This is a genomic window from Litoreibacter sp. JB4-2, assembly GCF_055693445.1.
This window is the reverse complement of the sequence record NZ_CM146334.1, coordinates 2,874,127-2,931,797: the sequence shown is the minus strand read 5'-3', so window position 1 is coordinate 2,931,797 and position 57,671 is coordinate 2,874,127. Positions and strand designations below refer to the sequence as shown.

Annotated in this window: 53 protein-coding genes and 2 pseudogenes (2 of these 55 only partly in view); 19 read left to right on the top strand and 36 right to left on the bottom strand. The window is 54.8% G+C overall.

What is annotated here, in order from left to right; all coding sequences use genetic code 11:
• From ACZ1G7_RS14500 to mutM, 10 genes are all read right to left on the bottom strand, one after another.
• Nucleotides 1-288, bottom strand: partial view of a hypothetical protein gene (locus ACZ1G7_RS14500; protein ID WP_472660096.1) — the 5' portion only. 129 nt of this gene lie to the left of the window's left edge; 288 of the gene's 417 nt are visible here — the first part of the coding sequence; it begins with the start codon at nt 286-288; its stop codon lies off the left edge, out of view.
• 312 nt (nt 289-600) lie between these two features.
• Nucleotides 601-3,015, bottom strand: coding sequence for a DNA topoisomerase (ATP-hydrolyzing) subunit B (gyrB, locus tag ACZ1G7_RS14495; protein ID WP_472660095.1), 2,415 nt, complete (start codon nt 3,013-3,015; stop codon nt 601-603).
• Nucleotides 3,016-3,128: 113 nt separating this feature from the next.
• Entirely contained in the window at nt 3,129-3,749 is a 621-nt protein-coding gene (locus tag ACZ1G7_RS14490; RefSeq protein ID WP_472660094.1) for a LysE family translocator, read from the bottom strand.
• 99 nt (nt 3,750-3,848) lie between these two features.
• Entirely contained in the window at nt 3,849-4,943 is a 1,095-nt protein-coding gene (recF, locus tag ACZ1G7_RS14485) for a DNA replication/repair protein RecF (RefSeq protein WP_472660093.1), read from the bottom strand.
• A 9-nt stretch (nt 4,944-4,952) separates the two neighbouring features.
• Nucleotides 4,953-6,071 (bottom strand): DNA polymerase III subunit beta, encoded by a 1,119-nt coding sequence (gene dnaN, locus ACZ1G7_RS14480; RefSeq protein ID WP_472660092.1) that lies wholly within the window; start codon nt 6,069-6,071, stop codon nt 4,953-4,955.
• A gap of 125 nt (nt 6,072-6,196) precedes the next feature.
• Nucleotides 6,197-7,561, bottom strand: a complete 1,365-nt coding sequence (gene dnaA / locus ACZ1G7_RS14475) for a chromosomal replication initiator protein DnaA (protein WP_472660091.1) — start codon at nt 7,559-7,561, stop codon at nt 6,197-6,199.
• A 64-nt stretch (nt 7,562-7,625) separates the two neighbouring features.
• Nucleotides 7,626-8,033, bottom strand: coding sequence for a rhodanese-like domain-containing protein (locus ACZ1G7_RS14470; protein ID WP_472660090.1), 408 nt, complete (start codon nt 8,031-8,033; stop codon nt 7,626-7,628).
• A gap of 204 nt (nt 8,034-8,237) precedes the next feature.
• Nucleotides 8,238-8,504 carry a 30S ribosomal protein S20 gene (rpsT, locus tag ACZ1G7_RS14465; protein ID WP_472660089.1) on the bottom strand — a complete coding sequence of 89 codons (267 nt, stop codon included), beginning with the start codon at nt 8,502-8,504 and terminating at the stop codon, nt 8,238-8,240.
• Between the two features lie 157 nt (nt 8,505-8,661).
• Nucleotides 8,662-9,438, bottom strand: coding sequence for an enoyl-CoA hydratase (locus ACZ1G7_RS14460; protein ID WP_472660088.1), 777 nt, complete (start codon nt 9,436-9,438; stop codon nt 8,662-8,664).
• A gap of 62 nt (nt 9,439-9,500) precedes the next feature.
• The gene (gene mutM / locus ACZ1G7_RS14455; RefSeq protein WP_472660087.1) at nt 9,501-10,352 is read right to left on the bottom strand and encodes a bifunctional DNA-formamidopyrimidine glycosylase/DNA-(apurinic or apyrimidinic site) lyase; all 852 of its coding nucleotides are present in this window, start codon (nt 10,350-10,352) and stop codon (nt 9,501-9,503) included.
• Nucleotides 10,353-10,441: 89 nt separating this feature from the next.
• Between mutM and ubiE the strand changes: the two genes are divergently transcribed.
• Together ubiE and ubiB are read left to right on the top strand one after the other, a co-directional pair.
• A complete protein-coding gene (ubiE, locus tag ACZ1G7_RS14450; RefSeq protein WP_472660086.1) occupies nt 10,442-11,194 on the top strand; it encodes a bifunctional demethylmenaquinone methyltransferase/2-methoxy-6-polyprenyl-1,4-benzoquinol methylase UbiE in 753 nt (250 codons plus the stop codon).
• Nucleotides 11,195-12,721 (top strand): 2-polyprenylphenol 6-hydroxylase, encoded by a 1,527-nt coding sequence (ubiB, locus tag ACZ1G7_RS14445; protein ID WP_472660085.1) that lies wholly within the window; start codon nt 11,195-11,197, stop codon nt 12,719-12,721. It begins immediately after the preceding gene.
• 12 nt (nt 12,722-12,733) lie between these two features.
• Here ubiB and ACZ1G7_RS14440 read toward each other — a convergent pair whose 3' ends face one another.
• Nucleotides 12,734-13,384 carry a flagellar hook capping FlgD N-terminal domain-containing protein gene (locus ACZ1G7_RS14440; protein ID WP_472660084.1) on the bottom strand — a complete coding sequence of 217 codons (651 nt, stop codon included), beginning with the start codon at nt 13,382-13,384 and terminating at the stop codon, nt 12,734-12,736.
• Nucleotides 13,385-13,396: 12 nt separating this feature from the next.
• The gene (locus tag ACZ1G7_RS14435; RefSeq protein ID WP_472660083.1) at nt 13,397-14,833 is read right to left on the bottom strand and encodes a flagellar hook-length control protein FliK; all 1,437 of its coding nucleotides are present in this window, start codon (nt 14,831-14,833) and stop codon (nt 13,397-13,399) included.
• A gap of 106 nt (nt 14,834-14,939) precedes the next feature.
• On the opposite strand from ACZ1G7_RS14435, the gene ACZ1G7_RS14430 reads away from it, so the two are divergent.
• The 5 genes from ACZ1G7_RS14430 to ACZ1G7_RS14410 all read left to right on the top strand — a co-directional run bounded on the left by ACZ1G7_RS14430 (nt 14,940) and on the right by ACZ1G7_RS14410 (nt 18,118).
• Entirely contained in the window at nt 14,940-15,221 is a 282-nt protein-coding gene (locus ACZ1G7_RS14430; protein ID WP_472660082.1) for a rod-binding protein, read from the top strand.
• Nucleotides 15,208-15,564 carry a hypothetical protein gene (locus tag ACZ1G7_RS14425; protein WP_472660081.1) on the top strand — a complete coding sequence of 119 codons (357 nt, stop codon included), beginning with the start codon at nt 15,208-15,210 and terminating at the stop codon, nt 15,562-15,564. The genes ACZ1G7_RS14430 and ACZ1G7_RS14425 overlap by 14 nt, the downstream gene beginning before the upstream one ends.
• Before the next feature lie 197 nt (nt 15,565-15,761).
• Nucleotides 15,762-17,240, top strand: coding sequence for a flagellin N-terminal helical domain-containing protein (locus ACZ1G7_RS14420; RefSeq protein WP_472660080.1), 1,479 nt, complete (start codon nt 15,762-15,764; stop codon nt 17,238-17,240).
• A gap of 63 nt (nt 17,241-17,303) precedes the next feature.
• A complete protein-coding gene (gene flaF, locus ACZ1G7_RS14415) occupies nt 17,304-17,675 on the top strand; it encodes a flagellar biosynthesis regulator FlaF (RefSeq protein WP_472660079.1) in 372 nt (123 codons plus the stop codon).
• Nucleotides 17,672-18,118, top strand: a complete 447-nt coding sequence (locus tag ACZ1G7_RS14410) for a flagellar biosynthesis repressor FlbT (RefSeq protein WP_472660078.1) — start codon at nt 17,672-17,674, stop codon at nt 18,116-18,118. The genes flaF and ACZ1G7_RS14410 overlap by 4 nt, the downstream gene beginning before the upstream one ends.
• 316 nt (nt 18,119-18,434) lie before the next feature.
• Here ACZ1G7_RS14410 and ACZ1G7_RS14405 read toward each other — a convergent pair.
• Nucleotides 18,435-19,009 (bottom strand): annotated as a pseudogene (locus ACZ1G7_RS14405) (DDE-type integrase/transposase/recombinase); the annotation flags it as partial.
• 750 nt (nt 19,010-19,759) lie between these two features.
• Here ACZ1G7_RS14405 and ACZ1G7_RS14400 point away from each other — a divergent pair.
• The 3 genes and pseudogenes from ACZ1G7_RS14400 to ACZ1G7_RS14390 all read left to right on the top strand — a co-directional run bounded on the left by ACZ1G7_RS14400 (nt 19,760) and on the right by ACZ1G7_RS14390 (nt 23,420).
• Nucleotides 19,760-20,203, top strand: coding sequence for a Fur family transcriptional regulator (locus tag ACZ1G7_RS14400; protein ID WP_472660077.1), 444 nt, complete (start codon nt 19,760-19,762; stop codon nt 20,201-20,203).
• 196 nt (nt 20,204-20,399) lie between these two features.
• A pseudogene (locus ACZ1G7_RS14395) lies at nt 20,400-22,198 on the top strand (NAD(P)-binding domain-containing protein).
• A gap of 280 nt (nt 22,199-22,478) precedes the next feature.
• Nucleotides 22,479-23,420 carry a helix-turn-helix transcriptional regulator gene (locus ACZ1G7_RS14390; RefSeq protein ID WP_472660076.1) on the top strand — a complete coding sequence of 314 codons (942 nt, stop codon included), beginning with the start codon at nt 22,479-22,481 and terminating at the stop codon, nt 23,418-23,420.
• A 6-nt stretch (nt 23,421-23,426) separates the two neighbouring features.
• Here the strand turns inward: ACZ1G7_RS14390 and ACZ1G7_RS14385 are convergent, their stop codons facing one another.
• The 11 genes from ACZ1G7_RS14385 to ACZ1G7_RS14335 form a co-directional block, all read right to left on the bottom strand.
• Complete coding sequence (locus ACZ1G7_RS14385) at nt 23,427-25,088, bottom strand: GMC family oxidoreductase (RefSeq protein WP_472660075.1); 1,662 nt, start codon at nt 25,086-25,088, stop codon at nt 23,427-23,429.
• Between the two features lie 14 nt (nt 25,089-25,102).
• Nucleotides 25,103-26,596: a CoA-acylating methylmalonate-semialdehyde dehydrogenase gene (locus ACZ1G7_RS14380; protein ID WP_472663740.1), complete on the bottom strand. Its 1,494-nt coding sequence runs from the start codon at nt 26,594-26,596 to the stop codon at nt 25,103-25,105.
• 49 nt (nt 26,597-26,645) lie between these two features.
• Nucleotides 26,646-27,113 (bottom strand): c-type cytochrome, encoded by a 468-nt coding sequence (locus tag ACZ1G7_RS14375; RefSeq protein ID WP_472660074.1) that lies wholly within the window; start codon nt 27,111-27,113, stop codon nt 26,646-26,648.
• A gap of 88 nt (nt 27,114-27,201) precedes the next feature.
• Complete coding sequence (locus ACZ1G7_RS14370; protein ID WP_472660073.1) at nt 27,202-28,692, bottom strand: amidohydrolase family protein; 1,491 nt, start codon at nt 28,690-28,692, stop codon at nt 27,202-27,204.
• 29 nt (nt 28,693-28,721) lie between these two features.
• Entirely contained in the window at nt 28,722-29,924 is a 1,203-nt protein-coding gene (locus ACZ1G7_RS14365; protein ID WP_472660072.1) for a serine hydrolase domain-containing protein, read from the bottom strand.
• 4 nt (nt 29,925-29,928) lie between these two features.
• Nucleotides 29,929-31,941 (bottom strand): TRAP transporter large permease, encoded by a 2,013-nt coding sequence (locus tag ACZ1G7_RS14360; RefSeq protein WP_472660071.1) that lies wholly within the window; start codon nt 31,939-31,941, stop codon nt 29,929-29,931.
• Nucleotides 31,942-31,949: 8 nt separating this feature from the next.
• Nucleotides 31,950-32,951, bottom strand: coding sequence for a TRAP transporter substrate-binding protein DctP (gene dctP, locus ACZ1G7_RS14355; RefSeq protein WP_472660070.1), 1,002 nt, complete (start codon nt 32,949-32,951; stop codon nt 31,950-31,952).
• Nucleotides 32,952-33,847: 896 nt separating this feature from the next.
• Complete coding sequence (locus ACZ1G7_RS14350) at nt 33,848-34,480, bottom strand: MarC family protein (protein WP_472660069.1); 633 nt, start codon at nt 34,478-34,480, stop codon at nt 33,848-33,850.
• Nucleotides 34,481-34,526: 46 nt separating this feature from the next.
• A complete protein-coding gene (locus tag ACZ1G7_RS14345; protein WP_472660068.1) occupies nt 34,527-36,527 on the bottom strand; it encodes a cation:proton antiporter domain-containing protein in 2,001 nt (666 codons plus the stop codon).
• A gap of 3 nt (nt 36,528-36,530) precedes the next feature.
• Nucleotides 36,531-37,139 carry an NAD(P)H-dependent oxidoreductase gene (locus ACZ1G7_RS14340; RefSeq protein ID WP_472660067.1) on the bottom strand — a complete coding sequence of 203 codons (609 nt, stop codon included), beginning with the start codon at nt 37,137-37,139 and terminating at the stop codon, nt 36,531-36,533.
• A 370-nt stretch (nt 37,140-37,509) separates the two neighbouring features.
• A complete protein-coding gene (locus ACZ1G7_RS14335; protein WP_472660066.1) occupies nt 37,510-38,355 on the bottom strand; it encodes an enoyl-CoA hydratase/isomerase family protein in 846 nt (281 codons plus the stop codon).
• A 309-nt stretch (nt 38,356-38,664) separates the two neighbouring features.
• Here ACZ1G7_RS14335 and ACZ1G7_RS14330 point away from each other — a divergent pair, with 309 nt between their 5' ends.
• The 6 genes from ACZ1G7_RS14330 to ACZ1G7_RS14305 are packed head-to-tail and all read left to right on the top strand — an operon-like array spanning nt 38,665 to nt 42,715.
• Entirely contained in the window at nt 38,665-39,651 is a 987-nt protein-coding gene (locus ACZ1G7_RS14330) for a thiamine pyrophosphate-dependent dehydrogenase E1 component subunit alpha (RefSeq protein WP_472660065.1), read from the top strand.
• A gap of 13 nt (nt 39,652-39,664) precedes the next feature.
• Nucleotides 39,665-40,684 (top strand): alpha-ketoacid dehydrogenase subunit beta, encoded by a 1,020-nt coding sequence (locus ACZ1G7_RS14325; protein ID WP_472660064.1) that lies wholly within the window; start codon nt 39,665-39,667, stop codon nt 40,682-40,684.
• Between the two features lie 57 nt (nt 40,685-40,741).
• Complete coding sequence (locus tag ACZ1G7_RS14320) at nt 40,742-40,972, top strand: biotin/lipoyl-containing protein (protein WP_472660063.1); 231 nt, start codon at nt 40,742-40,744, stop codon at nt 40,970-40,972.
• On the top strand, nt 40,969-41,661 hold the full coding sequence (locus ACZ1G7_RS14315) for a 2-oxo acid dehydrogenase subunit E2 (RefSeq protein ID WP_472660062.1): 693 nt from the start codon (nt 40,969-40,971) through the stop codon (nt 41,659-41,661). The genes ACZ1G7_RS14320 and ACZ1G7_RS14315 overlap by 4 nt, the downstream gene beginning before the upstream one ends.
• Nucleotides 41,658-42,326, top strand: coding sequence for a lipoyl protein ligase domain-containing protein (locus ACZ1G7_RS14310; protein ID WP_472660061.1), 669 nt, complete (start codon nt 41,658-41,660; stop codon nt 42,324-42,326). Before ACZ1G7_RS14315 ends, ACZ1G7_RS14310 begins: the two co-directional genes overlap by 4 nt.
• A gap of 26 nt (nt 42,327-42,352) precedes the next feature.
• On the top strand, nt 42,353-42,715 hold the full coding sequence (locus ACZ1G7_RS14305; RefSeq protein ID WP_472660060.1) for a putative quinol monooxygenase: 363 nt from the start codon (nt 42,353-42,355) through the stop codon (nt 42,713-42,715).
• 20 nt (nt 42,716-42,735) lie between these two features.
• Here the strand turns inward: ACZ1G7_RS14305 and ACZ1G7_RS14300 are convergent, their stop codons facing one another.
• From ACZ1G7_RS14300 to ACZ1G7_RS14285, 4 genes are all read right to left on the bottom strand, one after another.
• Nucleotides 42,736-43,986 (bottom strand): sigma 54-interacting transcriptional regulator, encoded by a 1,251-nt coding sequence (locus ACZ1G7_RS14300; RefSeq protein WP_472660059.1) that lies wholly within the window; start codon nt 43,984-43,986, stop codon nt 42,736-42,738.
• Entirely contained in the window at nt 43,920-44,549 is a 630-nt protein-coding gene (locus ACZ1G7_RS14295) for a GAF domain-containing protein (protein ID WP_472660058.1), read from the bottom strand. Before ACZ1G7_RS14295 ends, ACZ1G7_RS14300 begins: the two co-directional genes overlap by 67 nt.
• A 53-nt stretch (nt 44,550-44,602) precedes the next feature.
• Nucleotides 44,603-45,394, bottom strand: coding sequence for an SDR family NAD(P)-dependent oxidoreductase (locus ACZ1G7_RS14290; RefSeq protein ID WP_472660057.1), 792 nt, complete (start codon nt 45,392-45,394; stop codon nt 44,603-44,605).
• A gap of 82 nt (nt 45,395-45,476) precedes the next feature.
• Nucleotides 45,477-46,253, bottom strand: a complete 777-nt coding sequence (locus tag ACZ1G7_RS14285) for a CmcJ/NvfI family oxidoreductase (protein WP_472660056.1) — start codon at nt 46,251-46,253, stop codon at nt 45,477-45,479.
• Nucleotides 46,254-46,354: 101 nt separating this feature from the next.
• Here ACZ1G7_RS14285 and ACZ1G7_RS14280 point away from each other — a divergent pair, with 101 nt between their 5' ends.
• The 3 genes from ACZ1G7_RS14280 to ACZ1G7_RS14270 all read left to right on the top strand — a co-directional run bounded on the left by ACZ1G7_RS14280 (nt 46,355) and on the right by ACZ1G7_RS14270 (nt 48,321).
• Complete coding sequence (locus ACZ1G7_RS14280; RefSeq protein WP_472660055.1) at nt 46,355-47,269, top strand: LysR family transcriptional regulator; 915 nt, start codon at nt 46,355-46,357, stop codon at nt 47,267-47,269.
• Between the two features lie 151 nt (nt 47,270-47,420).
• The gene (locus tag ACZ1G7_RS14275) at nt 47,421-47,819 is read left to right on the top strand and encodes a hypothetical protein (RefSeq protein WP_472660054.1); all 399 of its coding nucleotides are present in this window, start codon (nt 47,421-47,423) and stop codon (nt 47,817-47,819) included.
• Complete coding sequence (locus tag ACZ1G7_RS14270; RefSeq protein ID WP_472660053.1) at nt 47,812-48,321, top strand: 2OG-Fe(II) oxygenase family protein; 510 nt, start codon at nt 47,812-47,814, stop codon at nt 48,319-48,321. The genes ACZ1G7_RS14275 and ACZ1G7_RS14270 overlap by 8 nt, the downstream gene beginning before the upstream one ends.
• A 599-nt stretch (nt 48,322-48,920) precedes the next feature.
• Here ACZ1G7_RS14270 and ACZ1G7_RS14265 read toward each other — a convergent pair.
• From ACZ1G7_RS14265 to ACZ1G7_RS14230, 8 genes are all read right to left on the bottom strand, one after another.
• Nucleotides 48,921-50,030, bottom strand: a complete 1,110-nt coding sequence (locus ACZ1G7_RS14265; protein WP_472660052.1) for a flagellar basal body P-ring protein FlgI — start codon at nt 50,028-50,030, stop codon at nt 48,921-48,923.
• The gene (locus ACZ1G7_RS14260) at nt 50,027-51,034 is read right to left on the bottom strand and encodes a hypothetical protein (protein ID WP_472660051.1); all 1,008 of its coding nucleotides are present in this window, start codon (nt 51,032-51,034) and stop codon (nt 50,027-50,029) included. The genes ACZ1G7_RS14265 and ACZ1G7_RS14260 overlap by 4 nt, the downstream gene beginning before the upstream one ends.
• Before the next feature lies 1 nt (nt 51,035).
• Nucleotides 51,036-52,481 (bottom strand): flagellar hook-associated protein FlgK, encoded by a 1,446-nt coding sequence (gene flgK / locus ACZ1G7_RS14255; RefSeq protein ID WP_472660050.1) that lies wholly within the window; start codon nt 52,479-52,481, stop codon nt 51,036-51,038.
• Nucleotides 52,482-52,504: 23 nt separating this feature from the next.
• Nucleotides 52,505-53,812, bottom strand: a complete 1,308-nt coding sequence (locus ACZ1G7_RS14250; protein ID WP_472660049.1) for a flagellar hook protein FlgE — start codon at nt 53,810-53,812, stop codon at nt 52,505-52,507.
• A gap of 82 nt (nt 53,813-53,894) precedes the next feature.
• Nucleotides 53,895-54,743, bottom strand: a complete 849-nt coding sequence (locus tag ACZ1G7_RS14245) for a flagellar motor protein MotB (protein ID WP_472660048.1) — start codon at nt 54,741-54,743, stop codon at nt 53,895-53,897.
• 94 nt (nt 54,744-54,837) lie between these two features.
• The gene (locus ACZ1G7_RS14240) at nt 54,838-56,559 is read right to left on the bottom strand and encodes a copper-translocating P-type ATPase (RefSeq protein WP_472660047.1); all 1,722 of its coding nucleotides are present in this window, start codon (nt 56,557-56,559) and stop codon (nt 54,838-54,840) included.
• A gap of 237 nt (nt 56,560-56,796) precedes the next feature.
• On the bottom strand, nt 56,797-57,045 hold the full coding sequence (locus ACZ1G7_RS14235; RefSeq protein WP_472660046.1) for a heavy-metal-associated domain-containing protein: 249 nt from the start codon (nt 57,043-57,045) through the stop codon (nt 56,797-56,799).
• Nucleotides 57,046-57,146: 101 nt separating this feature from the next.
• Nucleotides 57,147-57,671, bottom strand: the 3' portion of a protein-coding gene (locus ACZ1G7_RS14230; protein WP_472660045.1) for a heme biosynthesis HemY N-terminal domain-containing protein. It continues 960 nt past the right edge of the window; the window shows 525 of its 1,485 coding nt (coding positions 961-1,485); the start codon falls outside the window, past its right edge; its stop codon occupies nt 57,147-57,149.

The window sequence follows — 57,671 nt, the reverse complement described above, 5'->3', positions numbered from 1 at the left end:
ACGGCGCATTGTCCTTGAGACATCGTCTTCAATTGCTTCCAGATCGCTCGACGACGGCAGGCCCATCCTGTCGCGCACAAGGTTAATCGTCTCAACAGGTGCATCACGCGCTGCTTCATAGGAAAGAAATACCGCGTTTGGCGTCAGCGCACGCAACTTGAGAAGCGATTGTAACTTGAGGTTTCTCAGCTCGACCACATTGGAAATCGGCGCGCCCGTGATCGGATGACGCTCGCCCATCATCTCAACGCTGCGATCAAGCCCAAGCCGTTTGTTGGGTTTCCCCAAGACCCTCCCGGTTGCCACGCATGACCACTCATGACGCAAGAATTGCGAAAAATTCGCGTCATTTATCCAAGGCCCAACCTGATGGGGCGTCCGATAAAAACTGGGCAACCAATCCAAAGCGTTCCGTGTCACAGCAATAAAAAGATGCTCCGGTTTTATATAACGCGGCGCGACAAAGCCGTGTTTCCACCCATATTCCTTGGTCCGCTTGAGCTGCGGAATGTTCTGCTCTAGCAATCGCTCGACATAATTTGTGCCCGAGCAGCGCTCCCCATAGATCGCAAACCCGGTAAAGCCGTCGGACGACACAGGTTAGAAATCCAGATTCTCAACCGACAGAGCGTTGGTTTGGATGAACTCCCGCCGCGGTTCGACGACATCCCCCATCAGCTTGGTGAAAATATCGTCGGCCTCAGCCATATCTTCGACCTTCACCTGCAAAAGCGTGCGGGCATCTGGGTCCAGCGTGGTTTCCCATAGCTGGTCAGGGTTCATCTCGCCCAACCCTTTATAGCGCTGCAAAGATAAGCCTTTTTCGCCTTCTTCTAGGATGGATTGCAGCAGGTCGATGGGGCCGTAGACCGGCTGTTCGCGATCTTTGCGCATCAGTTTCGCTGGTTGGGAATAGGTCTCTTGCAAGGACGGCGTCATTTGACCCAAACGCCGGGCCTCGCCGGATCGCAGCACACCACCATCAAGGATGCGGACTTCTTCCACACCGCGCAATACGCGCCAGAGACGGATACCCTTGTCTTGCGTCGGGCGGCCTTGCCAACCGCGCTCATATTCCAGGGCAATCAGGTCGAGGCGCTTGGCTACGGTATCCGCAACACCTTGCAAATCCGCCTCAAGCTTGGCGCCATCAAACGCCCCTGCAATGGCAGATTGTTCAAGGATATGGCGCGGATAATGGGTCGGGAACGCATCGAGGATACGGCGCACGGTGCGGGCTTCTTCAACGATGCGGCGCAGGTCTTCGCCAACGATCTCTTCGCCGGATTGCAGCTTGAGCATGGCCCCATCGATGCCCTGTTCGATCAGGTAATCCTCGAGCCCGCCTTGGTCTTTGATATAGACCTCAGACCGGCCCCGGCTGACCTTGTAGAGCGGCGGCTGGGCGATAAAAAGGTGACCGTTTTCAATAAGTTCCGGCATTTGACGGTAGAAGAAGGTCAGCAAGAGCGTCCGGATATGCGCCCCATCCACATCGGCGTCTGTCATGATGACGATTTTGTGGTAGCGCAGCTTGGAAATGTCGAATTCATCGCGGCCAATGCCCGTGCCGAGCGCCATAACAAGGTTACCGATTTCTTGGCTGCCAAGCATCCGGTCGAACCGTGCGCGTTCGACGTTGAGGATCTTGCCACGAAGCGGCAACACGGCTTGTGTCTGACGGTCCCGGCCCGTTTGGGCTGATCCGCCGGCGCTGTCACCCTCGACCAAAAAGACTTCAGTCTTGGATGGGTCTTTTTCGGAGCAGTCCTTGAGCTTGCCAGCCAGAAAATTAACGTCCATCGCCGTTTTGCGCCGGGTCAGTTCGCGCGCCTTGCGCGCGGCCTCCCGGGCGTGGGCGGCTTCGATGATTTTGGTGACGATGATGCGGGCTTCATTGGGGTTCTCTTCGAACCACTCGGCCAGCTTTTCGTTCATCAGGCTTTCAACCGCTGGGCGCACCTCGGAGGAGACGAGCTTGTCTTTGGTTTGGCTGGAAAATTTTGGGTCGGGCACTTTGACGGACAAGACACATGTCAGCCCTTCGCGCGCGTCGTCGCCAGTGAAGGAGACCTTCTCTTTTTTCGCGATGCCGGTGGTCTGCGCGTAGCTGTTGATGGTGCGCGTTAGCGCGCCGCGGAAGCCTGCCATGTGGGTGCCGCCGTCGCGTTGCGGGATGTTATTGGTAAACGGCAACACGGTTTCATGGTAGCTATCATTCCACCACATCGCGACTTCGACGCCGATTTCATCTTTCTCTCCAACGACATAGATGGGTTCGGGCATCATCGCAGATTTGGAACGGTCGATATATTTGACGAATTCCTTTACGCCGCCCTCGTAATAAAGCTCGCTGCGGAGCTTTTCGGCGGGGCGTTCGTCTTCGAGGATGATGCGCACGCCAGAGTTCAGGAAAGCCAGCTCGCGCAGGCGTTTTTCAAGCGTTTCAAACATAAAGTCGCGGCTGGAAAACGTATCCAGCGAGGCCATAAAGCGCACTTCGGTGCCAGTACGGTCTGTATCGCCCACCACTTCCAAATGCTTAACTGTGTCACCATGTTCAAAACGTGCGATATGTTCTTTGCCTTCGCGCCAGATGCGCAGCTCCAGCCAATCAGACAAGGCGTTGACGACCGAGACCCCCACGCCGTGCAACCCCCCGGAAACCTTATAGGAATTGCTGTCGAATTTACCGCCCGCATGGAGTTGGGTCATGATGACCTCAGCGGCGGAAACGCCTTCTTCTTCGTGAATACCGACAGGAATCCCGCGTCCGTTATCGCCGACGGAGACCGATCCATCGGCGTGAATTTTAACGTTTACGGCGTCGGCATGACCAGCGAGCGCTTCGTCAATTCCGTTATCGACAACCTCATAAACCATGTGGTGCAGACCAGAGCCGTCATCCGTGTCCCCAATATACATGCCGGGCCGCTTGCGTACGGCCTCTAACCCTTTGAGAACTTTAATGGAATCGGCGCCGTAGTCTTCTTGATTTTGCTCTTCTTCGGCCATGTGGTCTTTCCCAACTTTTATGAGCAAAATCTAGCCTTTTTTCAGAGGTTTGTCACGCAATTGACGCAATATATTGTGGTTGAGCCGTGTCGGAAAATTCGATGGAATCCCAACTAGCTGATGGCGATTACGACGCCCACGCCAATTAACAACCAACCAGAAATTATATTGATGCGTTTCAACGCGTTAGGTGACGTCAACAGGCCACGGACGCGGTCCACTGATAGGGCGAGCGCAAGATTGCCCAGAAGTGGCACGAGAAAGCTGAGAAAACAGATTGCAACGATGTCGAGCCATGTGACCTGGCTGAGGTCAAAGAAGCCAGGTAGCACGCCCATGTAGAATAGCACGGCTTTGGGGTTGGCGAGGATCACGACAAGCCCCGCCACAAAGCCCGCCCACATGCCGGGTCGGGTCAGGCGCGAGTTTTCAGAAAGTTGTTTTTCTGCGTTTCTTATCAACAAGATACCCATCGTCACGAACATGACCACGGCGACCCAGCGCAGCACATCCATAAACCAGCTGACCTGATCAACGACCCATGCGACGCCCAAAACGGCGACTAGCGGCCAAAGGACATCACCGATGACGACGCCCAAAGCTAAGGGCCAGGCAGCTCGGAATCCGCCTGACATGGCGCGTGCCAAAAGGGCGACCCAGACGGGCCCGGGGGTCATGAAGAGGATGAAGAGGCCGCCTGCGTAAAACAGCAGCTCGAATGGGGTGATGGTCATGTTTTGTACAAATTGGGGCTGGTTTTGAAAGCGGTTAACCCATTTTGTACAGAATTTGAAAGGTGATCTTTCTTAACCTTTGTTAATAGAGCATGCATTTCAAACACCGGTGACGACAGAAAGACCGTCTTCTTCCGACACCTCGATATGCTGTGCCCGTTCGCCGAGCTCAGCAAATAATTCGGGGCCGGTGCCGGTCATCCAGGCTTGTGCACCTGAGGCGCAGATTTCGTCGTAAAGCGCCGCGCGCCTGCCAGCGTCGAGATGGGCTGCGACCTCATCCAACAGAATGATCGGGGCCGCACCAAAGTCTTCCGACAAGGCGCGCGCATTGGCGAGGATGAGCGAGATCAACAGCGCCTTTTGTTCGCCCGTCGAACACTGGCTGGCAGGGACACCCTTGTCGCGGTAGATCGCGCCCAGATCGGCGCGGTGTGGGCCGATCAGAGTGCGCCCGGCCCGCAAGTCGTCGGGACGCGACCGGTCGAGCGCATCCAATAGGCTGTCTTTGCTGTCGATAAGATCGCCCTCAACCGACAGATCAGCCGTGGGGAAGGCGGTTTGCGCGGCCTCCATCGCGGTACGGAGCCGGGCGATGGTGGAGGCCCGATGGGTAATGATCGCCGCCCCGTTTTCCGCCATTTGATCTTCGAGCGCTTTGTACCACATCGCGTCGCGCACCATATCCTTGAGCAGGCGATTGCGTTCGCGCATCGCTTTCTCATAGGCGACGGTGACTTCGGCATGCCTGGGCTCAAAGCTGAGCGTCATACGATCGAGGAACCTGCGGCGACCTTCTGCGCCTTCGATCCAGAGCCGGTCCATCGCGGGGATCAACCAGACAATCCGGGCAATGCGGCCGAGCGCGATTTGAGGCGCGGTTTTACCGTCGATGGCCACAGCGCGGTTTGCGCCGTGTTCTGCGCGGGTTTCGACCTCATGGATTTGCCCCAAAGAACGCAGGACGCCCGAAACCTTCCAGCCGAGCCGTTCGGGTGCGCGCGCAATCTCATCGGTTTTGGCGCGGCGCATACCGCGACCGGGCGAAAGCATCGAGACGGCTTCAAGAATATTGGTCTTACCGGCACCGTTCGCGCCATGGATCGCAATAGGTCGCCCGTCGCAGGTAATCTGTACGGAGCGGTGCGACCGAAAATGGGAAAGCGTCAGCTCAGAGAGGTAAAGGTCGGCCATTCACAGGCGTCAAACGCGCATCGGCATCACAACGTAAACCGCGGACTGGTCATTGCCTTCGCGCATCAGCGTCGGATCACCGGCGGAGTTGAACATGAAAACGGCATTTTCGCGATCCACCTGGCCCGCAATTTCGAGTAGGTATTTCGCGTTGAAGCCAATTTCGAGACGTTCGTCGCCGTAAGCCACGGCAAGCTCTTCCTCCGCCGCGCCGGAATCAGGAGCGTTGACAGACAGCGTCAGCCGGTCTTCGTCCAGCGCCAGTTTCACTGCGCGCGAGCGTTCCGAGGATACGGTCGAGACGCGGTCGACGGCTTGCGCGAATTCCGCGGCGTCGACTTCGAGCTTGCGGGTGTTTCCCTGTGGGATCACGCGTGTGTAGTCAGGGAATGTGCCGTCGATGACCTTGGAGGTCAGTGTGATGTCTGGCGTCGCAAAGCGCACTTTGGTTTCCGACACGGAGACCGCAATTTGCATATCATCGTCATCGAGCAATTTGCGCAGCTCTGCCACGGTTTTGCGGGGCACGATCACGCCGGGCATATTGGCGGCTTCTGGCGGCAGGTCGGCATCAATGCGGGCAAGCCGGTGGCCGTCTGTGGCCACGCAGCGCAGCACTTTGCCGCCATCACCGTCAGAGACATGCATATAAACGCCGTTCAGGTAGTATCTTGTTTCTTCAGTAGAAATCGCGAATTTCGACTTGTCGAAGAGGCGGCGCAGAACGGGTGCATTTGCGGAAAAGTTAGATTCGTATTCCGAGCTTGCCATGACCGGGAAGTCTTCCTTCGGCAGGGTCGCAAGGGAAAAGTTGGAGCGGCCCGCTTCGACGGTCAGACGACCGGACGCTCCATCGTCGGTGAGCGAGACCAGCGCGCCGTCAGGCAGTTTGCGCACGATTTCATGCAGCGTCGTGGCTGACACGGTTGTGGACCCGGCGCGTTCAACCTGCGCGGGTGCTTTGTCGACCACTTCGATATCAAGGTCAGTGGCGCGGAAGCTGACGGTGTCGCCCTCAGCCTCGATCAGAACATTTGCCAGGATCGGGATCGTGTTGCGGCGTTCAACGACGGATTGGGCCTGGCCCACGGCTTTCAGCAAAACGCTGCGTTCGACACTGATTTTCATCGGGGCGTATCCCTTTTTAGGCAATCGCGTTTTAGACATTTGGGGCGGAGAAGGTACCCTCTCCGCCCGCAAGTGCAAATGTTATTTGGAATGTCCGCTGTAAGCGCGGGAAGGTCAAGCCTTCCTCAGGCCTCTAGCATCCGGCGCAAAAGCTCTGCGTCTTCGGCAATCTGGCTGTCTTGCGCTTTCAGTTCGTCGATTTTGCGAACCGCATGGATCACAGTGGTGTGGTCCCGCCCGCCGAAACGTTTGCCGATCTCGGGATAGGAGCGCTGCGTCAGGTTCTTGGTCAGCCACATCGCCATTTGGCGAGGCCGGGCGATGTTGCGCGAGCGTTTGGGCGACATCATGTCGGACATGCGGACGTTATAGTAGTCGCAGGTCTTGCGCATGATTTCGTCCATTGTGACCTTGCGGTCGGACTGGCGCAGAATGTCGGCGAGGCTTTCTTGCGCCATATCGAGCGTGATTTCGCGGCCCACCAGCGACGCAAAGGCGAAGAGCCGGGTCAGCGCGCCTTCGAGCACGCGGACGTTGTTTGAAATGCGATGCGCCAGGAATTCCAGCACGCCGTCAGAGATTTTCAGCTCTTGATACTGGGCGCGGTAGTTTTCGACCTTTTGCTGCAGGATGCCGAGGCGCAGCTCATAGTCGGTCGGGTGCAGGTCAACGACCAAGCCCCACTGCAGGCGCGACTTGATACGATCTTCGAGACCGTCGATTTCACCCGGTGCGCGGTCAGCGGAAATGATGACCTGTTTGCCTTGATCCACCAGCGCGTTGAACGTGTGGAAGAATTCATCCTGCGTGGAATCCTTGCCGGAGATGAATTGCACATCATCAACCATCAACACGTCGACCGAACGGAACAGTTCTTTGAAGTCCATCATTTGCTTGTCGCGCAGGGCCTGAATGAAGCGGTACATGAACTGTTCGGCGGACAGATAGACGACGCGCAACTCGGGGGAGCGGGTCTGAAGCTCCCATGCGATTGCGTGCATCAGGTGGGTCTTACCAAGGCCGACACCACCGTAAAGGAACAGCGGGTTGAACGTGACGGGGCCACCTTCTGCAACGCGACGGGACGCGGCATGGGCCAATTCATTGGGTTTACCGACCACGAAACGATCAAAGGTAAAGCGCTTGTCCAAAGGCGCGCCGGGCATTTCCGGCTCATTTCTGGCAGCGGCCCGCGGGGTTGGTGCGGGTGCGGGCGCTGCGGCAGTCGTCTTGGCGGGTGTTTCTTTGGCATTGCCAACCGCGAAGACCAGACGGTCCACTTGCGTGCCTTGTTTGAGGCATTGGCGTTTGATTTCATCTCCGAAATTACGCGCGACCCAGTCACCCATAAAGGTTGTTTTTACGTTAAATTCAACGACGCCATCTTGGCACCCGTTGTATTTGAGCGGCTCAATCCAGGTGAGGTAATTGTTTTTACCCACAGTTTCCCGAAGAGCGTCGCGTGTCAGTCCCCATTGTTCGTCAGTCATTCCAAACCCGTCTCAAAAATTGTTCAGGATTGCTTCCAACACAATCCCCGGGCCTTCCAACCATTCAGGCCCCCCTGCGCTCATGCGAATCCAAATCCCCCTCGAAGCCCTCGGCAACGCTGATACATGGCACGGAGTGACCTTTGGCCTTAAAGGCCGCCCCCATCGCCTCAGCTGCACCAAGAGACCGAACTCCCGATCGACAAAGGAAGAGCATCTTGGACGGAATGGTTCCATCCAACGCACGCTCGACATCCTCGACGAACCGGTCATTCGCAGACATTCCCGGATAATGAGCCCATTCAGCAAAAACTACCGAATGCCCCAATTCCGAAACGTCAGGTGTCCCAACAAAGCTCCATTCAGCTTTTGACCTGACATCTATAAGCACGGCCTTCGGATCGTTTTTTAGCAGGTCCCACGTTTCAGCTGGCAACAGCTCCGAAACGCTCGGACCGACGTCCGTGCTCATAGTCAATGTCCCCCTAGACGAAGTGAATCGCTCAGTGAAACTAGCGACAGTGAGGGCCTTGTCGCAACTGATCTTCTCGCTTGACTTGAAGACTCTGGAGTTTCGAGATCTCGTGGAGCGATCAAGAGTGTCCCGTAACCCTTTGTCCCACAAAAAAACGCGCCGTTTTCCGGCGCGTTTAAAATTTTTTCTATCTTTGCAGGTTTACGCAGAGAGAGCCTTCACCCGCGACGACAGGCGAGACATTTTCCGCGCAGCCGTGTTTTTATGCATCACGCCTTTGGACACACCGCGCATCAATTCGGGCTGCATTTCCTTCAGAGCTGCCGCAGCTGCGGCCTGATCGCCGGAGGCAATCGCTTCTTCAACGCGGCGCAGGTAAGTGCGGATGCGCGAACGACGGGCTTTGTTTACAGCAAAGCGGCGCTCGTTCTGGCGTGCGCGTTTCTTGGCTTGTGGCGAATTGGCCATGGTCGGTTCCCTTTCGTCGGGTCAATTAGAACTAGCTGCGCAATCGGCCCGACCCCGGGTTTAGGAAACCGGGTGATTCTGGTCAAAGCGGACCTCACGCGCATGGATAGCGGGCGTATAAAGGCTGATTGACCGCATTGGAAGGGAAAAATGCCCCTTACTTGTCGCGAAACTTGGCTTCGCGTTTTTCGACAAAAGCGGTCATGCCTTCGGTTTGATCCTCGGTCGCAAAAAGCGAATGGAACAAACGCCGCTCAAACAAGAGGCCTTCGGACAGGTTGGTTTCATAGCTGCGATCCACAGCTTCCTTTACCGCCATCGTCGCGATCATCGATTTTTCAACGATTTTCTCTGCCGCGCTGCGCGCTTCAGTCAGCAGGTTCTTGACCGGTACGACGCGACTGACCAGTCCGGACCGTTCGGCTTCCTCAGCATCCATGAACCGCCCGGTGAGATGCATGTCCATAGACTTGGACTTGCCAATAAATTTGGTCAAACGCTGCGATCCGCCAAGCCCCGCCATCACACCGAGATTGATCTCAGGCTGACCGAATTTCGCGGTCTCTGACGCGATGATGAAATCGCACATCATTGCCAGTTCGCACCCGCCGCCCAATGCGTAGCCAGACACCGCCGCAATGATCGGCTTGCGCGCCCGGTTGATCACTTCAGCATCCTCGACGAAGAGGTTTGTGGAGAATACGTCAACGAACGACAGGTCCTTCATCTCTGTGATGTCGGCGCCCGCCGCGAAGGCTTTGTCGGATCCTGTCAAGATGATGCAGCGGACCTTTTCGTTGCCCTCGGCCTCCGTCACTGCGGCGGATAATTCCGACAACAGCTCCGCGTTCAATGCGTTGAGCGCATCGGGCCGGTTGAGCGTGATGGTCGCGACATGTTCTTCAATCTCGACTTTGATTGTGTTGAACGCCATGAATGAACCCTCCTTGCAGGTCATTGGCCTTTAGACCTATCAGCCGGAGGCAGCGCGTCAATTCATCTTTGGCAGCGCGCGCAATAAAAGGAAGAGCGTCCGGATTGAACAATGCGTCCGATAGTGCCGCCGCAATCGGGCGTCGTGCAGGGCGCGCCTTCGCGGTCGTAAACAGCGAAACGATGCTGGAAATAGCCCAGCTCCCCATTGGTTTGCCGGTGATCTTTCAGCGAAGAGCCCCCCGCCTCTATCGCGTCTTGCAAGACATCCCGGATCGCCGGGATCAGCGTTTTTACCCGCGCCGGACTAATCTGCCCGGCTTTGCGTTTTGGCGAAATTCCGGTCCGGTGCAGCACCTCACACACATAGATATTGCCCAGCCCCGCGACGATGCGCTGATCGAGCAGCGCGGATTTGATCGGCGTGTTGCGCGCGTGAAGCTTTGAGATCAAATAGTCTTCGTTGAAGGCATTGGCGAAGGGCTCTGGCCCAAGTTTGCTAAGCAGCCAGTGATCATCCAGCGCGTCCGTAGGGATCAAATCCATCGCCCCGAAGCGACGCGCATCATTGAACGTGACGGTGGCGCCGCCTTCCATCTTGAAAATGACGTGGTCATGTTTGCCCGGCGTCTGGGAGTTTGCATGGAATGCCGCCGTTTGCGCGCCGTCGATCAACATACGCCCTGACATGCCCAAGTGAATAAGCAACGTCTCGCCCGAACCCAGCTCTGCCAGAATATATTTCGACCGGCGCCGCATCGCGACCACCGTTTGCCCGGTCAGACGCGCAGCCATGTTTTCCGGAAACGGCCAGCGCAAGTCTGGTCTGCGCACAAGCGCTTCGGCGATCCGCGCGCCTTCCATCACCGGCAGCAACCCCCGGCGCACGGTTTCGACCTCTGGCAATTCTGGCACTCTTTGCTCCTCAATGTGTGTTTGGTCGCATTGTCCTTGCCCCAAGCAGGCCTATAAGGAAGGGCAGAGCAGATCGGTTGCAAGGTAAGATGATGGACAATTCTTCAAAGACCACGCATTTCGGAAGCCAAACGGTGCCCGAAGATGAAAAGGCCGGTATGGTGCACGGCCTGTTCTCCGATGTGGCGTCGAATTATGACCTGATGAATGACGTCATGTCCGCGGGGATCCATCGGCTTTGGAAAGACGCGATGATGGATTGGCTGGCGCCGCGCGCGGGGCAACGTCTATTGGACGTGGCGGGTGGCACCGGCGATATTGCCTTTCGGTTTTTGCGCCGCGCAGGTCAGGCCGAAGCGATCGTGCTGGACATGACAGAAAACATGTTGATCGTGGGGCGCAAACGCGCCGAGGCAGCGGCCTTGTCCGAGCATCTTGACTGGATTGTCGGCGACGCGATGGCGCTGCCTTTTGAAGATAACAGCTTCGACGTTTACACAATCAGCTTTGGCATCCGCAACGTAACCCGCGTCGAAGACGCGCTGTCAGAAGCATTTCGGGTGCTGCGTCCGGGTGGCCGTCTGATGGTGCTTGAGTTTTCGCAACTGCCCAATGCGATGATGCAAAAGGCCTACGACCTATATTCGTTCAACGTGATCCCCGCGATGGGGCAGGCCATCGTTGGCGACCGCGATAGCTATAAGTATCTGGTTGAATCGATACGGAATTTTCCTGACCAAGACCGGTTTTCTACGATGATCGGTGCAGCTGGATTCGAAAATGTCAGCTACCGCAATATGACCTTTGGCGTCGCCGCCCTGCATAGCGGCTGGAAAATCTAGGTGCGCGGTCCGATCAATATTTGGCGGCTGGTGCGCACCGGCGCAACACTGGAGCGGACCGGCGCGATGGGCCTGGTTCTGGACGCGTTTGACGCGCCGCGACCCTTGCGAATTGCCGCGCGGATCATTGTCTGGCCTTTCCAATGGCTGGGGTTGCGTGGCGATCCGTCGATGCCGGCCGCGACCCGAGCGCTTACCGCGTTGGGTCCGGCCTATGTCAAATTTGGCCAGGTCCTCTCGACCCGCCCGGATGTTGTGGGGGACGAGTTGGCGCAACAGTTGCGCGTGTTGCAAGATCGCCTGCCGCCTTTCGAACGCGATGTCGCCGCCAACATGGTCGAAACCGCTTTGAATAAACCCGTCGACACTTTGTTTTCCGAGTTTTCGGAACCGGTGGCCGCGGCCTCCATCGCGCAAGTCCATCATGCGCGCCTCGCGGAAACAGGGCGTGAGGTAGCGGTCAAAGTCTTGCGCCCGGGCATCGACAAGGCGTTTCGCAAAGACATTGACGCCTTTTACTTTGCTGCATCTTTCATCGAGCTATTTTCGCCCGCGTCACGCCGCCTGCGACCAAGCGATGTGATCGCCCATTTCGACGGCGTTGTTCAGGGCGAATTGGACCTACGGCTGGAAGCCGCCGCGGCAGGAGAATACGCCGCGATTGCGGGAGATGATGCCGGGTTTGTGGTTCCGCGCGCTGATTTCAATCTGTCTGCCAAAGAGGTGATGGTGATGGATTGGGCCGAGGGGATCGCCTTTGGCGACACTGCCGCGATTGAGGCGGCAGGCCATGACCGCCGCGCTCTGGGCGAACGCGTGCTCCAATTGTTTTTGCGCCACGCGCTCAATGACGGGTATTTCCACGCCGATATGCATCAGGGCAACCTGAAGGTCAGCGCAAGCGGCGACATCATTGCCTATGATTTTGGCATCATGGGCCGCATTGATGCGTATACACGACGCGTTTATGCCGAAATTATTATTGGCTTCATCCGCAAGGATTATCGCCGCGTCGCCGAGGTTCATTTTGAGGCAGGCTACGTCCCCGCAGATCGCGATGTTGACGCATTTGCGCAGGCTCTTCGGGCGGTTGGCGAGCCGATCTTCGGTATGGATGCATCCCAGATTTCGATGGGCCGTTTGTTAAGCTACCTCTTCGAAGTCACAGAACGCTTTGGCATGGAAACGCGGACAGAGCTCATTCTGCTTCAGCGTACCATGGTTGTCGTCGAAGGCGTTGCACGCTCAATGCATCCGCAGATAAACATCTGGGAAGTCGCGCAACCGGTTGTCGAAGACTACATACGTCAAAATATCGGGCCAGCTGCTGCTTTGAAGGACCTAGGAAAAACGGCAGTTGTGCTGAGCCGATTTGGGCCAAAACTCCCCCAGATGGTTGAGCAGCTCTTGTCAAAAGACTTAATGCCAACTGCGCGCCCAAGCAGCAAACTGCCAGTTTGGGTACCCCTGGGAATTGGGGCGGTTGTCCTGTTGCAACTCACCATCTTGGCCGTTTTGGTTGCCTAGCAGGGCACCAAGTCAGCGTAGTCCATTTACCAGACTAGATGGGTAAAGTTCACCACCCGCGAGGGCAACAAGCGCCTGACCGTCAAGTGTACGAACTTCTTTTATCTCGACGAAAACCTCCGGCACGGCCTCGTCGATTTTTTCACCATCTTGATAGGCGACAACACCAAAACTATACTCGCCCTCCGGGAAAGGATCGCCGTTTTCATCCGTACCGGCCCATTCAAAACTTTCATCGCTTACCGGAATATTAATGCGCTGCATTTCAACACCGGAGCTGTTCCAAACCACCAATTCGGTCTTGTCAGCAATTACGGGTGGGTTTGGAACGATTTCAATCGGTTCCCCCGTGAATTGCGCCGGTATAGCCATGCGCGCCTCCATACCGACCCACCCTGCTATCTCGCCCAGTTTTGAGGCGTTTAGTTGCGTCCCCAGGCTCGCAAGCAAGTCATTCGTTTTGACCTGTTGTTCTACCCCGGAAAACGTGGCGAGCTGCGTTGCAAAATCTTGGGAATCCATTGGGTTCAACGGGTCTTGATTTTCCATCTGCGCCGTTAACATCACTAGAAATGTTTCAAAATCTGAGCTGATTGTTGAAGTCGCACTTGTTTGGCTTGCTGGCGTTGGCGACGCGCTGGGTTGTGTTGATGTAACTTCCATAAAGAATCCTCTCTAAACGCGGATGTCGAGCCGGTCGTGCACCAGGCTTATTGGCACCGCAATCGGTGTTATTGTTTGAGACACTTGGGGGGCGTGATCGTCTCCAAGTTCAGGCTCACCCTTCGCCCATTCTTGCGGGTCAGGTTTACTTTCGAAACCCAACTGCGCCCCACCAAGATCCAACGATTCAAGGCTATTTTGCAGATCAGCCGAATGACGCCGAAGCAAATCCAACGTCTCGGCGCGCTCAGCGCTTAGCATAACGAACATGCCGCCTTCGCGTGGCGTGAACGTGATTCGAAGTCGCCCAAGCTCCTGCGGTTCAAGCATCAGCTCAATGTGATCTGTGCCTTTTCCATTGGCTTTGGCCTCAATCGCGACAGCAATTGTTTGGTTTATTGACTGCGGATTGAATGCTTGAGGATTGGGAACTGGCACAGCACCACTACTCGAAACTGGCACCGCCGCCCTATCTGTCATCAGTTGCGGAATTGCGACGTCACTATCCCCTAGCGCTGCGATCTGAAAGACAGAATCTTGCCCAAACGTGGCGTTCGCCGAAGCCAGGGGCGGAGTTGCTAAACCAATCCCCGCCGATCGCGTCAGTGCCGACACATCGGTGCTAGGTCGACGACCATTCAATATAGGAGTAGCTTCCGCGTCTACCTTTTGCGCGTTTTTTAGATCTGTTGTATCGTTAGGCGTAGCGGTAGGAACCATCGCATGCCCACCCTTCTTGATCTGCGTATCCAATTCATTTCCACGCTGAGTGGCTGGCGCTACATTTGGTTGAATTGACATCTCGTCTGCCCGCAGGCTCTTGTCAGAAACGGTTGCACCGCGTGGAACGCTTTGCTCAAAATTGGCCTCGCCTCTTTGTGGAAGCTCGGTCCCACCCCACGTCGCGGTTGCTGCAACCTCACGACGCGCTTTACTTGCGACCGCTTGTGATACATCGGCAGAAAAAGATTCCGTCCGGCCCCCAAATTTCGTATCCGCTTCGCGCCCTTCTTTCGAAAGACCAATCGTGTTTTCAACACTCCGAGTGCTCAAGTTAGCGACACCTGGTGCCACGGAGCCATCAGCCAATTTTGCCTTTGATTTTTCAATCTCAACGGTTGAGCCTTCAGACTGGGGCGCCGCAATCAGCAATGGCTCATTATTTTCGTTCACAGGAGGTTTCGGTAATTCTATTGCGCCAAGAGCCTCCGCGCTTGGGTCTACTTCTTCTCTGGATTGAACAAGATCTTCATCGACACCTGTGGCAACTTCTTTCTGCACTGTTTTTTCGAAAGCGTGTTTTGTCCTGACGGACGCTTCTTCCGCCGCTACTCGTGAGAATGCCGCAGAGAATTCTTCATCCGAAGCTGCGCCCGCGTCTTGAGCTGTTTGCTTACCACTGTTCGATTGAAGTGACTTGCTGGCAAAAACGTTTTCTGTCGCGATCATATTTAGGTTCTCCTAGCGTCGTCGCTTTTTGGCCCAAACTGATTACTCATTCTTTACGCCTTTCGGTCATTGTTGTCTCAAATGTAGAAAATTTGAGTGATCCCTTATGCAAGTTTCCCAGTCCACAACTGTAGCCCCAAATCTACCGCCCGAGGACAATAAAATCTGGACAGCTGCACAGAGCCTAGAGGCCGTCTTTTTGGCAGAAATGCTAAAACAATCTGGATTTGGGGATCCTTTGGATGGATTCGGAGGGGGTATTGGCGAGGAACAGTTTTCATCACTGATGGTAGATCATCAGGCGCAAGCTCTTGCGGAAAAAGGCAGCTTAGGGCTTGCAGAGCAGATTTTTAAAGCCATGTCGGAGCTGAATAATGATCAAAAATGAAACCAATGTCGTCAAACGAATTGAAGCGATTCTCGAACAAGAGCATCAGATGCTAAGAAATGGAGATTTTTCAAAGTTCGAGAGCTTCGTTGCCGAGAAGCAAAACGCCTTCGACGCGCTGAAAAACACCACTGCGCGAGTTTCTCCGGAAGCCGCACGAAATCTAGAGAAACTTTTGGCCCGAAATCGCACTTTATATGAAGCCGTGATGGAAGGAATGAAAGCAGGAAGTGCCAGAATTAGTGAAATCCGTCAAACGATAGGGAGCCTAAAAACATATGATAACAGCGGAAAGATTAAGTCACGAAAACTGTCATCACCATCCATATCTTTGAAGGCATAATTTCAAAATTCTCTAAAATTCAAACAGACTTCCTTTCCAAAATTAGCAATCTATTAGCTCAATCAAATCAGTGTGTAGTCAACCAAAGTATTTGGACTGTCTGGTGAAAAATACCGACAGCGCGTCAGAATGACATTAATCCGCATTCGCGGCATGAACACACTGACGTCGAAAGCGTCAAATGATAAGGAAAGACTATGTCTAGTATTCTGACAAATAACGGCGCCATGGTTGCGCTTCAAACCCTCAAAAGTATCAATTCGAGCCTGGGCCAGGTTCAAGCCGAAATTTCGACAGGTAAGGCCGTCGGCTCCGCCAAAGACAACTCCGCGATCTGGGCTATCTCAAAGGTGATGGAGTCTGACGTTGAAGGTTTTAAGTCGATCTCTGAAAGCCTGTCACTGGGTGAGTCGACAATCGCGGTCGCTCGCCAAGGCGCTGAGACCGTGACTGATCTTCTGACAGAAATCAAAGGCAAGATTGTTGCGGCTCAAGAGGAAAACGTTGATCGCTCCAAGATCCAAACGGATATCGACGCACTTTCGTCGCAAATCAATTCTGTTGTTGGTGCCGCTCAGTTCAACGGCCTGAATTTGCTCTCCGGCACTGAAGACATGAACATTCTGTCATCTCTTGATCGTCAAGAGAGTGGGCAGGTATCGTCCTCCAACATCACTGTCGCACGACAAGACTTGTCGACATCGAAAGGAACCTACGGCACTGGGACTGCCTTGACGCCCAACGCCGTTGCCTCCGCGGGACCTGTTGCGAACACAGGAAACACTGAAACCATCACTTTTGGTACTGACGCGGATATGTCTGGCGACACATTCGAGATCACTGTAGCCGGTTCAACTTTATCTTTCAGTGGCGCTGACTTTGGCGCAATCGACCAAGACGCAGCCGTGACCCAAGTTGCTGCTGCAATCAATGCTCTCGGTCTTGAAGGTGTGACCGCAAACGACAATGGCGCCGATTTGGAAATCACGTCAACACGAGCATTTGAGACCGTCGAACTCGATTTCACTGGTACGACGGTGACGGACGCGACAGTGGAAATTGCCGAGCGTGCTGAAAATGTGACCTTTTCTCAAGTTGCTCAGGTGAATGAAGGCGATGGTTATCGCATCACACTCGGCTCAACGGTCGCAACCTACGTTGCAGGCAAGGGCGAAACTTTTGAGGACGTCGCAAATGGCCTAAAAGCTTCTATTGATGCCGCTGAGATTACCGGCGTGACCACTCAGGTCACAACGGACGCCAATGGTGCACAAATCTTGAAGATCGACAACGATAGCGCAAGCTCCATTGCAACGTTCACTTCTGTTGGGGCAGCAGGGGGCGAAGCGTCTGGTGGCTTGTTCGGTCTTGACGCCATCGACGTGTCGTCAAACGCTGGCGCTGACGCGGCTCTCGCAAACATCGAAGTATTGATCCAGAACTCAATCGACGGTGCCGCTGAGTTTGGCTCCGCCCAAGGTCGGATCCAAATTCAATCTGATTTCGTTGGGAAACTGACAGATTCTTTGAAGTCGGGTATTGGCACTTTGGTCGATGCGGATATGGAAGAAGCTTCGGCCCGCCTCCAAGCATTGCAGGTTCAGCAGCAGCTTGGTGTTCAAGCTCTGTCGATTGCAAACCAAGCACCTCAGAGCATCTTGTCTTTGTTCCGGTAATTGATTTTATGCGAGGCGCGCAAAGCGCGCCTCGCAGTTTTTTTAATTGAGGAGAAACCTCCAGTGTCACAAATCCAATATGCTCAAGCCGCTTACTCTGACTTGGTTCAAACAACAAAATCAAACAAGTCTCTCGAATTTGATGTCATAGCATCAGTGACGTCGCGCTTGAAAGCTGTTGGAAGATTAGATGGTGACTTTCCTTCACTTGTATCAGCAATTGACGCTAACAGACGCATGTGGACAATTATCGCTACATCTGTTGCCGATACAGAAAACTCTTATCCAGCAGACTTGAAAGCTAGCCTCTTCTATTTGTTTGAATTCACATTAGAACACACCAGGAAAGTGCTCGCTGGACATGCTGATATTGAACCGTTGATCGACATCAATATGTCTGTACTTCGCGGGTTGAAGGGACCTGAGTCCCAATGAGCGGCCTGGTATTAAAACTTGGCCCGAACGAGCGGGTTTTGATAAATGGTGTTGTGGTTGAAAATGGTGATCGAAGAACTAGGCTTAGTATTCTCACGCGCGACGCAAAAATTTTACGATTGCGTGATGCGATACATCCTTCTGATGCAAAAACGCCCGTCAGGCGGGTTTGCTACATTATGCAATTGTTGCTCTCAGGAGATGTAGAAGAAGATGAAGGAAGGCGACAAGTCTTGCATGGGATTAAGCAGTTGTCTGATGCTTTCTCTGATCAAGAAAGCGCTATAGTTCTTCAAGATACAGCTAAGTTAGTAGATGAAAGAAAAGTTTACCCAGCTTTAAAAAAATGCGATCCCTTTTTGCCAAAGAAGAGATGCTTCTTAGTTCTACTAGCGACAATAAATAGTGTTTTTCTAAAGACAATTGATATTCAAAATTTTTAGATGCGATCCGGTGAAAATACAACTTTTTGCCGAAATGGGGTTAGTTATCAACCAATAATATTGCGTTTTGGTTCCAAGTACGGCCTTTGAAGGACTTCTACCGCATACAGTTGATAAGAGATGGCCAGGAAAATTCGACCCATAGTTTAAGGTGGATCTCTTGATGAAAGTGGCGACCCGCAATGAAAGAACAACTCGCCCAAGCGCAAGTCCGATGTTGGACCTGTCACGTTCTTGTGGCACCCCAAGTGTTCGTATTAGCTACTTTCCGTTCGAAAGCGATTGGGCTTTTTCAACCCAATGCTGAACGGCATTGTCACGGATTGTAGAAGCCATTGATGTATTCGAAGATTGCTATCTCAGTCTGCCTGCGGCGTTGTCATTGCAATTGCCCTTTCCAGACATTGATACCTTAAAGCCATGTTGACGTAAGGTCTTTTGATAATCGTGCGAGCAATACTGGCTGCCGCGATCCGTGTGGTAGATGCAGTTTTGCGGCGGTGACCGGTTTGCAATCGCCATCTTCAACGCTCGGATCGCCAGATCACGCTTCATGCGCTTGCTCATGCCCCATCCGATCAAACGCCTTGAGTGCGGGTCCGGGAACACGGCGAGATACAGCTAGCCTTCGCGGGTCCAGACGTCGCTGATATCACCTGCCCATTTCTGGTTTGGCGTATCTGCAATGAAGTCCCAATCCAGCAAATTGGGCGCAATGTTGAACTTGTGGTCACTATCAGTGGTGACCTTGTGCTTGCGTGTTGCCAACGCCCAGATCATCAGAACCTTTCTACGAGTCAGCCCGATGCTCAGCGCTATTCGCACCGCATCAGCGCGGAATTCGTCCCTCCGCTTCAGTCCCATAGTCAGCCTCCTTTGGCGCAGTAAATGCTATCAAAGGGGCGGCATCAAAACGTGACAGGTCTATCCCCATCCCGCCAAACTTCTTGCGCCATTAGTAGTACGTCTTGCCCTAAACCCCGGCTTCGCGGCACGCACTCAAAACATCCAAACCATCGTGCAAATGCACGTCAATCTCGCGCAACACCTTCAGTGCATCTTCATCCGAATACCGCTTCCGAGCCATCATCGATCCCTCCTCTGACACTCAAATGGTGGCTCAGTCATAGGGGGCTAAGACAAACGGTGGTCTCCATACTCTGGAATAAGTTTTCAATTCGTCGTCGCCGAATGTTCTCCTCCCGGCGCACAATTTGAAACGCTATGCGAAACGGCCACGCCATAGCGCAATTAGTCGTATTGCATTTATCAATGCTTGCTGGCGCGCAACCTGCCGATGCCTCATTCGCCAAATTACTCAACAGGCGTTCCCTTCAAATATTACACTTTTCCTGAATTCTTGCGGCATATCCGCAAGGTTTGAGGGCCGGGCAAGGTGCCGTGGAAAACCGCAAAAGTTCAGAATTTTTGACGCGGACAGCACTCCCGATAGCTCGTTGTGCACGTCGGGTCGTCCTACGAGCCGCAAACGAAGTGGACGCAAACACAAAAATTTGGGGATTGGATCACAAGAGATCGACATCCGCTAAAGGCAAACTGACCGCTTGTGGTTCGATTGAATTCAACTGCCAAAAATGCCTCTTGGTGCAGTCGAAGCAGAGGCACAAGTGAGGGGAGGCTATGACACACCGTATCGCCAAAGCGCCTGTTCTTTCCGACGCAACCTCTTGGAACGAACTACTCGCTGCTCATGGCCTACGCGCCACGCACCAGCGCCGGGTTTTGGCGCGATTGCTCTTTAATGCGGCGGGTCGCCATGTCGATGCGCAAATGCTTCACAATGAGGCGGCTATGGAGGGCGAAAAACTGTCTTTGGCCACTGTTTACAATGCTCTGCACGAATTTGAGCAGGCAGGCTTGTTGCGGCGCGTTGCGGTACCGAGCGAACGCGCTTGGTTTGACACCGACACGGGTGCTCACAAGCACTTCTATATCGAGAGTGAGAATCGTGTTCTCGATTTGCGCGATGATGAAGAATTCGTACCTCCACCCGGCTATCGGATCACACATATCGACACAGTTGTACATTTGCAGCGCGATGAGCCGGGTCAAGACGGGCAATAATACGGATCGGGGTGTGATAGGTATTTTGAGTTGGGGTTTAAACGCCGGTTTGTTGATCAGCCGGAACCTGTCTCACATTGAGACAGTCGGATGTGATGTTCCTGAGTTAAGTCGGACGTGGCTTGCGGATGAAATTTTCTTTCGTCACCGTCAGCGCAGCCATCAAAGATCTTTTAAAGAATAGCGGGAGGAACATATGCTCGACTCGACAATTACAGATCAAACCCAGCAATTTTTGGACGCATTTGGCGACGCATTGGCCAAGGAGGACATTGCGGAAGCCTGCGACATGTTTGACGATGATTGCTACTGGCGCGACCTGGTTTCCTTTACCTGGAATATCAAAACGGTCGAAGGCAAAGACCAAGTTGCAGACATGCTTAAGCACCAGCTTGCCACAACCAAGCCCAGCAACTGGAGGATTGCCGAAGGCGAAATCCCCGCAGAGGACGGAGGCGTGACGACCGCATGGATTGAGTTCGAAACCGACGTCGCGCGAGGCTATGGGTTGATCCGGTTGAAAGGCACAAAAATCTGGACGCTTCTAACCACCATGGTCGAACTAAAGGGCCATGAAGAACCGTCCGGAATCAACCGCGCCGCCGGAGCAAATCATGGCGCCGCAAAAAACCGCACCACGTGGTCCGAAGAACGCGCACTTGAGGAAGCTGAACTTGGCTACAAGACGCAACCCTATTGCGTTATTATAGGGGGCGGCCAAGGCGGCATCGCCATGGGCGCGCGTCTGCGGCAACTTGGCGTGCCAACCATCATTGTCGAAAAGAATGAACGGCCGGGCGATAGCTGGCGCAATCGCTACAAATCGCTTTGCTTGCATGACCCGGTTTGGTACGACCACCTGCCCTACATCAAGTTCCCGGACAATTGGCCTGTCTTTGCGCCCAAAGACAAGATCGGCGATTGGCTGGAAATGTACACCAAGGTGATGGAGCTAAACTATTGGAGCAAGACGACAGCCAAATCCGCTACATTCGACGCTGCCTCAGGCAAATGGGCCGTGGTTGTCGATCGCGACGGCAAAGAGGTCACCTTAGAGCCCATCCAACTGATCATGGCGACCGGTATGTCCGGCAAAAAGCGGATGCCGGAATTTCCGGGTATGAACAGGTTCAAAGGCGTTCAGCAGCATTCATCCGAGCATGACGGGCCGGATGATTGGAAGGGAAAAAGGTTGTTGTTGTGGGCTCTAACAACTCAGCCCATGACATTTGTGCTGCGCTATGGGAAGCCGATGCAGATGTGACAATGGTGCAGCGCTCCTCGACCCACATCGTGCGCTCTGACACTCTGATGGATGTGGCGCTTGGTGATCTGTACTCTGAACGCGCAGTGCAATCAGGGATGACGACAGAAAAAGCCGACCTGATCTTTGCGTCCCTGCCATACCGCATCCTGCACGAATTCCAGATTCCAGCTTATGCCGCGATGAAAGAGCGGGACAAGGATTTCTATGATGGTCTCGAGAAGGCCGGCTTCTGGCTTGACTGGGGCGACGACGAAAGCGGGCTTTTCATGAAATATTTGCGGCGCGGCTCTGGGTACTACATCGACGTTGGTGCCAGTCAGCTAATCATTGACGGCGAGGTCAAACTCAAGCGTGGCCAGGTAGAAAAACTCAATGAGACCGGCGTGATCCTGGATGACGGCACGCATCTGGTGGCGGACCTCGTGGTCTACGCAACTGGGTACAATTCAATGAATGGATGGGTTGCCGATCTGATGGGTCAGGACGCAGCTGATCAACTTGGCAAATGCTGGGGGCTTGGGTCTGACACAACGAAAGATCCCGGCCCTTGGGAGGGCGAAGAACGGAATATGTGGAAACCCACAAATGTAACGAACCTCTGGATGCACGGGGGAAACCTGCACCAATCTCGGCATTATTCCCAATTCCTGTCCCTTCAGATCAAAGCCCGGATGGAAGGGATTCCAACACCTGTCTACGGCTTGCAAGAGGTGCATCATCTGAGCTGACAAACGATATACGGCGTTTAGCGAGTGGCTTGGTTTCGCGAACTGTCTCATGGTGAGACAGTTCGCGCCACAATCAGTCGATAAGCAAAGTTTTCATTGGTTGAGAACAAACATCTGGATAAGCTTACGTTAGGGAAACCAACTTCGCGGGCCACGAAAAAGCCGAAGGGCACTACGCAGAAAGGGCAGTAAAAGGAGACAGGAAAAATTGACGGTTTGGTGATGTAGATTTGTGGGACAAACCCCATTGCTGCATCGCCCAAGGGAGGAGCCGACAACAATGAACGATGTAGCCAACATGCCGCTCGTCGGCAGAACATCAGACGTACGTAGTAACGATTGCGTGGAGCATTGGCGCCATGTGTTTGGAGGGATTTGGGGACCGGTAGACCTCACCGAAATTGGCGGTGGGAGGTTGTCGGGGAGCCTGCACAGTCGACGGGTGGGTGCTCTCACGTTTAACCAAATTGATTTTGGCCACCAGATCTTTAAATGCGTAAAGGGCACCGAAACACAGAGGGACGAGCCCTTCTTTTCGCTTACCTTTCCGGAAAGTGGGTCTGCAAATTGCCATGTCGGCGATCAAGCCATGCGGCTTGTGCCCAAACACGCCTATCTGATCAACGTCGACCTAGCCGCCCGGCTGGAGGTAAACGAAAGCTATTCAACGTTTAACATCCAAATCCCTGTATCCGCTTTGGAATATCGGTTGGGGCGCCGGGTTGGGATATTGCCGCGCAGCGTGCTGCAGCCCGACACGATCTATCACCATATGCAGCACCTCATATCCGAGCTGTCTGCCAACGTGAGCGACATGGGTGACGACACGCTAGGGTTTCTGTCAAACCAGATGCTCGATACCGTTGCGTTTTTCTTGACGGCGGGAAACAGCGAATCTGAGGAAACGTTGGCCGTGCAATGCGTCCGCGCACGGGTCCTTGCCTACCTGGATGAAAGTTACCACAACGAGATGCTCAACCCGGCCATGATTGCCAAGGAATGCGGTATCTCTCGCAGCTACCTCTACAAGGTGTTTTCCCAAGGACCATCCGTGATGGACCACCTTCGGCACCGCCGGTTGGAGGCCGCCAAGGAGATGTTGGAACATGGGCTGGTCAAGCATTCCATGACGTCGGTGGCGATGACATGCGGGTTCTCAAGCTCAAGCGAGTTCTCAAGACTGTTCAAAAAGTACTTTGGCGTCAGCCCAAGCCAAATCTAGCACCGCCTAGACCCCTTGGAGGATCCAGCCGGCTGCCTTTTCCGCGATCATCAGCGTCGGAGAATTGGTATTGCCGCTAGTGATCTCGGGCATAACGCTTGCATCAACCACGCGCAGTCCGGTGGCCCCTTTCACGCGCAGATGCGGGTCCAACACAGCGCTTTTGTCGTTGTTGCGCCCCATCTTCAAGGTGCTGGTCGGATGGAAAATCGTAGTCGCGATATCGCCTGCGAGCTTGGCCAATTCTTCATCCGTCTGGTACTGTACGCCGGGCTTATATTCCTCAGGCTCATATGGCCGCATAGCAGGTTGGCGCATGACATCGCGCACCTGCCTTAGGCTGTCGGCAGCGATTTTGCGATCCTCGTCCGTGTCCAAGTAATTCGGCGAGATCAACGGTGCATCACGGTAGTTTGCGGACCGAATACGCACATGACCACGACTGGTCGGATTTAGATTGCACACGCTGACAGTAATGGCCGGGAACTGATGCAAATCATCGCCGAACGCTTCAAGACTGAGCGGTTGCACATGATATTGCAGGTTCGCATGGGTGCGCGTCTTGTCTGACCGCGTGAAGGCACCAAGCTGACTGGGTGACATGCTCATGGGACCGGACCGTTTGAAAGCGTATTCCAGACCGATGGCCGCCTTGCCCATCAGTGAATTGGCAAGCGTGTTCAGCGTCTTCGTGCGGTTCACTTTGAAGACGGTCCTAATCTGCAGATGGTCTTGCAGGTTTTCCCCAACGGCGGGTGCGTCCAGCACTACATCTATCCCATGGGACTTGAGCAAGTCGGCCGGGCCGATGCCAGAAAGCTGCAGGATTTGTGGGGAATTCACCGCGCCGGCGGATAGAATAACCTCCGCATTGGCTTTTACAGTGACGGTTTTTCCCTCGCGGTTCACCTTAGCACCTGTGCAGCGCAACCCTGTGCCCAAAACCTTCTCAAATGTCAGTTTTTCGACCTGGGCTTCGGTCCAGATTGTCAGGTTTTTGCGCGACTTGGCCGGGCGCAGAAACGCCTTGGAGGTGTTCCAGCGCCACCCAGATCGTTGGTTCACGTCGAAATAGCCGACGCCCGAATTGTCGCCGCCATTGAAATCATCCGTTTTGGAGACCCCAGTTTCTGTCATTGCATCAGAAAAACTGTCCAAGACATCCCAGCGCAGGCGTTGCTTTTCGATGCGCCATTCGCCGCCATGGCCGTGCAGATCGGAAAAGCGGCTATTGTGACCAGTTTCTGGATCTGCGCCCTCATCCAACTTGTAGTGGTTCTCATGCGCTTTGAAATCTTCCAGCGCGTGTTCCCAATTCCACTCTGGTTCGCCGGTCAGCTCAGCCCAATTGTCATAGTCGCGCGCCTGGCCGCGCATGTAGATCATGCCGTTGATCGAAGAGCATCCGCCCAACGTCTTGCCACGGGGATAAATCAGGCTGCGGCCATTCAAACCCTTGTCAGGCTCGGTCTTGTACATCCAATCAACACGTGGGTTGCCAATGCTATAGAGGTAGCCAACGGGGATATGGATCCACGGGTATGTGTCTTTCTTGCCCGCTTCCAACAACAGCACTTGGTTCTTGGGATCTGCGCTGAGCCGGTTCGCCAACAGACAGCCCGCGGTTCCCGCACCTACGACAATAAAGTCAAAGCTTAACTCACGCATGAACCATCCCTGCCCTATTCCGCGACCGGCATATCGAACTCAGCGCCTTTGCTGATGCTTTCGGGCCATCTTTGCATAATCGACTTTTGTTTGGTGTAAAAACGCACGCCTTCTTCGCCATATGCATGCATGTCGCCAAACAGGCTTTTCTTCCACCCGCCAAATCCGTGCCATGCCATTGGCACCGGAATTGGTACATTGATGCCAACCATGCCGACCTGGATGTGACGCCCAAACTCGCGCGCGATATTACCGTCACGCGTGAACAGGCTCACGCCATTCCCGTACTCATGAGAATTGATTAGGTTCATACCTTCGGCAAAATCCGCCACACGCACGCAAGACAGAACAGGCCCGAAAATCTCTTCCTTGTAGATCGTCATGTCTGGCTTCACCTGATCGAACAACGTCCCGCCTAGCCAGAATCCAGCGTTCTGTCCTGCCAACGCATGGGTACGCCCATCCACAACAAGATCTGCCCCTTGATCCACGCCGGACTGGATGTATCCTGTGATCCTGTCGCGCGCCGCCGCCGTCACAATCGGCCCCATTTCGGCGTCCATCTCGCGGCCATCTTTTACCTTCAGATGTTCCAGGCGTTCGGCCAACATAGGCACAACCTTGTCGCCTACATCACCCACCAAAGTGGCCACCGAGATCGCCATGCAGCGCTCACCGGCAGAGCCGTAAGCGGCCCCCATCAACGCATCAACGGCCTTGTCCAAATCCGCATCGGGCATCACCAACATGTGGTTTTTGGCACCGCCAAGCGCCTGAACCCGTTTGCCATGATGCGCGCCAGTTTCGTAGATGTAATTGGCAATGGGCGTGGACCCGACAAAGGAGATAGCCATGACGTCCGGGTGCTCCAACAACGCGTCTACTGCAACTTTGTCACCTTGGACAACGTTGAACACACCATCCGGAAAGCCCGCTTCTTTCATCAGATCGGCATACATTAAAGCAGGCGTCGGATCGGTCGGCGACGGCTTCAGGACAAAGGTGTTGCCCGCAGCAATGGCCACAGGAAACATCCACATCGGCACCATGACGGGAAAGTTGAAAGGCGTGACGCCAGCCACGACACCAAGGGGTTGGCGGGTGGTCCAATTGTCGATCCCGCGCGAAACCTGCTCGGTATAGTCACCTTTCAGCAGCTGCGGTATTCCGCAGGCAAATTCGACAATATCTATGCCGCGTTCCACTTCGCCGCGCGCATCGGTGAAAACCTTGCCATGTTCAGCCGTAATTGCCCGTGCCAGATCATCCTTGCGCTCTTGCAGCAGGTTCAGGAAACGGTTCATCAAACGCGCCCGGCGGATCGGAGGCACCGCAGCCCAGGCAGGGAATGCCGCTTTTGCAGCGGCAATCGCCTTGTTTGTATCCGCAGTGGTCGCAAGCGCGACGCGTCCGGTGACGTCGCCCGTTGCAGGGTTGAACACATCTTGCGTCCGGCCTTGATCGCCAGCGACGGTTTCACCGTTGATGTAATGACCTATCTTTTGAATTGTCATGGGGTCCGTCCTTCTGTCTGAAATCTCGGCGCAAAGGGTTGGGTTATTCTTGGTAGAGAGCCACACTGGTCAGGTAGTCCAAGACCAGTTTGCGGTCTTCTTCGCCAAGCTTGAGCGCCATGTAGCCTTTGACCATCTCGCGCGAATTTGTGATGAACTGATCAAGGGTCTCGCGGTCCCATACGGCGCCAGTGGCCGCGAAATCTTTCATGGCTTGCGAGTATTTGTAGCCCTCGATGATCGCGACGGGCCGATTTACGATCCCGTTCAAGGTGGGGCCACGTGCAAGGATCACGGCAAGCTGCACCTGCGATCCATCCTCGCGCAGGTAGTCGAACCAAGCCGACTCTTCCGTGATCAATCCGTGGCACTTGTTGCAGGTCTGCTCATAGACCTCGGCGCCGGTGGTTCCGAACTCTTGCGCAAATGCGAAGCTTGGTGCCGCGAGGGTCACCAAAAGAGCGGTTGCGGCGTTGGTGAGATGGCGTTTTCTTGGAAAAAATGAGGGCACGGGAGTCTCCTTCGTCCGTGGGTTAAAGAGCTCGGCATCATCGGAGTGCGGGCCCCGACAAAAAAGGGCCCGCACTCGTTTTCATTGCCTAGGTCGGGGAGACATATCCGTAGCGTGTGTTGTCGCGGATACCGTCGAGCATGGCGAAGTCGGTCTTCAGCTGCTGGACACCGTCATTCAACATCGGCTGGAAGTCTGCGCGCAAATCAATGTTGAACATCCGCGCCGAGTTGTAGCCAAGGATCGCGCTTTTCACGAGACCATCGGCCGCACCAAGCGGCTCAAAGCCATGCTTCTCTTGCATGTCTTCGGGGATCTCGATCCGGCGCAGGGCTTCAATCTGCCACTGCGGTGAGCCATAGAAGACGGAATCTGTGCCCCAGACGATACGATCTGGACCCATGTGCTTGACCAAAGTTCCGAGCAGCGCAGCGGCAAGACGTGGATGCGTGACGCAGGCATTGGCGAAGGTTGTGCCAAGCTCAGCATAGACGTTTGTCAAACCGTTCTCAGAGACAGTCCGGCAAAGATCACTGGCCCATTTCAGCTCACCTGTTTTTTCAAACTCCGCAAGGAACTCAGTTGGGTCTTCAAGGAACGGACGCATGCCTGAGTGATAGATGATAAAGTCCATCTCAGGCCAATCTTTGGCGACCTTCTCAACATCCCAAACCGTGTTGTACTGCCATTTATCGGCCCATGAAGTTTCATAGTCAGCAGGCATCAGGCCTTTGTGGCACGCTAGCTTGGTCTTTCCGTGTTTGATGGCTTTTTCGTAGAACGGATACATCAGATCTTCGTCGTCCAGACGGTAAGGATGCTCGGTCGTCGCCGACAGCGGATCGCCGATTGTATAGGCCTTCCAGCCATCCATCGGCGCACCGTTGTCCAGAGCCTCATCAACCTTGTCCATCCAGCCATCTTGGCCGGGTGTGATGACATGGTGGCCATACATGCGCTTCGTGCCCGCAAGCTTGTTCACGATGTCGCGTGTCTCGATGATCGCGTCGTTGGAAATGAAGGTCCAGGATGGATCATCAAACGGCGCGCCCGACAAAACTGCGACCTTTGTGTCGGAGTTGACGTACATCTGGCGCATGTAGTTGTCGAATTTGTAGGCCGCCAACGTCAGCTCTTCTTGTTGCAAAGCCGGATTCCAGTTTTCGCCGGCAAAGAAACCAAGACCCAAGAGGCCTTCTTGATCAAAGCCATCGTGAACCATGTGGGTCTGCGCATCAAAAACAAATTGGTCCTTGTACATATTTGCACGCTCATCTGCAGCGCCCGCTTCTTGGGCCTCTGCAGCGGTCACACCAAAGACGCCGCCAAAAACTTCGTTCATCGCCATGAAGCCAACAGCCATACCGGCTGTCGTGTTGAGAAAATTCCGGCGACTCATGCCATGCCGCTTGCTGTTCTCATCGGCGAGCTCTTTTATGCGCTCCTCAACTTGCTTTTGCTGTTTGGATTGCGGCAAGGGCGTGAATTCCCCATTCGAAATCATCTGCGTTGGAACTGGTGCTTCAAACTCCAGGTCTTCGGCCATATTGAGTTCGTTTACGTCTACTAGGTCTGGCATTGTGTCCTCCTCTGTGCCTTTTCCATTGATTAATTCATTTTAAGATCAGCAGCTTGCCGACCATTTCGTGTCGTGTTGGCACCAGCGAGCCCGGCATAGACCGCGCGTTTCAGACCCAACCGGTGTTGGGTTCGGTAGTCCGGGGCATGGGTCAAAAAGACGGCGATAAGATCGTTCTTAGGGTCGACCCAAAAGTTGCAACCAGACACGCCGGGCCAGAAGAACTCGCCCACGCCTCCAGGCGCTTCAGCGACCTCTTCGAGGCGAACTGCAAATCCAAGCCCAAACCCCAAACCATTTTCTGCCCAGGGTGCGGTGATCCCAAGGGCTGAGGTGTAGTCACCAAAGGTGACATCCTGTGGCAGGTGCTGATGAAGCATCAAATCGAAGGTTTCGCGCGATATGACCTGGACGCCGTCAAAGCTTCCATTGCCGCGCAGCAGGCGCGCAAAGCGGATATAGTCCGGCACAGTTGAAAAGAGCCCCGCGCCGCCCGAACACCATACCGGCCGCGACGAGAACTCCGGTGGCAGCTTTTTCTTGATGCTGCTTTCGGGGAAATCGGCGACACGGGAAAACTCCGGCGCAAAGCCGGTGTCTCGCATGTTGAGCGGGTCAAAGATGATGGACTGCAAAGCAACGTCGAGCGGGTCGCCTGTTATAACCTCAATCACGCGCCCCAACACATCGGTCGACATGCCGTATTCGAAACAAGTGCCGGGCTGCTGCATGAGCGGCACGGCTGCGAGACGCTCATTCACGACCTCATTGGTCACCGAAAAATCGTAAACCTTGGCCTCTTTATATTTCCGGTGCACAGGACCGTCGCCGAACTGACCGTAGGTGACGCCCGCGGTATGAATCAGCAAATCAAACACTGTAACCGGTCTCGTGACGGGTTCGGTTTGTCCGTCATCCAACAAAACACCCGCATCACCAAAACCGGGAACGAATTCCGAAACGGAGTCGTTCAAATTTAGCCAACCGGCCTCGACCAGATGCATGATCACAAGCGAAACCACCGGCTTCGTCATCGAGGCAATCCAGAATTGCGTTTCAAACGAGACCGGCTTTCCGCCGGGCGTCCGGTGGCCATGACAGTTTTGATGAACCGTGGCCCCCTGGGACACGATTTCGACGGCACAAGCCCCAATGCGATCTTCCGCAAGCTCGGTGGCAATCCAACTATTGAGGTGGCTGGCGTCAAATTCGGGTGCAGTGCCGGTGTCCATCGCTCTACCTCACCAAGAAAGTGACGAAGCCCGGGAAGGCAAAGAAGAAAAACACCATGACCAGATAGATCAGAACAAAGGGCAGCGCGCCGGTTGCGATCTCACCCAACGAAGCGCGTTTTTCTGAGACACCTGCCAAGACGTAGAGGATCATACCAATGGGCGGAGTGATGAGCCCGATCTCAACCAGCATGACAAGAATAATGCCGAACCAAAGCGGGTCCCAGCCTGCGGCGGCAATCACCGGCAAGATGATCGGCAGCGTGATCAGCACCATGCTGATCGGCTCCACAAACATGCCGAGGATGAAGTACAGAACGACGATGGCCACAAAGAGCCAGATATCGGACAAGTTCATTTCGCCAAGGAAGCGCACCAAGGCCTGCGGCATTTGCAAGTAATCCACCGCAAAGCTCATCACTGCGGCGCCGACGGCGATCATCAACAAGAAGGAGGTCGCGATCGCGGCCTCTTCGCAGGCGCCAATCATCTCTTTTAAGTTCAGCGTACCCCGGAACAGGCTGATCAAGATCGCCCCCAGCACACCGACGGCGCCCGCCTCGGTCGGCGTGGCGATGCCTGCGTAAAGGGAGCCCAAAACCATCGCCATCAGTGCAAGAAACGGGATCACGCCTTTTAAGGCTCGGATGCGTTCCATCAACGGGTAGGTCTGCCCTTCAGGGGCTGCGGATTTGTCGATCATCGACCAGATGAGGGTGACCAGAGCGAACGCCGCAATCATCATCAGCCCCGGAATGATGCCCGCCAAAAACAGCTGGGTGACCGGCACGCCCGCCAAGGGTCCGTAGATAATCATCGCGATGCTAGGCGGGATCAGGATGCCGAGCGTTCCGCCAGCGGCCAGCACACCAAAGGCAAGCTGCGGCTTATAGCCTTCATCCATCATCTCAGGGCCAGCGACGCGACCCATCGTTGCCGCGGTCGCAAGACTTGAACCAGATACGGCGGCGAAGACCCCTGACGCCATGATCGAAGCATATGCCAACCCGCCACGCACGCGCCCCATCCAGTAGCGAGCCGCCACAAACATTTCGGTGGAGGCGTTGCTGCGCACCAGGATTGACCCCATCAGGACGAACATCGGAATTGCTGTCAGCTCAAACGTGTTGGTCGCGTCCCAGGCCCGCTCGCCCGAGAAGTTCAGCGTCACCGGGGGCAACCAGACCAGCATCGCGGCGATCCCAAGCGCCATCAGACAGAAGACAACCGGCAACCCGCTGAGCAGCAGGAAAAACAACATGCCGATCAGGGCAAATGACTTGGACGATAACCCCATCTGCGTCGTCATGAAAAAGACGGCAAACAGCACCAGGCTGGTGCCAAACGCCACCAGAAAGGCCAAGGGGCCGGACCCAATGAAGGCTCCGGCAAGCATAACGACCGCGAAGACCAATACCATCTGGGTTTGGGACAGCGGCACAGCGACGATATCGGTCGCCAGACAAATGGCGAGAACAACAAGCAGCACGGTAAGCGCGAGGCACAGCAGATGGCGGCGCACCGTACCCACGGCAGAAAGGGCTAAGGTCAAAGCCGCCATGCCGACCACCACAGACGATTGCGGGATCCAAAGGGGCGTGTTCAGCAGGCTCCAACTGCGGGTGCTGGAATCGTAGTTCTCAAACCAAAATCCGGTGGCTTTCCACAAGATGATCAAAGTAACGAATGCAGCAAGCCAGGCTTGGCCCCGTAAGATATGGGGCAGGAGCGTTTTCGGCAGCAGGTTGACCACCATATCGACGCGCACATTGGCGTCGCGGCCAACTACAAAGGCGGCCCCAAGAAACGTGATGGCAATAACAAGATAGGTCGACACTTCGGTGACCCAGATGGTTGCGTAGCCGAACAGGCTGCGCCCAAATACCTCGATATTGACGCTGACGAACATCGCCAGCAGGCAGGCGATCGCCAGGAACCGGCTGACGGCCACAAGGGCGGTCAGGCTGGCTTGAGGCGGTGTCGCCTCAAGCTCGTTTTCTATGACGCTATTGGTCATCTACACGCTCACTTCACAGCTTCGCGCGCAGTTGCGAGGGTCGCATCCGCATCCAGACCGACGCGATCCATATCCGCGCGCCAGGCCTCGATCACTTTACCAACGAGACGTTCGTCATAGGCGCGCTCCATCTCAGAGTCGCCAATTTCGTCAAAGGTCACGCCCGCGTCGCGCCACATGCCGGGCAACGCAGCGGCGCGGTCACGCCATTTCTGCTCAAACTCAGCTTCAATGGCCGCAAACTCCGCCGCCGCTGCCTCACGGACGTCATCAGGCAAAGCGGCCCATGCGTCCTTATTGACAACGAGGGGAGCTGGGAGAACGCTGCCAAGTCGCCAATCCGATGCGTTTGTAATCACCGAGTTAAAGCCGGCGCCAAGGGCCCAGCAACTGTCTGTAATCACGCCTTCAATGACACCGCGCTCGAGCGCCGGCAAAACCTCACCTGCACTCAGCGACACTGTTGTCGCGCCAAGCTCAGCACCAACAAGGCCCATGCCACGATTGTTCACCCGTAGCTTGCGCCCGTCCCATTCCTCCAGCGTTGTGATTGGGACCGTCGAGAACAGGGTTTGCGGGCAGAACGCTGATTGCATGACCTGAATGGAATTATAGTCATCCTCGAAAACGGCGCGGAATTCTTCGCCCCATGGTGATGCAGAAAGCGCCTTGAGATCGTCAAAGCTTTCCGAGATGCCCGGAATTGAGGGTACGGTGAAAAGCGGTTCGGACCCGGTATAGTAAGCCGCGACCACCAAAGACATTTGCACGGCCCCGTCGCGAACGCCTTCCAGATAGCGGTTGCCCTTTAGGATTGACGAGTTGGGCGTGATGATCAGCTTGCCATCGGTGGCCGCCGCAATGCGGTCCGGGATCGCCAATGCGACATCCTGATAGATGGTCCCGGCCAGCCCCAGATAGGCCATGGTCCAATTCGTGGTTTCTGCATGTGCCATCGGGGCAGATGCAAACGAGGCAAGAACAGCCCCTGTGGTTGCAAAATGTTTCAATTTTTCCTCCTCTTTTCGCGGTTATTTTGTGTCTGCTTATGTTGGCTGCGCCGACTTCAAACCGGTCACACGCTTGCTTTGGTAGACTTGCCGAACCGCATTTCGGCTTCTTGTGAACCGCGCCACTTTATTTTGTGTATCCATCCACTGCGCGGCGATTTGGGTGTGTTCCAAGCTGGCGAAGTGAGACCCGCCAATCGTTCAAGCAATTGAATAGAAAGAATTATATTTCGTTTCAGCGGCTCGGTCGGAAGCAATCAACCCATTCCCAACCGGATGAAGACCGGGTCAACCCCTACTTCAGTGGGCTCGTAACAGAGCCGAAAAAATCACATCTGGATCGTCGAATATCTTGCAGCAACGACGTCGCGTTGCCTCTGTTTGTGTGAGAAATCCCGTCCGCAGATTTGTCCGTGAAAGAGCTGACGATGCAGTCCCGGCAATCTGCCGAACAATCGCAGGCCTTCTCATGCTCTTGCGTCTCATTATCAATATCTTCGATACGATCGGGCATCCGTTCCTCCTTCTGGACCACAAGTCCAAGCCCCTAAAATCCGGTGCTGACACCAAGTATTTTTGAGAAACGGAGGGATGTTTCTAGTGACCTGTCACACTAAGCTTCGTGAATCCGTCTACCCAAACGATCGGTCGGATCGTTTTGTTGGATAGTGGTTTTCAGAATCCTTTTTCCGCCCGGAAGCCAAGGGCTGTGAAACGATAAGGGTGAACCAGTGTTTTCAGCCCTATTTCCCTGACCTCAAACAGCTACCACAAGCATGTGCTATTCGCAGATTTTCCGGACTATGACACCACGACGCACAACGCTTCTGAGTGACCTCTACATTGGCAACCTTCGGTTAGGTGTCACCCTCACAACCAGGCATGTCGTTTACTTTCTATGAAAGCCCGGGAAGCACAGCTTTGACCCCTGCAACGATCATCTCTACCGCAATCGCCAGCAGTATCATGCCCATCAATCTGGTCATGATGACCCGCATTGTATCAGTCATCACTTTGCCAAAGACCGAGGCGAAGAACAGCACCACGCCCAGCAACACCAAAATCGCACCGACAACCGCTGCAATGCCAATCAAACCGGTGATATCCTTGGCATGTCCGGCATAAATGATAAGCGTTGCAATGGTCCCGGGCCCCACAATCATCGGAAAGGTGATGGGGTAGAAAGCCAGACCAGACAGATCTTGCATCTGGCCTTGTTCCTTATCGCTGCCATGATGCGACGCGATGCTGTTACCGTTCAGCATCGACCACGCGATATGGGCCAGAACAATACCGCCTGCGATGCGAAACTGGTCCACCGTGACGCCAAAGAACCCAATGATTTTCTGCCCCGCCAAAAGGATGACGAGGCACATAATCGCTGAGAACAGCGTTATCTTGAGCGCAAGCTTACGTTGCTGCGCCACGGTAAAGCCCGCAGTCAGGGCCAGAAAGATGGGCAGGTTTACGAAAGGATTCATGATCGCAAAAAATGCGCCGAAGGCCTTTGTTAGTTCAACAGTGTCCATACCTGTACCTTTCGAAGCCGCTACCTACCCAATGATCACCGACAGGTCAGCTTGACCCTGTTTTCGCTTCCGCGTGGTTTGCCAGAACAGCCGCTACATCATCCTCGGTTGGCGGCAACCAACCGCGATCCGTCGTCAGATCATAGGCTGCCTGTTTTCCAAAGATCTGTGCTTCGCGCTCTGCAATCAGGGTTTTCGATTTCTCGATATACGCCTGGTTCTCGTGGGTCGGGATGTTAGGATCGTGCACCTCAGCCATCTCTTTCAAGATATGCCGATCATCTTCAGCAAACTTGCGCGCTACCAGCTCAGCGTCAAACGGGTGCATACCCAACTGCTCAAAGGCGGACCGGCCAGTGCGCACGCTGGAATCAAACGTCTCACGAATGATTTCGACGCAGCCCATCGCGAACAGATCATAGACGTGCTGTCGGTCCACAGCGCGAGCAATCACTTTCACATGTGGATGGTTCTCGCGCACATAGTGGACAAGCGAATTGATCTGCTCTTTGCCGTCAATCGCAACCACCAACAACTTTGCTTTTTCAATGCCCGCCGCGTGCAGCAAATCGGGGCGCGACGCATCCCCAAAGAACACTTTGAAGCCAAAGTTGCGCAGCATGTCCAGATGCTCGGCGCTGTAGTCCAACACCGTGGTTGAATAGCCAGCCGCTCGCAACATCCGGTTCACGATTCCGCCGAAACGACCGTGACCTGCGATGATCACATCACCGTCTTCGTCCATCTCGTCCGCCTCTCGGGTCTGACCCTGCACGTAGCGCGGAGCCAACACCTTTTCATAGAGGATGAACAAGGCAGGGGTCAGTAGCATCGACAGCGCCACAACCAGCAACAACTGATCGGCGAGCCCTTGCGGGATCACATCATTGGCGACTGTAAAGGACAACAACACAAAGCCGAACTCACCCGCCTGCGCCAAACCCAACCCAAAGAGCCATTTGTCCCCGCCTTCGATCTTGAACAATTTGGCCAGTGCCAACAGCACGCCTGCCTTGAGCGCGATCAGACCCAGCGTCAGACCCACGATCAAACCCAATTGGTCAAACAGCAGAACGAAGTTAATGCCCGCCCCGACGGTGATAAAAAATAGTCCCAACAGCAGGCCACGGAATGGGTCAATGTCAGATTCTAGCTCATGCCGGTATTCGCTATTCGCCAGCACCACCCCCGCAAGGAAGGTACCAAGCGCAGGCGACAGGCCCACAAGGATCATCAACAGCGCAATGCCGATCACAAACATCAAGGCCGCAGCAACGAACAATTCGCGCAGTCCCGCCATCGCGATAAACCGGAACAAGGGCCGCGTCAGGTAAACACCGCCAAGGATCACCGCACCCACGGCGCCAAGCGTCACAAGGGCCGCCTGCCACCCAGGCAAACCGTCAACAAGGCTAAGCGAGGGCCCATGACCATCGTCACCATGGCTATCATCATGCCCTCCGCCATGGTCGCCGCCGTGGTCAGAACCATGGTCAGCACCGTGTGCGGCATCAACGGCCACATCCATCAGCTCAGGCATCGCCAGCAGAGGGATCAAGGCCAGCATCGGGATCACCGCGATGTCCTGAAACAGCAAAACAGAGAAGCTCGATTGCCCCCCTTGCGATTTCATCAACCCCTTTTCGTTAAGTGTCTGCAACACGATCGCGGTTGAAGACAGCGCTAGCACCAACCCAACGGCCAAAGCGATGGTCCAATGCAGGCCAAACAGCATCGCAACCGCCATCACCAGAACAGTGGTACCGCCAACTTGAAGACCACCCAGGCCCAAAAGCTTGGCGCGCATGTTCCACAGCATCCGCGGCTCAAGCTCGAGCCCGACCAGGAACAGCATCATCACCACGCCAAATTCGGCGAAATGCTGGATCGCAATAATATCAACACCGAGGGCCGCAAGGATTGGGCTGATCAAAATGCCTGCAATCAAATAGCCAAGCACGGATCCCAGCCCCAGCCGCGACGCAATGGGCACCGCGATCACACCTGCGATCAGAAAAATGAACGCCAGAAGCAAAAAATCAGTCATCGGTTACACTTTCTCTAAGGCAGGAATGTCATCGGCTGTCAGCACAGTCGTGTCATCGGGTTTGGACAATAAGGGCGGCTGATGGCGCAAGGACTCCAACAACTGCGTATAGCCCGCGACATGCGGATCAAGATCACCCGTATGCGCCGCCTTAAGCGCGCCAAACAGCACATAAGGCACGGCAAAGCCCATCTTGCACAGATGGGCTGTCTGCTCCAATGGGGTCAAAAACGACCGGATCGGATGTTGCTGGTAGCCGTTGCGTGTATACGCTTCGTCAGATCCGCCTGCGGTCAACGCCAGCAATAGCGTTTTGCCAGCCAGCTTGTCACCGTCGTGGCCGTAGGCAAACCCGTGTTGCAGCACAAGGTCTTGCCATTCCTTCAGCAAACTTGGCGTTGAATACCAATATAATGGGAATTGGAACACAATGATATCATGCGCCAGTAAGCGCGCCTGTTCCTTGGCGACATCAATATCGTGGCGCGGATATTCCGCATAGAGATCGACAAAGCTGAGACCTTCAACTTGTTTTGCGGCTTCGGCCATCGCTCGGTTTGCAGTGCTGAACTGCTGGCCGGGATGGGCGTAATAAACGATGACCTTGTTCATGATGTCCCTCAATTTTTGTAGAGCTTCTGCCGTCTTTAAACGACAAAATGCGCAGACGCACCCACCATAGGCAACAGCGGTAGGTGCGATTGCTTTTGTTTCTTAAACCTCGTTGACCACTTTGCCGGTGGCCCAGCCACAGGCCAAACGGTCATGCGCTTTGCACACACCCGTGAACCCAGAGCTCTCTGTATCCAACATCGGCTTCAAATCTCCCACTTCGACCCTTTGCAGGCAGTTCAAAAGCGGCGTCACTACCATAGCAGTCGAGCGCAATAGCCTTCATGGATTGGTCCTTTTGAGTTTTAAAAGTCTTAGAAAACGAAAGGGCCGCACCACAGTACTGCGGCGCAGCCCAATTCATGTGAGATCAGTTGATCTCTTGCACATCCATCACCAGATCGCCCCATTTGCGCTGGTTTTCCATGTCATGCTCCAACCCTTGCTCATCGGCAATTGTGAAGCGTTTGATCGCGGGTGTTTTGCTGGTCGCTTGGTACAGCCAATAGGCCTCAGCCTTCAGCGCCTCATCAATCGGCTTGTCGATGGATTCGTAGACCATCTGCTTACAAGCATTAATCGACTCGGCCGGGAATTTCGCAATCCGCTGTGCCAATGCATCGACGTAGGGGCCGATTTCTTCAGGGTCGAGCGCCTTGTTGATGGTGCCCAAACGTTCGGCGTCATCGGCATCATAATCCTGCGCACTCAAGATAATCTCCAACGCTTTGCCTAGCCCAGTTTGACGCGCCATACGCGACGCGCCGCCGCCACATGGCAAAATGCCCATGCCGACTTCCATTTGCATAAACTTATACTTGCCACGCGCTGCAAACCGCATGTCGAGTGCCAAGGCCAGCTCATGACCGCCGCCGCGTGCAAAGCCTTCAAGTTTGGCGATGGTGGCTTGCGGCACTTTGCTGATACGCTCGCAGATCGCTTGCAGGTCCAAAAGTTGAGCGTCCTCACGCGAGACGGCTTCTTCGGACATGTCTTTCAGCAACTCAGTATCATAGTGACAGACCCACACTTCTGGATTGGCCGATTGGAATACTACAACCTTGGTGTCGCGATCCCGCTCTAGCCGCATGGCCAGGCTGTTGAGGTCGGCCAGCATCTCTTGGCCCTGCACATTCACAGTTCCGAAATCGAAAGTCACAGTCGCGATAGCGTCCTTCACATCAACGGTGAAGGTCTGGAAATTCTCATATTTCATGGTTCGTCCTCAAATGATGTTTCGTTTTGCGGAGTGTTCCGCTGTTCACAGCGCGAACTTATTCCCCTGAAAATCAGATGAAACGGCATAATTTAGAAATCAGAATTCGATTTTTCTGTATAAACGCAGCGGAATTTTGCCCGGTCCGCATGTCGGATTGCGCGGCATGTCGCAAACTGTCTCAGATTGAGACAGGTGAAGCCGTGAGACTAGCCGCCGACAAACAAATACTTGTCGAAAACCCAACATCGCATCACCGTTTCCTCAGTTTCAGCACGGCACCGCCGGCACAACAGGGAGGAGAGGCGCATGTCACCGACTCGCGACGAACAACATTGGATGTACCGCAACATGGTCACGAGCCGTAAGTTCGAGGAGACCATCGCAGGCATTTACTTCGAGGGGAAAACCCCGGTTTTCAGTATGGCCGACGGCCCCATTCCGGGCGAGATGCACCTGAGCGACGGGCAAGAACCGGTTGCAGTTGGCGTCTGCGCGCATTTGCAGGCCGATGACGTTGTCACCGCAACGCACCGCCCACACCACCAAGCCATCGCCAAGGGCGTTGACCTCGACAAAATGGCCGCTGAGATTTTTGGCAAGACAACGGGTCTCTCCGGCGGACGCGGCGGGCACATGCATCTCTTTGATGCGGATGTGAATTTCGCCTGCTCTGGCATCATCGCACAAGGCATGGGGCCAGCCGTTGGTGCCGCTCTCAGCCGCAAAATGCAGAAAAAGCCCGGCGTTGCCGTCGCGTTTCTGGGTGAGGGCGCGGTCAATCAGGGCGCGTGGCATGAGGCGATGAACCTCGCCGCCACTTGGAAGCTGCCGTTTGTCTGCGTCATCGAAGACAACGCTTGGGGCATCTCCGTCTCCAAGGAGGACTCCACCGCGATTGCCAACAATGCCGACCGTGCAGCGGCCTACGGCATTCCCGGCAAGCGGATCGAGGGAAATGACCCCTACGCAATCTATGAAGCCGCAGGCGAGGCAATCGCGCGCGCGCGTGCTGGTGACGGCCCGTCACTATTGGAAATCGAAACCTACCGCCTCGCTGGACACTTCATGGGTGACGCCGAAGGGTACCGCCCCGAAGGCGAGAAAGACGCGCTGTTTGAGAAAGACCCAATCCCCAAAATGCGCGCCAAGATGCTCGCAGACGGTGTGGCCACCGAAGCCGAGCTAGACACAATCGAGGCCGAAAGCGCCGCGCGCGTCGAAGCATCTATCAAATTTGCCCGCGAGAGTGCGGACCCGGCGCCCGAAGACGCGCTGACATCTGTATTCGCATGAAGGGAGAAGACCAATGAACAAGACAAATGAAAGAAAACTCACCATCGCCCGCTCTATGGCAGAGGCCGTGCAGCAAGAGATGCAGATCGACCCATCCGTCTTTGTGATGGGCGAAGATATCGGTGCGCTTGGCGGCGTCTACGGCAACACCCGTGGCCTGTTGGACGAATTCGGACCTGAACGTATCCGCGACACGCCGATCTCTGAGACTGCCTTTATTGGGGCCGCTGTCGGGGCCGCACAAGACGGGATGCGCCCGGTGGTAGAGCTGATGTTCGTCGACTTCTTTGGCGTGTGCTTTGACGCGATCTACAACTTGATGGCAAAGAATATCTATTTCTCAGGCGGCAACTTTAAGGTGCCGATGGTGCTGATGACCTCCACCGGGGGTGGCTACTCTGACGGCGGGCAGCACTCGCAATGCCTGTATGGCACCTTCGCGCATTTGCCCGGGATGAAAGTGGTCTGCCCATCTAACGCGTATGACGCCAAGGGTCTGATGACCGCCGCTATGCGTGACGACAGCCCAGTGGTCTACATGTACCACAAAAGCCTACAAGGCATGGGCTGGCTTGCCACTGAACCCGGCGCCACGGTCCACACGCCCGAAGAAAGCTACACCGTTGAAATCGGCAAGGCCAAGGTCGCGCGGCAAGGCAAAGACGTCACTATCGTCAGCGTCGGCATGGGCGTGCACAACGCGCTTAAAGCAGCCGAACAGCTTGAGACCCAAGGCGTTAGCGCCGAGGTGATTGATCTGGTCAGCCTTGTGCCGCTGGACCGCGATACGATCCGCGCCTCCGTCGCCAAGACAGGTCGCCTCATCGTGGTGGATGAGGATTACATGTCTTACGGCGTTTCAGGCGAAATTATCGCCAGTGTGACGGAGCACGACATCTCGGTCCTGAAAGCAGCGCCCAAGCGGGTCGCCTACCCCGACGTGCCGATCCCCTTTGCCCGCGTGATGGAGCAGTATTGCCTGCCCAACCCCGACAAGATCGTCGCGGCTTTTGACAGCATGAAAGCCGCTTAGAAGGCGCATCATGGGGCTGCGCAAAAGCGGCCCCATTTTCAACATAGGAGAGCAAAAATGGCAGACATCATCATCCCGACCGATCTCTGGGAAGAGGACGAAGACGCGGTCATCACCACATGGCTGGTCAGCAACGGTGCCACCGTCGAGGAAGGCGCGCTGATCGCCGAGATCATGACCGCCAAGGTGCAATATGAAATCAACGCGCCCGCTACAGGCACCGTCAACATCAAAGAAGAAGCCGACGCCGTGGTCCCCAAAGGCGGCGTGATCGGAACCATCGCATGAGTGACGAAGTCCCAACCGGTATCCGCGTTGTCCCGCTGAAAGGCGTCCGCGGCATGATCGCGGATGCGATGGTCAAAAGCCTAGCGACAGCTGCGCAACTTACCCATCACGGCAGCGCGGATGCCTCGTCGCTCTTGGCGGAAAAGGCGCGACTGGCGGAGGCAGGCACCAAAGCATCGGTCGAGGACCTGCTGATGCTCGCCGTGATCCGGGCGCTCAAACAACACCCCGATGCCAATGGTAAGACGCAAGACCGTGAGGTGCATCTGCACGACGGCATCGACCTCAGTGTTGCCATTGCACTGCCCGGCAATCTGCTTGTCGCACCGGCAATTTTTGGGGCGGGTGAGATGAATGTCAGCGCTTTGCGCACCGCCCGGCAAGATCTGGCCGCGCGTGCTAAGATCAACAAGCTGACGGTGACGGAGATGACCGGCGGCACGTTTACTGTCTCAAACCTTGGCCTCACACGGGTTGAGCATTTCACGCCTATCCTGAACGCCGGGCAAATTTGCATCCTCGGTATTGGCTGCATGACCGACCGCGCGGTACGAGGGGCCGATGGCGAAATTGAACTCAAACCACATGTCGGCCTGTCGCTCACCTTCGACCACCGCGCACTCGACGGCGCGCCCGCCGGCGACCTGCTGACCACCATCTGCACCGAAATCGAAAGCCTTACCGTTTGAACGACGATCTGCACCAAGTCGACACTGCCGCCGAGGGCCTCGCTTACGAGGCCACGCTCTTCACCGCAGACGGGCCACAAGCAGGGCTATGGCAAGCACGGAAACGTGGCCTTGTGTGCCCGCGCGCCTATGAGGCGCGCCCAGGATTTGGCGACGCAATCCAAGCCTCCGAACAGGCAAATTGGCCTGTCCATCTGCGCCCCACTGGTGGCGGCGCGGTGCCGCAAGGCCCGGGCATTGCTAACCTTGCACTGGCCTTCAATGCCCCCAAAGGTTTCACCATTGAAGACGGCTACAGGCTGCTCGTGCGTGTCCTAACGGACGGGCTCCAGATGCCTCAACTTGAGACCGGAAACACCCCCGGTAGCTTTTGCGACGGGGCATGGAACCTCTCAGCCGCCGGGCGCAAGCTAGTCGGCACAGCACAACGCTGGCGCCCGGTGCGCGGCGGTCGCCCTCGTGTTTTGGCCCACGCGATGATCCTTGTGAGCCCAGATTTTGAGGCGGGCGCAGATGCGGTATCCGCCTTTCATGAAGGCCTCAACCTGCCGCCGGTCCGCCCTGACGCGCATTCCTGCGTACAGACAGAAACAGGCCGAACACAGCTCAACAACAAGACCCTACACGCCGCCGCTTTAGCACATATGTCAAAGCTGGTGCACTAAACGGACATCAATCACGGGAGGAAACCATGTCCAACGAAACCATACACATCCATCTTGAGGTCGTCGTTCCCGAAGCGAATCGCGCGGCGTTTACGGACCTGATGAACGACTTGGTCGAGAACACGCAAAAGGAACCAGGAACAGTCGTCTATGAGTGGTACGAGGTTGGCGATACCGGCACGTGGCACATTCTGGAACGGTATGCGGATGCCGCAAACGGTGACCTGCATGTGAAGGGCTTTGCCGAAGGCTATGCCGGGCGTTTCTTCGAGCTGATCGATAGCTGTACAGGGATCGTTTCAGACAACGCGACCCCATATATCAAGGGCGTGTTAGAGGGCATCTCGCCTATCTACATAGCACAAAAAGGCGGCTTTAACCGGTTCTGAACCACCCTCGCATCTCTTGGCTAATTCGGTCGGGAGATGCCATGCACCTTCATCTTTCGATGGATCGTCGCACGCCCGATCCCAAGGTTGCGCGCGGCTCTGGACACGTTCCAATGCGCCCCCTTCAAGGCATCGACCAGCATCTGTTCTTCGCCGTAACAAGATGGCCCAACCAGTGCTTGCCGCGCATCTGGCAACCGATGGGTTCTTCGCCCCAAATCCAGTGCTGTGATCCGGGCACCATCACCGTGCAACAGGGCTTGCCGTAATGCGCCCTTCAATTCGCGCACATTGCCCGGCCACGCATCCGCTTCAATCGTCTCAGCAGCCTCCAGGCTAATGGCAATGTCCTGCCCCGCAAGCTGATTTGCGACCCCTTGCGCCAATGCAAGCCGCCCCTCGCGATCGCGTAGCGGCGGAAGTTGGATCGCCCCGCAAGACAACATGAAAAACAGATCATCGCGGAAGTGACCCTCTGAGACGGCCGCTTGCAGGGAACGTCGGCTGGTCGCAATGATTTGAACGCCGCTTTGCCCCTCCGCCATACCAAGGGGCGCATTATCCAAAACATCACGCAACGCGGCCTGTGCAAAGGGTGGCATCTCATTGATGTTGTCAAAAACCAATGCGCTTCGTTGCACATTCTGCCCGTTCAAAACATGAGCGATGGAGGCTTGTTCCATCAAAGAATCAATATAGTTTCGGTTCTTTGAGGTATCTTCCAGCGTCGCACATGCGACTGTGACGGTCTGAAATTGATCATCCAACAAGGCTTTGACTAAGGCCGATTTTCCCGTGCCGGTTTCACCTTCGATCAACAAGGGCAGCCCATGATCAAAGGATCGTTGAGCCTGTTCGCACAGCGCCCGCATCGCGGCGCTACCCTGCGCCAAATCTTGCATCGACGGCGGCAACTGCCGGCGCGGCACAGGCGGTTTGGGCGGCACCGGCACTCCCGGAAACGGGCGGCTTTTGCGCATCGGCGCGCGGCACCAAAGATCCAGCATAGGGCCTTGTTCGCGGCGGACACTGACCACCCGACCCGGAACCCTGTCCAGACTGGACATATCGGCCCCAAACGCGTCGTCAAATTGTTGGCCAACCAGTTCTGAGTGGGCCGCATAACCCGCGATATCATGGGCGGAAGAGGTCGATCCCAAGATCACCCCCTGCCCATCAACCGCAATCAGTTCCGGCCCCTTGATCAGGTCCCGCCGCCCAGGGACAGCGACCGAGACAATCGCATGGTCCTTGAAATTCCGTTCAAACAAAGTGTGCTGAATGCGCGACGCGGCGGCAGACAGAAGCTGCTCGGAAAAAGGCCATCCGTGGGCGCGCCACGGTCCATAGAGGACAGGCTCGCCACACCAACGATCTTATTCTGGGCATCTCGAAGCGGAACGCCACTACAGGAAAAGGGCTGAAGCTGGGAGAAAAAGTGATCCTTCCCCCTCACGGTGACATCACACCCCATCCCAAGCGCCATCGAGACACCATTGGTCCCCGCGACGCGTTCGTCCCAGACCGACCCCAGCGCAATCCCGTTCCAATCAGGCTCATCGCTGTGGTTCTCAAGCCTGACAAGAATGCCGTCTGCGTCAGTGACGACAAGACAGCGCCCGGCATGAATGGCCAGCTCAGCCAATTGGCGGAAAACACCATGACGTCCACCTGTCCGCTCTATGAGCTCTTCTAAACGGGGTCCAACTTCGGTTGACTGCAGACGCAAAATCGGGCGCGCTGTGCTTCGGTTCAGCTTGTACTCACGTTCACACCTTGCCCAAGAGGCATCGATGGCACCACGCAGATCGGTCGTCTTCTCCAATTCATCCATCAAAGTCCCCTCCCAAAGACTTCGAAACGCCGAGTGGAGATCACTCTAGCGAATTAGGTGATATAAGTCTCGCTAATTTGGTTAAGCGCCTTCATGACTTCAGCCACGTGGCCGGGATTAAGGGCTGCCGCGTGTGGTGAAGCGATACGGCCAGCATCATTGTCAAAGTACTTGCCAGAGGCACCGGCGAAGTCTGCATCCAGCCCGGCGGCAATCAGAATATCCGCACCAATGCTCAGGTCATTGCCCGCAACGCCGAAACCTTCTTTGACCATTTTAGAGGCCAACAAAGAGCCGGGGTTTACAGCAATAAACACCGGGCCGTCAGGCATTTCGCGGGCCATATCCGCGGTCCAAATCGTGATGCCCAGTTTACTCTGCGCATAGGCATCCATATCGCCCATGGGTTTGAATTGCGTCATCGCTCTGACATCAACCTGTGCCTGAGCAGCGGAGGACAGGTTCACCACCCGTCCGTCTTTGGGAATGATTGGCAAAAGCTTACGGGTCAAAATATAGGGCGCGATAGTGTTCACTTCAAAACGCATGTCACGACCAGCCTCTGATCGCGTTTGCGGCACCTTGAGCACACCTGCATTGTTGATGATCACGTCCAGTTGGTCGTGTTTGGCGAGGATCGCATCTGCCAAAGCCGTAACATCACCGATTTTGGAAAGGTCGGCGATATAGCCCTCGGTGCTACCACCCACCTGGGATTGAGCTTTGGCTAGCTTGTCCTTGCTGCGACCGTGCAACAGAACGTTGTGTCCTGCAGCAACCAGCTTTTTGGCTGTCAGCAGGCCGATGCCGTCAGTGGAACCTGTGATGAGAATAGTCTTGGTCATGAGATCGTCCTTTTGAAAGCTAGGGTCGTGATTGCGATGCTTTTGGCACGAACTGCGCAACCATTCATTGGCGGTCGGGTTTCTAGTATTTGATCAACGTCCGACTCTCGATACTTTTGCGAATTGAAACTATGCTCGGGTCTTCCACCATATCAATCGCACTGTGCCCAATAGAAGCCAAACCGCGATTGTCATAAATGTTGAAATAGGCGACCTCGTCAGGGGTCATTTTTGACCGATACAGCCACTCATGGTCGGGGTTTGCGGCCAGACCTAGAATATGCCCGCGCCGGTCAGGATAGATCAGGTCGATCAATATCCAATCCTCAGCTTCGACGCTGGACGGGCGAACAAACCCCAATGGCGCAGAATTAATCGGGTTTCCTACGGGGCGCCACACATTGATGAAGGCATAGTGGCCCTCAGCCCACTGCGCTGCGCGATCCGCCCCCAAAATATCAACCAGACGCTTGTGCGCGCCCTCAGGGCTATAATCGCTATGGACATTGCGTGCGGGCTTACGGTCGGAATTGGGATCATCCTCGCGCACCGTGTGGTCAAAAATCACGACCTCTTTTGCATCTAGTTGTTGGCTCAAAAGTTGCGTCAACTCAGCGTTGTATTTTTCCTGCCAATCGGAGCCGTCAAAATCTTCGACGGCGCTTGGCGCTTGGGCAAATGCAACGCTGTCTTGGTCAAATTTTGCTGAGGCATCCCCGCTGCGCAAATCTTTCACAGAAATCTCCGTCGCGACCAGTTCAGGCGAAATCAAGCGACCAACGACACCGCCTGCATCAAGCTCGAACGCTTGCCGCTCTGGCTTGTGGACGTGGTAGTTTACAGATCCGGTGCGTGTCATTTTGGGCCTCGTTTAATCAGCTATGACCGACAACATAGATGTTGAGTTTCGCAGATAAATAATCGATTTTGGCATTCTCAATTCTGATTTTGGATATAATCTTGGATACCGAAGCTCTTCGCCTCTTTGTGCTTGCCGCCGAAAAGCTGAACATCAGCGCGGCGGGTCGTGACCTGGGATTGGCCCCAGCGGTGTCCAGCGCACGGCTGGCCAAACTCGAACAAACCGTCGGCGCTGATTTGTTGCACCGTTCAACGCGCAAGGTATCTTTGTCGTTGGAAGGCGCGGAATTTTTGCCCTACGCACGCGAGATTCTTGCACAGGAAGCCGCCGGCCTCGCCGTTTTGGGCCGCGGAGAGGCTGAAGCGACAGGCACGCTGCGCTTTACCGCACCCAGTACATTTGCACAGCTCTACATCGCGCCGATCCTGCCTGAATTCGTGAAACAACATCCCGGCGTGGTCCTAGATCTGCGTCTGTCAGACACGGAATTCAACCTGATCGAAGGCAGCTTCGATCTGGCCCTGCGCAACATGGCCCTTGAAGACTCGAGCCTGAAAGGACGAAAACTGGCCGATGACAAACGTATCTTGTGTGCAAGCCCCGCCTATCTAGAAGAACATGGAATGCCCAAGCACCCGGACGATCTTGCCTCACATCAGCTAATCGCTTTTCAGGACCTGTCAGAAAGGGCGCTTATTGGGCCAGACAATGCGACGGGCAGCTTTGCGCCGCGCGCCGCGAAAAGCCCCCTGATACTGGATGACGGGCTAAGCCAAAAAATTGCAACGCTCAGCGGAGCTGGCATTTCACTAAACTCGCTTTGGAGCGTTCATAAAGAAATCTCCGAACAACAGCTGGTGCACGTCCTTCCCGAATGGTCGGTTCAGGCGCGCTCAGCACTTTGGTTGCTCTACCCCAAAACCAACGTTCTTAGCGCAAAGGTCCGCGTATTCATGGACTTTCTGTTAGCCCATTTCAGAAACAGCAATTTGTGGACAGCACCCGACACCTAGACGTGCCCACCGATTTGCGCCACGGCCCACAGCGCCATTTATATGCGATTTCCGAATTCTGTTATCCAAGGTGAGCCATTTATATCGCAAGAGCGCGGCAATACATCAGTGGCAGACAAACAACCCGATATGGAAATATTTGGAGCTTACAATGACACAGACAGTACTCGAACGCGCCCGCAACGTTGAACGGCCTTCGCGTGAAGCCATGCTTCAACGGGCCCACTCAGTTCACCAATTCTGGGACCAGAACAAAGACCTGTTCCAAGACGCATGGAAAGAATGGGAAACTGCCGACAAGCCAGTTTTGGACAGCACGCTTTATGACCCGCGCTTGCGTGAAGCGGTAGAAGCGGCCTGGGCCGATCCAACAAAGGAAACCGCTGTTCAGGACCTGTGGGAAGAGGTTTTCCCCGGCGTCTACAAAACGCAGTTCTTTGACCCTGAGCGCCTCAGTGTTCTGCGCGCCTACATGGATGAGGCTGCAAATGCCGATATCCCGGTACGCCCCCTACGGCATCTCGTTGAACCGTGGTGGTGCGATGCTTGACCCTCGTTCCGAAGGGTATCTGGCGGCACCTGGGTTTCAGACCTTCTATCGCGACTTGATGAACAGCTACATGCGGCCCGTTTCACGCCTGCTGTTTCCTGACGTGATGGGATATGACACCCAAACCTTTGGGTTCTCAATTCAGTGGGAAGCAAACAAAGACACCTCGCTGCGGCCCCATACCGACGCCTCCTCGGTGACATTGAACATCAACCTGAACTTACCGGGCGAGGGCTTTTCGGGTTCCGCTGTTAGCTTTATCGATTCAGCATCGCGCCGCGTTGAGAAACTGACATTCGAACCCGGCACAGCCTTGATCCACCACGGCAGCGTGCCGCACGCCTCTGACCCTATCACAGAAGGCTCGCGCTCAAACTTTGTTTTGTGGTTGTATGGCGAACATGGCCAGATCCCACAGCCGGGAGCAACTGGCGCCAATGTCACGCCGAAAGAGCGTTGGAGCGTGCCTTCGGCGCCTTCCGATGGGTTCGCACCTTTCTAAGACCGGATCCGCTTAGAAAATGTAGACCTTGGGCAGCTTGATCTGTCCAACCTGAACGCTCGAAACTGTCAGCTAACCTGTTCTTCGAAAATGGACCCCGACGAAGGGAACCCGTTTCAACGAAGAACAGGTTACTAGGACTTTGAAGGCGAATTGTGCTGAACCTGCCAAATCCGTATTCAGGAAACCAAAAAATATTTTTGTGATGCAAGAAATCTCACACTGAATGGAAACGCACACCCGAGATTGCCCAATCAGATCGCTCTGCCCCCCCAACACGCCACACCGCCTTCTTTTGTCAAGCTGCCACTTGGCTTCAAATTTCTGGAAAGATGATCAGAAATCATTGGGAGGCCTTGCCAATCCGGTCCGCATTGCTGCGGAACAGTAAATCCAGGTTCGGCATCTCTCAACCGTTTGGACGCTTCAATTTACTCTTGTTTCTTCCGTCTTGGGGTAAGCCTCGACACACCAACGCCAGAAGTATTTTCAAACTGGCAAAAATTGATCAATCTATTGTTGACCTAATAGAAAGCACGCGAGGTGGACTTCTGGTAAGTCATCACCACAGCAAAAAGCTTCATAGGTAATGCAAAGTACTACTGAATAATAAATTCAGCATGGATCGCACCTGCTGCTTTGATGCTTTTCAGAATGTCGATCATATCAAGTGGGCTCACTCCGAGAGCGTTGAGTCCTGAAACAACTTCTGAAAGCGATGTAGACTTTGGAACAATCGCAAGGCCAGTCCCAGCCCCTTCATCTATTCCCACCTCAGTACGTGGGACAACAATGGTTTCGCCGTCCGAGAAAGGACTCGGCTGAACAACAATCGGTGTTTCTTCAATAGTCAGAGTTAGATTTCCTTGAGCAACAGCGACGTTAGAGATTTTTACATCTTCACCCATCACGATGGTTCCAGATCGTTGATCAACTACGATCTTCGCAGAGATCGAAGGTTCTACACGGATTTTTTCAATTTCACTGAGTATGTGAGCCGTCGACGGAAGATTTATTCGATCTATTGCAATATCAATCGTGCCAGAATCACGCATTAATGCGACTCTACGGTTAAATTTTCTATTTATTGCAATTTCAATTCTCTCGGCAGTTGAAAAATCTGGCTCACGCAGCGCTAGGCGCATCTGACTCAATTGACTCAATTCAAATTCAACTTCGCGCTCGACGCGTGCACCTGAAACAATGCTTCCAGAGGTAGGAACTCCGTGAACAATACGGGCTGCATCGCCCTCCGTACTAATTCCACCTGCAAGAACACTCCCCTGTGCAACCGCATAGATTTCTCCATCAGCGCCACTCAATGGCGTCATAATGAGAGTCCCACCGAGCAAACTTTTTGCATCGCCTATGGTCGAAACAGTGACATCAACGCGACCACCAATACGAGAAAAAGCCGGAAGTACTGAAGTTACGAGGACTGCAGCAACATTTTTGGGTCGAAATTGTTCACCGGCAACATTGACACCAAGACGTTCGAGAATAGCTGCCATCATTTCTTCTGTAAAAGGAGAATTTCGTATGCCATCGCCGGTGCCGTTCAGACCCACTACGAGGCCATACCCCACAAGGTCATTCCCCCGAGCTCCATCAAAATCAACCAAATCCTTCAAACGAACGGAGTTTGCGATCGCAACACTTGGCAAGGCGGTAAGTAAAAAAAGGACAACAAGCCTTTGAAAGAAAATCAACGTAAATACTCCGAAAGGCTAAGTCGCGCCGTCTTCGCCGTAACCAGGTAGAGACTCTCCAATCTAGTTTGCGACTCTTCTAACTCGGAAGCAGCTTGAAACAAATCTACTTTCGTAAGCGTATTGAGTGCTTGTGTGAGAGAAAACCTTTCTGCCTCGTTTCGAGCACGTGTCGTGCTTTCAATTTCCTGCGTCGCACCAACACTTGCTCCAAGTTGTGTTAGACTGGCTTCACTTTGAATAAGTCCGAGAGATGCTTGTTCAAGCAGCCACAACTTATCCTGATCCGATCCAATAAACTTTCCGCTATTGACCAAGGAAATAGTGGCCAAATCTCTCATTGTCTGTCGGAACGCCTGGTCATCGGCCAAAAATTCTGAGTTCACTTGAGTATTTGGGCCGATCGCTACACTACTCGTTGCGCTCACACCGCCTTGGTAGGCGGTTGTCTCAAAGCCACCTAAAGGCTGCGTGAACCATTGGTCAATTGCATTGAAGAATAAATTTGGATCAGAAATCAAACTTGTTGCAGCTTCAAGGCTAGTCAACATGTTATCTGCAGACACTAAAGGCGCTGTCGTACTATTCTCACCAGAGAAAACATATGTTTCGCCAACGCGCGCACTTAGTGCAGATATTGATACATCAAAGGCAACGGCGGCTTTTTCGAGTATGGGGCCCACAACACTTAGGCCTGCCGTCATATTTCCAAGTATATCGGGGCCCAAACCTTTGATGCCACTCTGTATCGTCTCTACTGATTGCGAAACTACATCTAACTTCAAAGCCACCTGGTTAGATGCGGTAGTATAGGAACTGATAAGTTCTAGAGAACGCCCCAGACCTGCGAGCTGCGCAACACTATTGGGTGACGTTCCAATGAGATCAGATTTCTTCCCGCTTGCAATCTCTTGTGTGAGCCTATCGATAGTCGCACTTAAATCGGCATTTTCGCGCCGGTTTCGCAGACTGCTTAATAGATCACTGGTACCATTGATATTCATACTAAATCCTCAAGAGTGCCTGAAGCATTTCATCAATTGTGGCAATCAATCTCGCATTGGCGGCATAGCTTTGCTCAACCAATAAGAGCTTTTGCATTTCCTGATCTGTATCCACTCCTTCAGACAGTTCGACCTGTTCGAAGGCAAACGCATTGGCCCTTAGGTAGCTCTCAGTTGTCTCCGCAGAAATTCTGGAGTTGCTCACACTTGCAACAATACTAGTCGCATCGAAAGCAACTGCAGAGTTCGGACTGGACGATCCGTTTGCAGCATCTCCGTTGAACAGGTTCGTAAGCCCGTTAATAATTGCACGGTTACCAACTGCGCCTTGAGAGACAGCGCCTAGACCGTCGCGTATGCGCCAGACTTCGCCACCGTTTTGCGGATCTACGGAAGCGTTAATCTGTAAACGAGACGCCAAACCCAACTCATTCCCTGGCACGACAACGCCACCACCATCAGTAAATAAACCTGGGAGCGAACCCAATGTTGGATCAAGCGTACTATCAGAGAACGTATCGATCAGAGACTTGGCAAAAGCATCAAGCTTGTCTTGCTCTTGGAGTGAAGTTTGATCTCGAATTTCAAATTTGGCTGAAAGAGCCCCGCCCTGGATTGCGTCAAGAGCATCACCGGCTGCACTCGCGGTACCTGTCAACGACAAACCAGAAAGTGCCCCACTGGCGAGTGTCATGTCCGGAGTGATTGTATTGGTTTGAGAGAACTCGAATTGCGCGGCGGTCTGTTCAACGAGCGTGGTACCATTTGGCGTAATAATCCGTACTGTCCCGTATTGATCAGGAACTTCTTTTACCGGGATTACTGCGCTAATTGAATCAATTGCCTTTTGCCGCTCATCAATCAAACCTGTCGCATCGCCACCCGATACGTTTATCGATCTGATCTGTTTGTTAAGATCGGCCACAGCCTGAAGTGCGAGATTTACGTCGGCAACCTGACTAGCGATAGATTGATCGGCGGTCTCACGGCTGTTTTGCAGCGTTTGCGATGCTTCATTAATTGTCGAGACGAAGCTCTTTAGGTTCGTAACAACTTTACTTAGCTGAGCTTCGTTCTCGGGGGACGCCGCAGCACCAACAAGGGCTGATTCAATCGCAGCAACCTGCGAGGAAATGGAACCCGGCTTGTCAGGCGTACCCAGTGCGAGCTCAAGTGAGCGGTAGAAATCGACCTTAGTTGTTTCGAGTGCGCCTGCAGCTTCCGCAAGGCGCCTCTCATTGATAGCGGTCTGATTGACAACTCTTTCGACACCATTGATGGCGACCCCGGAGCCTTTTCCACCAATCGATTGTGCGGAAAGCTGTATTTCCCGACGACCATAACCATCTGTCATCGCGTTCGCGACGTTTCCCGCGATGACTTCCGCCGAGCGCGCTGACGCTGACAATCCCGAGTTTGCATTTGAAAGTGCCGCGGAAAGGCTCATTTTACCGTGCTCCTATCGTATCACTAGCGCTTGATATTTGTTGTTTCCTGCAGCATTTCATCGACCGTTTGGATAATTTTTGCATTCGATGAATAAGCGCGTTGGGTCTGAATCAACTCAGTCAATTCGCCCGCAACATCGGTTGCAGACTCCTCGAGGGCGAAACCTAAAATATCTCCTGTCGGACCATCACCCGCATCCCAGAGGAAGAATGACCCGCTGTCTTTGGTTGTTTGGTAGACTTGTCCATCAAGGGCCCTGAGACCATTTGGATTAGGCAAATCGACAAGCGGTATCTGAAAAACGGTTCGCGTGATCCCAATATCAAATGTTGCCTGGACAAGCCCATTTTGATCAACGTCAACAGAGATCATATTGCCGACAGGCGAGCCGTCTTTGGTGATCTGTGTTGGTGCGAAGCTATCGGACAACTGCGTCAAGCCAACGCCCGCGTTCAACCCCCCGATACTGATATCAAGCGGTCCGCCCGCAACATTGACGGTGAATGCCCCTGTCACTGTATCATAGGCACCACCGGCTGACAGAAGCGTAACACTGTCCAATGTACCGCCGCTCCCGCGTGTATCGTCAAATTCTATCTCATATTCACCGATGATTGCGCCACCGGACGCAGAGTCGCGTAGCGTCATGATCCATTGGTTCGAGCTGCCGGTTGCAGGTATCTGCGGTGCGAATTCTACGCTTACGTTCTGCGAAGTCCCAAGATTGTCATAATATTCAACCGAAAGCTCCAACGGTGTCCCAGCCGCGCCTGCCTCGGTTTCCGTCGCGGGAAGGTTCACGCCAAGTTCCATACGCGTTGTCGGATCGCCAGCAAATTGGTTCACATTGATACGGACCGGTTCCAAATCGTCTGCCGTGTCACGCGTAAAGGTCGGAACAGTACCATCGGCGGCAGCTGGCCAGCCGAGCAGGGTCATGCCTGTTTCGGTGCGAAGATAGCCTTGTGAATCGGTTCGGAAGGACCCTGTCGTAGCAAGCCGGAACGGAAAATCTTGGTCAGCGTCGCTGCCAATGGCTGAACTCGTCGTAACAGGAAGAAACCCGCGCCCGCGGACCGCTAAATCTGTGGAATTGCCTGTCGTCACCAAGGAGCCAGATTGGTCAATAAGCCGTTGCGTTGCCACCCGGACCCCACCCGCAGAATAAGTGCCGGCACCATTAGAAATCACCAAAGAATGAAACGAAGTTTCGGCACGCTTGTAGCCGTAAGTTCCGGAGTTTGCGATATTGTCGGAAATGGTCGAGAGGCGGCTGGCGTTGGCCGCGAGGCCCGCAACACCAGCGTTAAGCGAGGAAGACATTGTCATAGTGGCACCTTTCATCAGGTCGTACAGTTTGAGGGACTATGCGCGCCGGGTCTTAATTCCCGCCTAACATATAAAATGCTCTCTATTTTCGGGCGCGTTCGGCGCGAAGAAGCGTGATTTCCAAGCGGTTATTTTCGATCGCCATTGGGTCTGTCGGGTCTGATTCCTGCTGGCCAAAGCCCACGACGCGAGCAATGCGCTCAGCTCCAATCCCGTTTTCTTCCAGCAAAATTCTGGTGGCTTGCGCCCGCGATGTTGTGATTTCCCAGGCTGGGTTTTCTGCCACGACTTTGCTGAAAGCAGCACTGTGTGCGGATACGGCGACCCGGTTGGACACAAATGAAAACGCCTCAACCACGACCTGCGCGATTGCGCGCATGACTGGTGTCGGCGCGTTCGTCTCGGTGTCAAACAGTGGGGATCCCTCGAGATCGGAAATTTCAACAACCAGCCCCTCATCCGTCATTTTGGCAGTGATGTGCTTTTTGGCCAATTCCTGAACCAGGCTGTCACCACCCTTGCCCATGAGACCTTGCATCACCTCATCGAGAGTTTGACTGTCATTTCCCGCGCTACCAGCCTCATCTTCGCTGCCGACGTCGCTGGCATTCAATTCCAGCGGCGGAAGTTCGACAAATCCACCGCGCCCGGTCTGAGCGAGTGTTTCTTCCGACGCCAGGCTATCGCCCCCAAAGGCGCCATCGCCGCCGCCTGATATGCGCGCAATCGCGATGGTTGGGCTAAAGTAATCAGCAAGCCCCTTACGCTGCTTTTCGGTCGTCGCGTTCAGCAGCCACATCAGCATGAAAAAGGCCATCATCGCCGTCACAAAATCGGCGTAAGCAACTTTCCACGCGCCGCCATGGTGTCCGTCGCCGCCGGACACCTTTTTGCGTTTGATGATAATCGGACGGTTTGAATCGTCGGACATGCTGCCCCCAACTTGGCGTTCGAGGGCACTCCTAAGCCAAGAGTTTGAAGGCAGGTTTAACAGCTACAATTTTATGGACTTTGCAGCGCCACTCCTAGCCAGAGACCTTGCGCAATCGCAGAGCGTTGCTGACAACCAGAACACTAGACGCGGCCATCGCGCCCGCGGCGAGCATTGGCGATAGCAGCAGCCCAAAAAACGGGAACAACACCCCCGCCGCAACCGGAATAAGCGCGACATTGTAGGCAAACGCCCAAAAGAGGTTCTGGCGAATGGTGCGCATTGTGGCCTGGCTCATCTTCAAGGCGCGCGGCAAGGCTGTCGGATCGCCCGACACCAAAATCACATCCGCGGTTTCAATCGCCACGTCGGTCCCGGTGCCTATCGCGATCCCGATATCAGCCTGCGCCAGGGCGGGCGCGTCGTTGATCCCGTCACCTACAAACCCCACGCGACCATATTCGGCTTGAAGCTGGGCTATCACCTCAGCTTTCCCAGATGGTAAAACTTCGGCATGCACTTGCGATATGCCAAGCTGTTTGGCGACGTGGTCCGCAGCGATCTTCGTGTCGCCTGTGATCAAAGCGGTGCGAATTCCCGCGCGCGTCAGCGTCGCAATCATCTCAGCGACCCCGGGTCTCAATGCGTCCGAGATGTACAAACTCGCCGCGTAGCGTCCATCGAGCGCAACAAGCACGCGCGATCCCACCGCATCCGCAACAGGCACCGTTTCCAGTGAGACACCTTCCATCTCAAGAAATGCGGCGGTGCCAATCAAAACCGGCGTCCCGGAGACGACCCCTTTGACCCCACGCCCACTGACGCTCTCAAAGGCCTCCGCTTCTATAATTTCGCCTGGGGCGGCATTTACGATGGCGCTTGCAAGCGGGTGTTCCGATTTGGCTTCCAGTCCGGCGGCGAGGCGCAAAACATCATCGCGCACAACGCCTTCAACGCAGTCAATCTGCACAACCTTGGGCTTGCCCTCGGTCAGCGTGCCGGTCTTGTCGAAAGCAATCACCGAAACACCATCCAGGCTTTGCAGCGCATCCCCTTTGCGAAACAAAACCCCCAGCTCGGCCGCGCGGCCTGTTCCCGCGATCACCGCTGCGGGTGTTGCAAGGCCAAGCGCGCAAGGGCAGGCAATGATCAGAACCGAGACCCCGGTCACGAGCGCAAAGCTGGTATCAGGTCCAAACGCGAGCCAAACCACCGATGTCACAAATGCAATCAGCAGAACAATTGGCACGAACCAATAGGTAATCCGGTCAACCAGCGCCTGCACCGGCAACTTGGCCGATTGCGCCTCTTCCACCAGCCGGATGATGCTGGCAATGACCGTGTCATTTCCGACCGCCTGTGCCGTCATTTCCAACGCGCCGGTGCCGTTGATAGTGCCGCCTGTCACGCTGTCGCCAATTGTTTTCAGAATTGGCTGCGGCTCACCCGTGATCATGCTTTCGTCGACGCTCGATTGGCCGGTATCGACAATGCCGTCCACCGGCACGCGTTCACCGGGCCGCAATTGGATGCGGTCGCCCACCAGAACCTGCTCAAGCGGTTGGTCACGCCACGCGCCATCACGCCAGACACGCGCCTGTTTTGGCGTCAGCTGCGTCAACGCCCTGATTGCAATACCGGTGCGCCCGACAGCGCGCGCCTCCAACCAACGGCCCAACAGGATCAGGCTGACAATCACGGCGGCGGCCTCAAAATAAAGCGCATGTCCCCCGCCATGCGGGCCAATCGGGCGCAATAGGGTCAGGGTCGAAAACGACCAAGCAGAAAAGGCACCAATCGCCACCAGTGAATTCATATCCGGGTGCCGCCGCAGCAGCGCCGGTACGCCCAGTTTAAAAATCTCCAGCCAGGCCCGAACAGGACGAGGCTGCACAGGCCAAACTGGGCCATACCCACGGCAAACGGGTTCAGCCCACCGAAAAAGTGGGCATGCAGGTCAGGGGCCGCATGGCCAAACATCTCAAAAAAGAACAGCGGTAGCGTCAGGCTGATCGCTAGAATTGTAGCGCGCCGCAGCTGCGCCTCCGGCGTCTCAGCATCCGCGTCGGGCAGAATCCTGTGCAACAAGGCTGGCAGGGTAACCGGCGCTTTTCAAAGCGGCCAAGGCGGTGTCGGTCGCGCCATCCGCGCCTTGCCAATTGATGGTCACCTTCTTGGTCGCAAGGTTGGCTGAGGCCTCTGACACCATAGGCAGCCCGTTCAACGCCTGTTCAATGCGACCAACGCAAGAGGCGCAACTCATATTGCTGACCGAAAGTTGGGTCTTTGCAGTGTCTGGCATGTTCACGGTTCCCGGGGAGGCGTCAAACAAGATGTTTGACCCTTGCACGGCATATGTAAGGAGCGCGTCGCGGAATGCAAAGGCGCTCACACGCCTAAGATTTAGGTTTTGACGGGTTCGGCCTCAACAGCGTCCGCCTCTACTGGCTCCGCTTCAATCACGTCGGCCGCGCCGGCCTCTACGTCTTCCGCCGGGTCGGATTTATCCTCAATCGCGCCCACGATCAGCGGCAGCATTTCAGCGCCCGTGGTCGCGGAGGCTTCGACCTCCGCAGGTTCGGTCCAGCTCAACGTGTCGAAGCTCTGGCAGTTCGAACAAACCGGGTCCCAGTGGCCATGCACCTGCTGGCAATTGTCGCACACCCATTGCGGGCCGCGCGGCGCGGTCAGCGCCTTGGCCAGCCAGCCGCGCACCACCGCATCGTCATCGCCTTCGCCGCGCGCAATAGCGGCCATGATCGTCAAGGTCCGCGCGCTGGGGCTTGTTTCTGACAGATCACCAAGGGCGCGCTTGGCTTGCGGGAAATCTTCCGCTGCGATGTTCAGCTCCGCCATCAGCATCCGGGCTTCCGGATGGTCAGGCGCCGATTTGATCAGGCCATTGAAGCGCTTGATCCGCTCCTGCGG

Coding starts and splice junctions, on each gene's coding strand:
- gyrB (WP_472660095.1), bottom strand. CDS start 3,015: ATGGCCGAAGAAGAGCAAAATCAAGAAGACTACGGCGCCGATTCCATT.
- ACZ1G7_RS14490 (WP_472660094.1), bottom strand. CDS start 3,749: ATGACCATCACCCCATTCGAGCTGCTGTTTTACGCAGGCGGCCTCTTC.
- recF (WP_472660093.1), bottom strand. CDS start 4,943: ATGGCCGACCTTTACCTCTCTGAGCTGACGCTTTCCCATTTTCGGTCG.
- dnaN (WP_472660092.1), bottom strand. CDS start 6,071: ATGAAAATCAGTGTCGAACGCAGCGTTTTGCTGAAAGCCGTGGGCCAG.
- dnaA (WP_472660091.1), bottom strand. CDS start 7,561: ATGACTGACGAACAATGGGGACTGACACGCGACGCTCTTCGGGAAACT.
- ACZ1G7_RS14470 (WP_472660090.1), bottom strand. CDS start 8,033: ATGAGCACGGACGTCGGTCCGAGCGTTTCGGAGCTGTTGCCAGCTGAA.
- rpsT (WP_472660089.1), bottom strand. CDS start 8,504: ATGGCCAATTCGCCACAAGCCAAGAAACGCGCACGCCAGAACGAGCGC.
- ACZ1G7_RS14460 (WP_472660088.1), bottom strand. CDS start 9,438: ATGGCGTTCAACACAATCAAAGTCGAGATTGAAGAACATGTCGCGACC.
- ubiE (WP_472660086.1), top strand. CDS start 10,442: ATGATGGACAATTCTTCAAAGACCACGCATTTCGGAAGCCAAACGGTG.
- ACZ1G7_RS14440 (WP_472660084.1), bottom strand. CDS start 13,384: ATGGAAGTTACATCAACACAACCCAGCGCGTCGCCAACGCCAGCAAGC.
- ACZ1G7_RS14435 (WP_472660083.1), bottom strand. CDS start 14,833: ATGATCGCGACAGAAAACGTTTTTGCCAGCAAGTCACTTCAATCGAAC.
- ACZ1G7_RS14430 (WP_472660082.1), top strand. CDS start 14,940: ATGCAAGTTTCCCAGTCCACAACTGTAGCCCCAAATCTACCGCCCGAG.
- ACZ1G7_RS14425 (WP_472660081.1), top strand. CDS start 15,208: ATGATCAAAAATGAAACCAATGTCGTCAAACGAATTGAAGCGATTCTC.
- ACZ1G7_RS14420 (WP_472660080.1), top strand. CDS start 15,762: ATGTCTAGTATTCTGACAAATAACGGCGCCATGGTTGCGCTTCAAACC.
- ACZ1G7_RS14410 (WP_472660078.1), top strand. CDS start 17,672: ATGAGCGGCCTGGTATTAAAACTTGGCCCGAACGAGCGGGTTTTGATA.
- ACZ1G7_RS14400 (WP_472660077.1), top strand. CDS start 19,760: ATGACACACCGTATCGCCAAAGCGCCTGTTCTTTCCGACGCAACCTCT.
- ACZ1G7_RS14390 (WP_472660076.1), top strand. CDS start 22,479: ATGAACGATGTAGCCAACATGCCGCTCGTCGGCAGAACATCAGACGTA.
- ACZ1G7_RS14385 (WP_472660075.1), bottom strand. CDS start 25,088: ATGCGTGAGTTAAGCTTTGACTTTATTGTCGTAGGTGCGGGAACCGCG.
- ACZ1G7_RS14370 (WP_472660073.1), bottom strand. CDS start 28,692: ATGCCAGACCTAGTAGACGTAAACGAACTCAATATGGCCGAAGACCTG.
- ACZ1G7_RS14365 (WP_472660072.1), bottom strand. CDS start 29,924: ATGGACACCGGCACTGCACCCGAATTTGACGCCAGCCACCTCAATAGT.
- ACZ1G7_RS14360 (WP_472660071.1), bottom strand. CDS start 31,941: ATGACCAATAGCGTCATAGAAAACGAGCTTGAGGCGACACCGCCTCAA.
- ACZ1G7_RS14350 (WP_472660069.1), bottom strand. CDS start 34,480: ATGGACACTGTTGAACTAACAAAGGCCTTCGGCGCATTTTTTGCGATC.
- ACZ1G7_RS14345 (WP_472660068.1), bottom strand. CDS start 36,527: ATGACTGATTTTTTGCTTCTGGCGTTCATTTTTCTGATCGCAGGTGTG.
- ACZ1G7_RS14340 (WP_472660067.1), bottom strand. CDS start 37,139: ATGAACAAGGTCATCGTTTATTACGCCCATCCCGGCCAGCAGTTCAGC.
- ACZ1G7_RS14335 (WP_472660066.1), bottom strand. CDS start 38,355: ATGAAATATGAGAATTTCCAGACCTTCACCGTTGATGTGAAGGACGCT.
- ACZ1G7_RS14330 (WP_472660065.1), top strand. CDS start 38,665: ATGTCACCGACTCGCGACGAACAACATTGGATGTACCGCAACATGGTC.
- ACZ1G7_RS14325 (WP_472660064.1), top strand. CDS start 39,665: ATGAACAAGACAAATGAAAGAAAACTCACCATCGCCCGCTCTATGGCA.
- ACZ1G7_RS14320 (WP_472660063.1), top strand. CDS start 40,742: ATGGCAGACATCATCATCCCGACCGATCTCTGGGAAGAGGACGAAGAC.
- ACZ1G7_RS14315 (WP_472660062.1), top strand. CDS start 40,969: ATGAGTGACGAAGTCCCAACCGGTATCCGCGTTGTCCCGCTGAAAGGC.
- ACZ1G7_RS14305 (WP_472660060.1), top strand. CDS start 42,353: ATGTCCAACGAAACCATACACATCCATCTTGAGGTCGTCGTTCCCGAA.
- ACZ1G7_RS14295 (WP_472660058.1), bottom strand. CDS start 44,549: ATGGATGAATTGGAGAAGACGACCGATCTGCGTGGTGCCATCGATGCC.
- ACZ1G7_RS14290 (WP_472660057.1), bottom strand. CDS start 45,394: ATGACCAAGACTATTCTCATCACAGGTTCCACTGACGGCATCGGCCTG.
- ACZ1G7_RS14285 (WP_472660056.1), bottom strand. CDS start 46,253: ATGACACGCACCGGATCTGTAAACTACCACGTCCACAAGCCAGAGCGG.
- ACZ1G7_RS14275 (WP_472660054.1), top strand. CDS start 47,421: ATGACACAGACAGTACTCGAACGCGCCCGCAACGTTGAACGGCCTTCG.
- ACZ1G7_RS14270 (WP_472660053.1), top strand. CDS start 47,812: ATGCTTGACCCTCGTTCCGAAGGGTATCTGGCGGCACCTGGGTTTCAG.
- ACZ1G7_RS14260 (WP_472660051.1), bottom strand. CDS start 51,034: ATGAATATCAATGGTACCAGTGATCTATTAAGCAGTCTGCGAAACCGG.
- flgK (WP_472660050.1), bottom strand. CDS start 52,481: ATGAGCCTTTCCGCGGCACTTTCAAATGCAAACTCGGGATTGTCAGCG.
- ACZ1G7_RS14250 (WP_472660049.1), bottom strand. CDS start 53,812: ATGACAATGTCTTCCTCGCTTAACGCTGGTGTTGCGGGCCTCGCGGCC.
- ACZ1G7_RS14245 (WP_472660048.1), bottom strand. CDS start 54,743: ATGTCCGACGATTCAAACCGTCCGATTATCATCAAACGCAAAAAGGTG.
- ACZ1G7_RS14240 (WP_472660047.1), bottom strand. CDS start 56,559: ATGAATTCACTGGTGGCGATTGGTGCCTTTTCTGCTTGGTCGTTTTCG.
- ACZ1G7_RS14235 (WP_472660046.1), bottom strand. CDS start 57,045: ATGCCAGACACTGCAAAGACCCAACTTTCGGTCAGCAATATGAGTTGC.